The organism is Candidatus Proelusimicrobium volucris (assembly GCF_959605025.1).
In the GTDB taxonomy this organism is placed as follows: domain Bacteria; phylum Elusimicrobiota; class Elusimicrobia; order Elusimicrobiales; family Elusimicrobiaceae; genus Proelusimicrobium; species Proelusimicrobium volucris.
Genome location: NZ_CAUHCY010000008.1, coordinates 1 through 47,923, shown reverse-complemented (window position 1 = coordinate 47,923; position 47,923 = coordinate 1). Strand labels below are relative to the sequence as shown.

The 47,923-nt window shown below is 45.9% G+C and carries 39 protein-coding genes and 1 tRNA gene; 27 read left to right on the top strand and 13 right to left on the bottom strand.

What is annotated here, in order from left to right; genetic code table 11:
- Positions 1-145: 145 nt before the first annotated feature.
- Genes ACQY3M_RS07020 through ACQY3M_RS07010 form a run of 3 tightly spaced genes read right to left on the bottom strand, consistent with a single transcriptional unit; the run spans position 146 to position 3,595 of the window.
- Complete coding sequence (locus ACQY3M_RS07020; protein ID WP_428067063.1) at positions 146-775, bottom strand: thiamine diphosphokinase; 630 nt, start codon at positions 773-775, stop codon at positions 146-148.
- Complete coding sequence (locus ACQY3M_RS07015) at positions 762-2,165, bottom strand: sodium:solute symporter family protein (protein WP_428067061.1); 1,404 nt, start codon at positions 2,163-2,165, stop codon at positions 762-764. Before ACQY3M_RS07015 ends, ACQY3M_RS07020 begins: the two co-directional genes overlap by 14 nt.
- Before the next feature lie 35 nt (positions 2,166-2,200).
- Positions 2,201-3,595, bottom strand: coding sequence for a YfcC family protein (locus tag ACQY3M_RS07010; protein WP_428067059.1), 1,395 nt, complete (start codon positions 3,593-3,595; stop codon positions 2,201-2,203).
- A gap of 89 nt (positions 3,596-3,684) precedes the next feature.
- Between ACQY3M_RS07010 and rsmI the strand changes: the two genes are divergently transcribed.
- Genes rsmI through ACQY3M_RS06995 form a run of 3 tightly spaced genes read left to right on the top strand, consistent with a single transcriptional unit; the run spans position 3,685 to position 5,893 of the window.
- Positions 3,685-4,377, top strand: coding sequence for a 16S rRNA (cytidine(1402)-2'-O)-methyltransferase (gene rsmI / locus ACQY3M_RS07005; RefSeq protein WP_428067057.1), 693 nt, complete (start codon positions 3,685-3,687; stop codon positions 4,375-4,377).
- The gene (locus ACQY3M_RS07000) at positions 4,370-4,990 is read left to right on the top strand and encodes an L-threonylcarbamoyladenylate synthase (protein ID WP_428067056.1); all 621 of its coding nucleotides are present in this window, start codon (positions 4,370-4,372) and stop codon (positions 4,988-4,990) included. Before rsmI ends, ACQY3M_RS07000 begins: the two co-directional genes overlap by 8 nt.
- A gap of 18 nt (positions 4,991-5,008) precedes the next feature.
- Positions 5,009-5,893 (top strand): sensor histidine kinase, encoded by an 885-nt coding sequence (locus ACQY3M_RS06995; RefSeq protein WP_428067055.1) that lies wholly within the window; start codon positions 5,009-5,011, stop codon positions 5,891-5,893.
- Between the two features lie 108 nt (positions 5,894-6,001).
- Here the strand turns inward: ACQY3M_RS06995 and folK are convergent, their stop codons facing one another.
- The 7 genes from folK to ACQY3M_RS06960 are packed head-to-tail and all read right to left on the bottom strand — an operon-like array spanning position 6,002 to position 9,932.
- Positions 6,002-6,523: a 2-amino-4-hydroxy-6-hydroxymethyldihydropteridine diphosphokinase gene (folK, locus tag ACQY3M_RS06990; protein WP_428067053.1), complete on the bottom strand. Its 522-nt coding sequence runs from the start codon at positions 6,521-6,523 to the stop codon at positions 6,002-6,004.
- The gene (locus ACQY3M_RS06985; protein ID WP_428067051.1) at positions 6,510-6,860 is read right to left on the bottom strand and encodes a 6-pyruvoyl trahydropterin synthase family protein; all 351 of its coding nucleotides are present in this window, start codon (positions 6,858-6,860) and stop codon (positions 6,510-6,512) included. Before ACQY3M_RS06985 ends, folK begins: the two co-directional genes overlap by 14 nt.
- Positions 6,850-7,623 carry a dihydropteroate synthase gene (gene folP, locus ACQY3M_RS06980; RefSeq protein ID WP_428067049.1) on the bottom strand — a complete coding sequence of 258 codons (774 nt, stop codon included), beginning with the start codon at positions 7,621-7,623 and terminating at the stop codon, positions 6,850-6,852. Before folP ends, ACQY3M_RS06985 begins: the two co-directional genes overlap by 11 nt.
- Positions 7,616-8,155 carry a GTP cyclohydrolase I FolE gene (folE, locus tag ACQY3M_RS06975; RefSeq protein ID WP_428067064.1) on the bottom strand — a complete coding sequence of 180 codons (540 nt, stop codon included), beginning with the start codon at positions 8,153-8,155 and terminating at the stop codon, positions 7,616-7,618. The genes folP and folE overlap by 8 nt, the downstream gene beginning before the upstream one ends.
- A gap of 11 nt (positions 8,156-8,166) precedes the next feature.
- Positions 8,167-8,778, bottom strand: a complete 612-nt coding sequence (locus ACQY3M_RS06970) for a 7-carboxy-7-deazaguanine synthase QueE (RefSeq protein ID WP_428067047.1) — start codon at positions 8,776-8,778, stop codon at positions 8,167-8,169.
- A complete protein-coding gene (locus ACQY3M_RS06965; RefSeq protein WP_428067045.1) occupies positions 8,744-9,091 on the bottom strand; it encodes a 6-pyruvoyl trahydropterin synthase family protein in 348 nt (115 codons plus the stop codon). The genes ACQY3M_RS06970 and ACQY3M_RS06965 overlap by 35 nt, the downstream gene beginning before the upstream one ends.
- A 7-nt stretch (positions 9,092-9,098) precedes the next feature.
- Positions 9,099-9,932, bottom strand: a complete 834-nt coding sequence (locus ACQY3M_RS06960) for a DUF1189 family protein (protein ID WP_428067043.1) — start codon at positions 9,930-9,932, stop codon at positions 9,099-9,101.
- A 65-nt stretch (positions 9,933-9,997) separates the two neighbouring features.
- On the opposite strand from ACQY3M_RS06960, the gene ACQY3M_RS06955 reads away from it, so the two are divergent.
- On the top strand, positions 9,998-15,544 hold the full coding sequence (locus ACQY3M_RS06955) for an alpha-2-macroglobulin family protein (protein ID WP_428067042.1): 5,547 nt from the start codon (positions 9,998-10,000) through the stop codon (positions 15,542-15,544).
- Complete coding sequence (pbpC, locus tag ACQY3M_RS06950) at positions 15,545-17,704, top strand: penicillin-binding protein 1C (protein ID WP_428067040.1); 2,160 nt, start codon at positions 15,545-15,547, stop codon at positions 17,702-17,704.
- Positions 17,705-17,797: 93 nt separating this feature from the next.
- Here the strand turns inward: pbpC and ACQY3M_RS06945 are convergent, their stop codons facing one another.
- Positions 17,798-19,150, bottom strand: coding sequence for an acetate kinase (locus ACQY3M_RS06945; RefSeq protein WP_428067039.1), 1,353 nt, complete (start codon positions 19,148-19,150; stop codon positions 17,798-17,800).
- Positions 19,151-19,237: 87 nt separating this feature from the next.
- Positions 19,238-19,882 carry a helix-turn-helix domain-containing protein gene (locus tag ACQY3M_RS06940; protein WP_428067038.1) on the bottom strand — a complete coding sequence of 215 codons (645 nt, stop codon included), beginning with the start codon at positions 19,880-19,882 and terminating at the stop codon, positions 19,238-19,240.
- Between the two features lie 277 nt (positions 19,883-20,159).
- On the opposite strand from ACQY3M_RS06940, the gene ACQY3M_RS06935 reads away from it, so the two are divergent.
- The 22 genes from ACQY3M_RS06935 to ACQY3M_RS06830 all read left to right on the top strand — a co-directional run bounded on the left by ACQY3M_RS06935 (position 20,160) and on the right by ACQY3M_RS06830 (position 47,267).
- The gene (locus ACQY3M_RS06935; RefSeq protein ID WP_428067036.1) at positions 20,160-20,468 is read left to right on the top strand and encodes a hypothetical protein; all 309 of its coding nucleotides are present in this window, start codon (positions 20,160-20,162) and stop codon (positions 20,466-20,468) included.
- Between the two features lie 328 nt (positions 20,469-20,796).
- Entirely contained in the window at positions 20,797-21,570 is a 774-nt protein-coding gene (locus tag ACQY3M_RS06930) for a hypothetical protein (protein ID WP_428067034.1), read from the top strand.
- 189 nt (positions 21,571-21,759) lie between these two features.
- Positions 21,760-26,505, top strand: coding sequence for a PAS domain S-box protein (locus ACQY3M_RS06925; protein ID WP_428067032.1), 4,746 nt, complete (start codon positions 21,760-21,762; stop codon positions 26,503-26,505).
- An 80-nt stretch (positions 26,506-26,585) separates the two neighbouring features.
- Positions 26,586-27,836 carry a hypothetical protein gene (locus ACQY3M_RS06920; RefSeq protein ID WP_428067031.1) on the top strand — a complete coding sequence of 417 codons (1,251 nt, stop codon included), beginning with the start codon at positions 26,586-26,588 and terminating at the stop codon, positions 27,834-27,836.
- Positions 27,837-28,030: 194 nt separating this feature from the next.
- Positions 28,031-28,447: an FKBP-type peptidyl-prolyl cis-trans isomerase gene (locus ACQY3M_RS06915; protein WP_428067029.1), complete on the top strand. Its 417-nt coding sequence runs from the start codon at positions 28,031-28,033 to the stop codon at positions 28,445-28,447.
- A 146-nt stretch (positions 28,448-28,593) separates the two neighbouring features.
- Positions 28,594-28,666: transfer RNA gene (locus tag ACQY3M_RS06910), tRNA-Thr, on the top strand.
- A gap of 18 nt (positions 28,667-28,684) precedes the next feature.
- The gene (locus ACQY3M_RS06905) at positions 28,685-30,880 is read left to right on the top strand and encodes an O-antigen ligase family protein (protein WP_428067028.1); all 2,196 of its coding nucleotides are present in this window, start codon (positions 28,685-28,687) and stop codon (positions 30,878-30,880) included.
- Positions 30,877-33,432, top strand: a complete 2,556-nt coding sequence (locus ACQY3M_RS06900) for an O-antigen ligase family protein (protein ID WP_428067026.1) — start codon at positions 30,877-30,879, stop codon at positions 33,430-33,432. The genes ACQY3M_RS06905 and ACQY3M_RS06900 overlap by 4 nt, the downstream gene beginning before the upstream one ends.
- 77 nt (positions 33,433-33,509) lie before the next feature.
- On the top strand, positions 33,510-35,426 hold the full coding sequence (locus ACQY3M_RS06895; RefSeq protein ID WP_428067024.1) for a hypothetical protein: 1,917 nt from the start codon (positions 33,510-33,512) through the stop codon (positions 35,424-35,426).
- 17 nt (positions 35,427-35,443) lie between these two features.
- Positions 35,444-37,045, top strand: coding sequence for a type IV pilus biogenesis protein PilM (gene pilM, locus ACQY3M_RS06890; RefSeq protein ID WP_428067022.1), 1,602 nt, complete (start codon positions 35,444-35,446; stop codon positions 37,043-37,045).
- Positions 37,042-37,623 (top strand): hypothetical protein, encoded by a 582-nt coding sequence (locus ACQY3M_RS06885; protein ID WP_428067021.1) that lies wholly within the window; start codon positions 37,042-37,044, stop codon positions 37,621-37,623. The genes pilM and ACQY3M_RS06885 overlap by 4 nt, the downstream gene beginning before the upstream one ends.
- Before the next feature lie 12 nt (positions 37,624-37,635).
- Positions 37,636-38,244 carry a hypothetical protein gene (locus tag ACQY3M_RS06880; RefSeq protein ID WP_428067020.1) on the top strand — a complete coding sequence of 203 codons (609 nt, stop codon included), beginning with the start codon at positions 37,636-37,638 and terminating at the stop codon, positions 38,242-38,244.
- 30 nt (positions 38,245-38,274) lie between these two features.
- Entirely contained in the window at positions 38,275-39,873 is a 1,599-nt protein-coding gene (locus ACQY3M_RS06875) for a secretin and TonB N-terminal domain-containing protein (protein ID WP_428067018.1), read from the top strand.
- A gap of 37 nt (positions 39,874-39,910) precedes the next feature.
- Positions 39,911-41,662 carry a GspE/PulE family protein gene (locus tag ACQY3M_RS06870; RefSeq protein ID WP_428067016.1) on the top strand — a complete coding sequence of 584 codons (1,752 nt, stop codon included), beginning with the start codon at positions 39,911-39,913 and terminating at the stop codon, positions 41,660-41,662.
- A 21-nt stretch (positions 41,663-41,683) separates the two neighbouring features.
- Positions 41,684-42,916: a type II secretion system F family protein gene (locus ACQY3M_RS06865; protein ID WP_428067014.1), complete on the top strand. Its 1,233-nt coding sequence runs from the start codon at positions 41,684-41,686 to the stop codon at positions 42,914-42,916.
- 14 nt (positions 42,917-42,930) lie between these two features.
- Complete coding sequence (locus tag ACQY3M_RS06860; protein WP_428067013.1) at positions 42,931-43,470, top strand: prepilin-type N-terminal cleavage/methylation domain-containing protein; 540 nt, start codon at positions 42,931-42,933, stop codon at positions 43,468-43,470.
- A 33-nt stretch (positions 43,471-43,503) separates the two neighbouring features.
- Positions 43,504-43,971 (top strand): type II secretion system protein, encoded by a 468-nt coding sequence (locus tag ACQY3M_RS06855; RefSeq protein WP_428067011.1) that lies wholly within the window; start codon positions 43,504-43,506, stop codon positions 43,969-43,971.
- Positions 43,949-44,452 carry a type II secretion system protein gene (locus ACQY3M_RS06850; RefSeq protein ID WP_428067010.1) on the top strand — a complete coding sequence of 168 codons (504 nt, stop codon included), beginning with the start codon at positions 43,949-43,951 and terminating at the stop codon, positions 44,450-44,452. The genes ACQY3M_RS06855 and ACQY3M_RS06850 overlap by 23 nt, the downstream gene beginning before the upstream one ends.
- Before the next feature lie 9 nt (positions 44,453-44,461).
- Positions 44,462-44,875, top strand: a complete 414-nt coding sequence (locus ACQY3M_RS06845) for a hypothetical protein (protein ID WP_428067009.1) — start codon at positions 44,462-44,464, stop codon at positions 44,873-44,875.
- Positions 44,872-45,516 (top strand): PilW family protein, encoded by a 645-nt coding sequence (locus ACQY3M_RS06840; RefSeq protein WP_428067008.1) that lies wholly within the window; start codon positions 44,872-44,874, stop codon positions 45,514-45,516. Before ACQY3M_RS06845 ends, ACQY3M_RS06840 begins: the two co-directional genes overlap by 4 nt.
- 1 nt (position 45,517) lies before the next feature.
- Complete coding sequence (locus ACQY3M_RS06835; protein ID WP_428067006.1) at positions 45,518-45,874, top strand: hypothetical protein; 357 nt, start codon at positions 45,518-45,520, stop codon at positions 45,872-45,874.
- 22 nt (positions 45,875-45,896) lie between these two features.
- Complete coding sequence (locus ACQY3M_RS06830) at positions 45,897-47,267, top strand: hypothetical protein (protein WP_428067005.1); 1,371 nt, start codon at positions 45,897-45,899, stop codon at positions 47,265-47,267.
- A gap of 427 nt (positions 47,268-47,694) precedes the next feature.
- On the opposite strand, the gene ACQY3M_RS06825 is transcribed toward ACQY3M_RS06830, so the two are convergent.
- On the bottom strand, positions 47,695-47,923 hold a 229-nt coding region (locus ACQY3M_RS06825; RefSeq protein ID WP_428067004.1), incomplete at its 5' end, for a hypothetical protein.

The window sequence follows — 47,923 nt, the reverse complement described above, 5'->3', positions numbered from 1 at the left end:
AATACAGAATCTTAATCTTAACGATTATGAGAAGTTCAAACTGAAACATAATCTTAATGTTTCCAGAGGATAAACTTTGTTAGACTTATGATTTTATCGGGAAAGCCCGCCTATTTCGGCGGGCTTTTTTATGGATAGATAATAGTTACAAATTATAAATCATTACCAGCAATTTGCCTTTTTTAAATTCTACGGAAAAATCTTTGTTTTTGGCTATATTGCTTACCGCGCTTTGCCCCACTTTTAATTGAGCGTTTTTCAGCCCGTATTTAAGGCCTTTAAGAGTTAAGGCTTCTATGTCGCTAAAGGGGATAAGGCTGACTACGGCGCCTTTTTGAGCGTTAAAGCGGCGGGAAGATTCTATGGGATATATCCGCCATTTAGGGGATTTGACTTCTATATTAAAATTTTCAACCGCGCCGAATAGAGAAGAAAAATTGCTTAAAGTAAAATCCAATCGTCCGCCCGTCATACAAGTTACCGTAATGCGCTTGGGTTTGACGACTTTGCAGAAAGAGAGGCCTTTTTCCAGGTCGGTATTGTCTTGGCGGGATATTTTAAATAATCTCCGGGGGCCGAGTTCTTTTTTTGCTTCTTGCGATATCGAATCCAAATCGCCAAGCGCCATATCGGGCAATATGCCCGCTTTTAAGGCGGTATCCGCCCCGCCGTCCAAAGCCAAAACAAAATCGTGGGATTTAGCTTCCCGTCTTAAAAATATCTTCCCTGCGGATTTTGCGCCCGCTATTATTAAAATGGAATCAATCTCGCGCATATTTTACCTTAACTATATTAAAACCTATTATAACTAAATTTAAGATAATTCCGATATAAAATCCGTCCACTTGCGCCGCAAAACCGCTTTTCGGCAAAAGGTCCCATACGGTTATCGCGAGCGCGGAAAATAAAGCGGAAAAAGTAAACACTTTATCCTTTATAGTGCCGGGCCAAATGTAGCCCGCCAGCATAGGTATCAGCAGACAGGCCGACATATAAGAACCCATGGTAAACCAGATCTTTCTGAAGTTCCCCTCAAAAAATACCGCAAGCGCTATCGCCAAAGCCGCTATGAGAAAAAATGAAACCTGATTAGCTATAAGTTTATTCTTGAACTTGTTTTTGAATAAATCGTAAACCACCGTATTTGACGCTATGAACAAAAAGGAATCCAAAGTAGAGAGTATCACCGCCAGTATCCCCGCGATAAAAAAACCCCTCAGGCCCGAGGGCAAAAGCTGTACGGCGTAGAGGAAATACGCGTGTGAGGCCTGGGCATCTGGCAGTAAAGCCCGCGCGTACAGCGCGCCGGACGTGGTGCAAATATCGAAACAAAACCAAATTAGAGTGCATATCAATATGCCGCTGCGTGCGGTTTTGACGTCCTTGGCCGCAAAACACCGCTGATAAAATGAGGGATCCACCAAAGTGGCCAAAGCTATCGCGCCCCAAATAAGAGTGTTTAGCCATCCGTTGCCGCCGGTAAGGGAGAAATGGCTCGGCGGGAGATTAGCCGTCAAAAAATCCAAACCGCCGAATGTACATAAAGAGTATATCAATACTATCAATACCGCCAAGCACATTGCCGTAAACTGCACCGCGTCGGAAAACACCACCGCCCTAAATCCGCCCCAAGCGCAGTAGAGCGAAACGAAAACAGTCCCTATTACCATGCCCCATATTACGGGTACGGAGAAAATTAAATTCAAAAATATCCCTAAGCTGAGCACGTAGCTTATCGGCAATATATTAAAAAACGTAAATACCGCCGCCGTCTTGGCCGATTTCGGCCCGAACATCTTACCCACCAAATCGGGTATCGTTACGCTTTGATATTGCTTTACCTTCTTTACCAAAAACAAAGCGAATATTATGTAAGCGGCGTACCAAAACAAACCCTGTGTGACAAAATTGTATATCCCGTAATTGAAAGTTATTTCGTTCACGCCGAATATCCCGCCATACCAGCTTGCGACCAAAGTCGCCACGAAAAGCGGCAAAGTAAGGCGCCTGCCCATAAGCATATAGTCGAGCATAATACTGCCGCTTTTTTTGCGAAGGCTTTGCCCGTAAAGCACCGCGGCCACCGTCAAAAGCAGGACTAGTACGAATACCGCTATGTCCGCCGCTGTTATAATTTCCAGGATATTTATTTGGGGTTTGAACATATAAAACCGCGGGGGCTTTTAAGCCACCGCATATATTACTGCCAATTTATGTAATTTGCTATCGCCAAAAATATGAAGGACATCGCAAACCATACTCCCACCAAAGGTATGACGAACCTGAACCATTTCTGGAAGGATAACTTCGCCATGCCGATTACGCCTATTACCACCGCGCTGGTGGGGATACATACATTCGTCCAGCCGTCGCCGAACTGATAGGCCAATATCATAGTCTGGCGGGATATGCCGATAAGGTCCGAAAGCGGCGCCAAAATCGGCATGGTCAATACGGCTTTGCTCGAGCCCGAAGGTATAAAGAAGTTTATTGCCGCCTGCATTATGAATGCCGCCCAAGAGGCTATCGTCGAATTTAAATGCGATATTATGCCCGCCATAAAATGCAGTATCGTATCCAAGATATGGCCGTTTTCCGCTATTATGATGATGGCTGTGGCCAAAGCCAGCAGGAAAACTATCTCAGCCATACTCTTTACGCCTTCGTAAAAAGCGGAGGTGGCCTCGCTCACTTTAAGCCCGCCCAAAAACGCCGCAACCGCAGCCAAACCCAAGAACAGCGCGCCGATTTCCACTATGTACCATTCGTACTTAAGTACTCCCACCACCAGCCAGACCATCGTGGCGGCAAAAGCGAAAAGCACCCAAAAGTGACGCTTGGTAAAAGGTTCCATGCTCTGTTTGTCCAAATTAAGCTCTTTGATTTTCTCACGGTCGAAGTCATAAGTCAGGCTGGCTTTCGGGTCCTTTTCTATCTTTCTGGCGTAGAGCATTACGAATACTATTGCGATAATCGTCGCGCAGGCCCAGATTATCGTCCTAAGCCCGATACCGGAATATAGAGGCAGCTGCGCTATGCCTTGTGCTATGCCCAAAGTAAACGGATTCATAAAAGCGCCGGCAAAGCCCGCCGAAGCGCCTAAAAACGGAACCGATATGCCTACCAAAGAATCGTATTTAAGCGATATGGAAAGCGGTATGAATATCGGGATAAAAATTAACACCTCTTCCGACATTCCGAACGTTGCCCCGCCCAAAGAGAACAGTGTCATCGTTACGGGAATATACAATGCCCTTAAACTCGGATGGCGCATAAAAACTGTGCTGGCACGTTTTATCGCGGCGGTTATCGCGCCTGTTTTCTCTATAATCATAAACGCGCCGCCTATTATCAAAAGGAAAGCCATAATCTCGGCCGTGGTAGAGCGCGCAAAAGACTGCATAGGCGCTTTTAGCACGTCGAATAAAGATTGAGGCGATTTGTCTATATAGTGAAAAGAGCCTTCTACAAGTATTTGCCTTCCGTCGACAATCTGTTTGTCGTAGCTGCCCGCGGGTATGAACCATGTGCATAAGGCCGTCAGTACTATTATTACGGCCAATATTACAGTGGTGTTAATTTTTATTTTGAACATTTACCTAACTGCTTCCTCCGTCAAAAGAAAAAATATTATTTTATTAATATATTTTATAAAATAAGCCCGTCTATTTGATACAATAAATTATGCTCTACATCGTACCTACGCCGATAGGCAATTTGCAGGATATAACCCTGCGCGCTTTAGATACTCTTAAAAACGCGGATTTTATTCTTTGCGAGGATACCCGCCAAACGGGCAAACTCCTTAGTTCGTACGGGATAAACGTAAGGACTTTAAGATATAACGAAAACGACGAAAATTCCATAAAGGGTTTGCTTGCTCTTCTTAAAGAGGGCAAGAACTGTGCGCTAGTTTCCGACGCGGGCACGCCTTGCGTGTCCGACCCTGGTTGGAAGCTCGTCAAAGCCGCGCGGAAAGCTGGCGTAAAAGTAACGGCTTTGCCGGGCCCAAGCGCGGCGGCTTGCGCTTTAAGCGGGGCAGGCATTGGCGGCGGAGGCTTTACTTTCTTGGGTTTTATGCCCAGAAAGCCGGGCAAGATAGTTAAAACCGTCAAAGCGGCCTTGGCTTTGCAAAAACCGGTAATAATATATGAGTCCCCTTACAGAATAGTGAAACTTTTGGAAATAATAAAAAACGAAATCGGCCCCAATATCCAAGCCGTAGCGGCAAGAGAGCTCAGCAAAACTTTTGAGGAATACATAAGCGGCAGCGTAAGCGAAGTGTGGGGGGATTTGTCCTCCCGCAAGAAAATACTGGGCGAGTTTGTTTTGATACTGTCGGGCGGAGGCGAGCTCACGGAAGAAGATGATGACTGATACCAAAATATTCGATTTAAAAACTTTCGGCAGATCTGAGACGGCATTTTTGGCAGAGGCTTTGCTTTCTGGTAAGACGGCTGTCTTGCCTACCGATACGGTTTACGGAGTGGTGGTATGCGCCAAACGGGAATATTTGGGGGCTTTAAACGCCCTTAAAGAAAATCCGCCAGACAAGCCCGCTCAAATACTTTGCACCAAGGCGCAGGCTCGGGTTTTGGCTTTGCCCGGCCCCGCGCTCGACGCCGCGCTTGGAATTTGGCCCAAGCCTTTGACGGCGATCTTGCCAGCTTCCCCGGAAGGGAAAGTTTTAAGCGGCCTAAATACCGTGGGATTGCGCGTGCCGGCGGGCGGGTTTATGGCGGATCTGTTTGGGGTTATGGGCGCGCCTTTATACGCCAGCAGTGCGAATATGCACAGCCTGCCCACACTGGAGCGGGAGGAGGACATACTTGACATTTTCTCCGGAAAGGCCGATATAATAATAAAGGGCGGATTTCTGAAAGCCGCCTCTTCGTGCGTAGCGGATTTAAGCGTTTGCCCGCCTAAGATAATAAGGGAAGGCGGCCTTGGGGAAAGAGAAAAGCAAATAATATTCTCCAAAATAAAATAATTTTGTTAATATAGAGTTATGGATAAATACACCACGGTTACATTAATATTGGCATTGTTCTTCTTTTTCCTTGCCTGTTTCCTGCTTTATCTATTGATAAGAAAGCAGCTGGCCCTCCATGCGGAACGGGCCAGTATCGGCGATTTGAACAAGAGAATAAAGGCGCTGACCCGCAATTTAATGGATATGGTACAGCAGAAAGAAGATCTTGAACGGATAAACGATATGCGTTCGAAGTTCGTTTCCGTTGTTGCCCACGATTTGAAACAACCCCTGACACTGCTTAACGGGTACTCCTCGCTTTTAAGGGAGAATATCAAAGAAGAGGACCGGAGTATACTGGACAATATAGACAAAGCCGCCCTCAATATTGAGAGATTGACGAACGATTTGGCGGACGTGTCTGCGGTGGAATACGGGCGGATAAAATTAAATTTTTCTAAATTTGTGTTTAACGATCTTATCGAGGAAATATTCAATCAGTACCGGGGAGTGGCCGCCCGCAAGGATATTGATATGCACCTGATAGATTATCCCGAAAAGATAATGATAGAAGCTGACAGATTCCGCTTAGGGCAGGTATTTAACAATTTGCTTAACAATGCCTTAAAATTTACGGCGGCTGGCGGTAATGTCGAAATAAAGTATTCCATTGAAGACAATATGGTAAAGACCTTGATACGCGATGACGGATTAGGCATTACTCATACCGATAGGACGAAAATATTCGACAAATTTCAGCAGTCGGATTTTATCGAGGACGATTTTAAGAAGCAAGGCTGGGGTTTGGGCTTGTCGATAGCCGATGAGATTGTAACGATACACGGCGGCCTTATCGGTGCCGACAGCGCGGGGCGCGGCGCGGGGGCAACTTTTTGGATAATTCTGCCGATAAAACATTAAAAGGTTTTTTACTGTTTGGCGCGCGAGGCATTATCAGCCGCCGTGCGTTTTTTTTGAGCGTAGAAAATAGAATATTCACTAAGGCTTAAAATGTGCGTAATTGCCGCATTATGAAATAGCCAAGGCCAAAGTGTCGGAAAGTTTTGTTACCGTGCTTTCCTTTTTTTCTGCCATAAGCTCCTCATAAAGCAGGGCTATGCTTTTGCCCGATACGGGATCTATAAAATCGGGCGCGATTTGTTTTAGCGGCAGCAGGACGAATTCCCTTTTTCTAAAAGACTGATGAGGAATGTAAAGCTGGGGGAAAGTTACGATTTCATTATCGTAGAAAATAATATCCAAATCTATTTCGCGCGGCGCGTCGCGGAAGCTCTTTTGGCGGCCGAGACGAGTTTCTATTTCCTTTAAAGAGGCTAATAGCTGTATCGGCGATAAATCGGTTTTGGCTTCAAGCGCGCCGTTGATGAAGTCTTCCTGCTCCAAAAAACCTTCGGGTTTGCTTAAATAAAGCGGGGATATTTGGCATACGCGGCAAAAGGCGGAAAGGCCCTGCAACGCTTTAAGGATATTTCCTTTAGCGTCGCCTTTATTTGCCCCGAAAGCTATATAAACGGTTTTATGATTCTTCATAAGAGGCCGAATAATTTTCCTTTTCCCTAAGGGTTATTCTTACAGCCGAAGGGAAAACTTTCTTTACTTCCCTAAATATATAATAGGCCAAATTTTCCGTTGTGGGAAGGGGCAGAATTTCGTTTAGGCTGCGGCCTTCAAGTTTTACGTTTATTTTTTTGAGCAGATCTTCCACCTTTCGGAAGTCTTCTATATAACCTTCCTCGTTAAGAGGTGCGCGGAGGGTTATATCATATTTAAAATCGTGGCGGTGGAGCGGCTCGCTAAGCGTTTTGTCGTGGGAGTGAAAAGCCCCGAAAGCCGAGCTTACGGTTATGGAAAAATTTTTATTTGGCATAAACTTCCTCCAAAGCTGAAACGGTTTCTTTTACGTCGTGTACTCTAAGGTATGAGGCGCCTTGCCTCGCGGCCATTTGGGCGCATTTAAGGGATATTTCAAGGGATTTGTCGGTAAAGGATTTGCGTGAGGCTCCTATAAGCAAAGGAAAGCCCAAATCCTTGAAACGGGAGATATTTTCCAAAAGGAGCCAATTTTGTTCTCTTGTTTTTGCAAAACCCAAGCCGATATCCAATATTATGTTTTCTTTGTTTACGCCATGCTCTTGGGCAAGGGCGATTTTCTGTTCAAAGAAAGAAGAAATCTCCTTAAAAATATCTTTGTAGTCGCAGAAGTTTTGCATAGTATCGGGCATACCCTTTATATGCATTATTACCAGTTTTGCGCCATATTGGGCGGCCAAATCGGCCAGGCGCAAATCTTTAAGGCCGCTGATGTCGTTTATTATTTGGGCGCCTTCCCGCAAGGCGGCGAGGGCCGTTTCATAGTGGTAAGTATCGACGGATATAACGGCGTTTGGGTAATGTTTTTTGATTTCTCTTATCGCCGGCAGTACGCGTTTTGTTTCCTCCGCGCTTTGTACTTTGGCGGCGCCGGGGCGGGTGGATTCCCCGCCGATGTCCAAGATATCGGCGCCTTCTTGCAGGATTTGTTCGGCCCGAGCGAGAACCGCGGGCAAATCCGCATATCTGCCGCCGTCAAAGAAGGAATCGGGCGTAACGTTAAGTATGCCCATAATTAAGGGCTTTTTAGTTTCAGACATTTTGTACGAACTGCAAAAATTCCTGGCGGACTTCAGGCTTGTTGAAAGCGCCTCTGAGTGCGCTGGTAATCATTTCGGCCTGATTTTTTTCCACGCCTCTGGCGCAGATGCACATGTGTTTTGCTTTGCATACGACCATAACTCCCAGCGGGTGGAGGTGTTCCATAAGGCTGTCGGCAATTTGCGCGACGAGCTTTTCCTGTATTTGCAGCCTTCTGGAGTAAATCTCTACAAGGCGCGCTAATTTGGAAATGCCCAAAACTCTCTTATTTGGCAGATATCCTATGCTGATAGTCCCGAAGAAGGGGAGGAAATGATGTTCGCAGGTGCTGTAAAACTCTATGTTCTTAAGGATTACCATTTCATCGCAGGAACCTTCCGTAAAAGTTTTTAACACGCTTTCTGGCTTTTGATTGTATCCGCTGAAAAGCTTTCCCCAGCTTTTTATAATGCGTTTTGGGGTTTCCTTAAGGCCTTCGCGCTCGGGGTCGTCGCCGATGTAGGCGAGCATATTTTTAATGCTTTGGCTTATTTCCTCTTCGCTTATTTTACGTCTATCAGCTTGTGAAGCTGCACGCTTAACCTTATTTGCGGATTTTGTTTTATTAGTTCTAGGCATTTTATAAGATTCTCCTTTTTGTTTCCTTCGGGCTGAATAAAAAGCGTTGCGCCGTTTTTAAGATATTTCTGATAATCAAGCGCTTGGCTGGAGCTTTGCGGATTATCGTCTACTACGCATTTTATCGCATCGGCTTTTTTAAGCATTTCCGGGTGCGGATTTCTTTTTGGCGAAACGGTTAGACATTTTACTTTTTGAGTATCAATATTTATTGAACCGTTCGTTTCAATATGTATTTCAAATCCGTTTGAATGAAGTAAATCCAAAAGCGGGGTTATTTGCTGTTCGCAGGGTTCTCCGCCAGTGATGACTATTCTGGGGCAGTTGTATTTTTTGATTTCGTCTAAAATCGACTGCGGCGCCAGGCGCATATTTGTCTGCGCGGCGTATTTTGTATCGCACCAAGAGCAGCCCATTGTACAGCCCGCCAGGCGCACAAAAACGGCGGCGCAGCCGGTATAGGGGCCTTCGCCTTGTATGGAGTAGAAAATTTCGTTAATGTTAAGGCACTCTGACGACACTTGCGCAGTCCTCATTTTCCCATATTTCCAAGGTCTTTAATGTCAGGCCTTTTTCTGCAAGCATTTTTGCGGTTTTGTCGAAAATGGCTTGGCAAAGATTTTCCGCCGTGGGGTTGGGGAAGAAATCGTTTAGGAATTTATGGTCCGGCAAAACGGAATCAAGCATAGGCTTGAGCAGTTTAAAATCGTATACCATACCGTCGGAGCGGATCGGCCCCTCGATTTCAAATACCGCTTTCCAGGTATGGCCGTGCAGGTTGGCGCAATCGCCTTGATAATTGGGAAGGCGATGCGCCGAACTGAATTTTCTAATTATTCTCAGAATCATTTTTTCCTTAGTCCGAAGAGGATTGTTCCTCATTGTTTTCGGTGTTTTGCGGCAAGGATTGTTCCGGTTCTTCGGGCAGATCCTGCAGTCTTTTGGCGTTAAAGATGATTTGGCCGTATATTACGAATACCGCCAAATAGGCGAAGCCGACCAAAAAGCCTGGAATAGGCGTAAAGTAGCTTATCAAATAGATAAGCAGGGCTGGCGCTTGGATATAGCAGGCGATTTTGAAGTTGTCGCCGCTTTTTGTCGGCACGCGCATAGTTCTGCCTAAGACCAGCACCACCACAAAAGCCAAAAGCAGCATGAACGGGATCCTGAATATCTGCGCCAAAAGCATAAAGGCCAGTATTACGCCCATGGCCATATTGGCGACGGGCTCTTTGGAGGCGTTTAAAGTTTCGCGGTCGATATTGGCGTTAATGTCGGCCGGTATTTGCGATTCTTGGAAGCGGTCCTGCAAAGAGAAGTAAACCTTGTCCGCGCTTATTAAGAGTAAGGTGCCGGAGGTTCTCATCTCCGTAGGGTATACGGGTTCGGTCCTGCCGGTATCAAAAACTATGTTGTAGCCTCCGAGGGTTTCGGGGCTTATGGTCAGGGGCTGATTGTTATTTACTTTTATTTTACCGTTGGTAATTTCCATTTCCGGCAAATAGTCAATCATCGTATCGACGGTTTGGGATATGGTCGGCCCCATAAAGATGACCGAAAACAATGAAGTCAGAACAACTGTTATTACGGATATATAAACCACAAAGAAGAATGCTCTCCAAGCGGATTTACCCAGGCTTTCCAAATAGAATTTCATATTGTACAACGCTTTTATCGGACCGAGCAACATAAATCCTCCCTAAAATGATATATTACCTATATAATAAGTATAGCAAACTTAGCGGAGGTTATTTTATGAAAAGGCCGTTTACTTTTCTGTTATTGGGATTTATTTTATTTGCGACAAACGCATACAGCGCGGGGCTTAGCGTAATATCGAAACGACCGATGGGCCAGTTAAACGAACAGCTGGCCGATGGGGTAATATCGGTAACGTTTGACAGGCCCGCCGCTTCTTTAAGCGGGGATAATCAGCAGGAGAGCGATAACTGCCCTCTTAAGATCAGGCCCTCCGTAGAAGGATCCTGCCGCTGGGTCGGAACTCAGACTTTAACTTTTACTCCGTCAAAACCGCTTGCCACCGCGACGAAATACACCGTAACCCTGCCCGCCGGTTTTAAAAGCGGGGTAGACGGCAGCAAACTTGCCAAAGCGTACAGCTGGTCGTTCGAAACGGCCCGTCCGGCGGTGCGCGCGAGCCGCCCTTACGACGGCGAGAGATGGCTTTCGCTAAGGCCTAAGATAATGGTAGTGTTCAATATGGAACTGGATTTAAGGCGTATTTATTCTTACGCCAAACTTATGCAGGGCAATATATCCGTTCCTTTAAAAATAAGCAAAATTGACGACGAACTTTATAATAAAGAATTTCAATATTCCGGTTTTAACAAAGAAAGCGTATACGTTTTCGAGCCTGCCGTAAACCTTGAAGAAGGCAAAGAATACAATTTGGTCTTGAAGAAGGGCCTTTTGGCCAAAGTGGGCACTTTGGGTATGTCAGCCGATAAAACGATAAAGTTCTATACTTATGGACCTTTGGCTTTGGCTGGCGAGCCGCAGGCGCAGTGTCTGCCGTTTTCTCCGTCGTTGGATTTCACCAATCCCGTAACGGCGGGCGAGATAGCAAAGAACATAACTTTTGATCCTCCTTTAAGCTATACTCCGTGCGATCCCGACAGTAGCGGCTGGTCCAGAACGGTACAGAACGAAAAAGGGGGCAATACGCAGGTTTACAGGGTTGAGCTTTGCGGGCTTGAATTTAAAGCGGGTCAAAGCTATAAAGTAACTTTAAGCAAGAATTTGCGCGACATATTCGGCAATACTTTGGGCAAGGACGTAACTTTTACTTGGTCAAATGAAGGCTATTGTCCCAAGATAGATTTCAAAGGAGGCTTTGGCGTATTGGAAAGCTATCTGCCCGTACGCTACCCGATAAAAGCGATAAACGCCGGCGGCATAGAAGTGGAAAAACAGAATGTTTCCTATGAAGATTTTATCGATTTTTATAAAGACGAAGCGCCCTGGTGCCGCAAGAGGGAACTTAAAGGCGATTTCCTTTCCAATATAATCACGCCGAATTTGGAGAAGAATCTTTCCGTCAGCACTTTTATCAATTTGGAGCCCGCTTTAAACGGTAAGAAATACGGTTTCGTTTTTACGCAGATATTAAACAAACACTATTATTCCGAGGATTGCTGGCAGAGCGCTTTTGATAACGTTACGGACATCGGGGTAAACTTCAAGAGTTCTCCTTCAAACATATTGATATGGGCGGCGGATTTAAAAGAAGGCAAAGAGTTAAAGAATGCGGAAGTCGAAATCCGCGATTTGACCAACAAGGTTTTGTGGAGCGGCGTTACGGACAAGCGCGGCATAGCGATTGCGCCCGGCTGGACGGAACTCAAGCCCGTAAACGAGGATTCTTGGCGCACGCCCAGATTATGGGTATTTGTAAAGCGGGGCGAGGACGTGGCGGTGGTATCCAACGAGTTTAACGACGGCATACAGCCTTGGCGTTTCAATTTGAATTACGATTGGAATCCTCCGCAAAGCCCGCTCAAGGCTTTCATCTTTACCGATAGGGGTATATATCGCCAAGGGGAGAAAGTCCATATTAAGGCGATAGTGCGTTCGCTTAAAGACGGCGTATTTGATTATGCGGGTATAAAGCAGGCCCGTTTAAGGATAAGCGACGCCAGGGGCAAGGAAGTGCTTAACAAACAGGTTTCTTTGAACGAGAAAGATTCCACCTTATATTACGAATACGAATTGCCGTCATCTTCGCCCAGCGGTTATTGGAACGTGAGTTTGGAAAACGGAGATTGGTGGGAAGGAATGTCTTTCAGGGTGGAAGCCGTCAAGCCGGCGGAGTTTGAGGTCAACCTGACGCCCCTTTCCAAGCAGTATTATTCCGGCGAACGGGCTGTATTTTCAATCGGGGCGAGGTATATGTTCGGCGGCGCATTGGGCGGCGCGCCGGTGGATTTATCGTTTAATCTTATACCCGCGGCCTATGTTCCCAACGGGTGGGAAAGTTATACGTTCCATCAAGAGGTTACGGAAAATAACAAGGATTTGCTGTCCTCCAAGATAGAGCTTGATGAGAAAGGCTCCAAAACCTTTGATTTTACGATGCCCTCTCTCAATTATTCCGCGTTTCTTTACGTGCAGGCGGGAGTATTAAGCCCGCAAAATCAGCAGTTGTTCGCGCGCAAAGGTGTAAGCGTATTGCCCGCGGATATTTTTATAGGTGTAAAGAGCGGGGATAATATGACGGAAGCCGGCAAGCCTTTCACTGCCGATATAGTCGCGGTAAACGCGGAGGGAAAACTTCGCGCTGGCGCAATTTTACAGGGCAATTTGAAAAGGCGCGAATATGTCAGCGTGCGCAAGACGGGCGTAGCTGGGCGTTTGGAATGGGTAAGCGAGGCTAAGACAGAAGACATATCCTCTTTTACTATTACGGCATCGGACGGCAAAGCGCAGTGGGGCTTTACGCCGGAAAAAGCGGGCAGCTATATACTTACCTTAAAAGCGCAGGACGAGCAGGGCCGCGTAAACTATACCAATTTCTACTTCTACGTGACGGAAGGCGACGCTTATTGGAAGCAAACCGACGACGATTTGCTTTCGGTATCCTTTGACAAAGACGAATATAAAATAGGTTCTAAGGCGAAACTTTTAATAAAGTCGCCCTACAAAAAGGCAAAAGCTCTTATAACAGTAGAGCGCGAGGGTGTATTGGAACATTACGTAAAGACTATAAAGGGCGGCGCTGCGAAGGTGAGCATACCGGTTCGGGAAAATTACGCCCCCAACGCCTTTGTCAGCGTGGTACTGGTACAGGGCAGAGCGGACGAGCAGAAATACGCCAAAGACGGCGAGGATTTATCCAAGCCGCAGGCTAAATTCGGCTATGCCGTATTGAATGTACCGCCCAAAGAATTTGAACTAAAGACCTATATCACGCCGGAACGCTCGGAATACCGCCCCGGCCAAACGGTCAATTTGACCGTTAGGACGGAGGATTATAAGGGCAAGGGTACGCCCGCTTTCGTAACGGTGTTCGCGGTGGACGAGGCGATGCTCGCCTTAAGCGGCTACGAAACGCCCGATCCTTTCGATTACTTTTATTCCAAACGGCCTTTGGCGGTGGAAACTTCCGACAACAGGCTGTTCATAATCGGGCAGAGGAGTTTCGGCCAGAAAGGCGAGAACAGAGGGGGCGGCGGATCCGACAGTAAACTTGGCGGCGTGGATTTGAGGAGCAATTTCGTCTTTACGCCTTTGTTTGCGGCCTCTTTGCAGACTAACGAGGCGGGCAACGGGGAGATAAGTTTTAAAGCTCCCGATAATTTGACCAAATTCAGGCTTATGGCTGTATCGGCGACTAAAGAGCAGTTCGGTAAAGCGCAAAGCTCGATAGAAGTATCCAAGCCTTTGATGATAAAGCCGTTCCTGCCGCGTTTTGCCAGGCAGGGCGATAAATTCGCCTGCGGCTTTATAGTTTATAACTATACCGATAAGGACGCTTTGAAGGTGGAAACGGAGATGAAAGTTTCCGGTGCCGTAAGCTTGCTCTCCGACGCCCCCAAGACAGTGGAAATCGGCGCGGGCGGCAGCGTTAAAGTGGAAGGGCAGTGTCTTGCGGGCGCGGGCGAAAAGGCCGTGTTCGGGTTTAAGGCGGCTTCTTCCAAGGATAATGACGGGCTTGAGGTTACGCTCCCGGTCAAACAAATTTCGCGTATGGAAAGTGCGTATACTTCCGATATGACGCAGGGCGAGCAAACTCAAAAACTGCAGCTGCCGAGCAATACTTTGGTGGACTCGCAGAATTTCGTAAGGGCGGTGTTCTCCTCCAGCGTATTGTTAAACGCGCAGGGCGCGGCCAGATACCTTAAAGACTATCCTTACGATTGCCTTGAACAGCGCCTTTCAAAGTTGCTTTTGTATACTTCGGGCAAAGATATTTTGACTTTGTTCAAAATAGCCTCCGCCGAAGAAATAAACCAAAAAGTTACCGATATTATGGATGCTTTGGTGGCTTATCAGACGGCTTCGGGCGGGTTCTCGTATTGGCCCTATGTGCTTTCGGCCGATCCTTTCGTTACGGCTTACGCGGTGGACGTATTGGTTTCGGCCAAAGAAAACGGGTTTAAAGTTGACGAGGATCTTATAAACAAAGCCTCCGCTTGGCTTAATCAATATTTGTCTGGCAGCCAAAAATCAGCTTATGCTTACGGTTCTTTGGAAATCGGCACTTTGCGCGCTTACGCCGTTTACGCTTTGGCTTTAAGCGGCGCGAACGCGGGCGGACATTTCAGCAATGTATACGCCCAGAACCAGAACCTCGGGCTGGAAGCAAAAATATATCTGTTTAAGGCGGCGTATATATTGAAGCAGGAAAGCGCCTACAAAGCGCTTTACGCCGATATTATGAACTACGGCAGAGTATCCGAACGGGGCGTATACTTCCAGGCGCCGACGGCTTATTCCTGGCTGTATACTTCCGATATAAGAGCTACGGCTTTGGCTTTGGAGGCTTTGCTCTCGACCAATGCACCGTTCCCGCAGGATTACAAGGCGGTTTCTTATCTTAATTCTTCTTTGAGTGAGGACGGCAGCTTCGGAAATACTTTAAACAATGCCGCCGCGATTAGGGCTTATAACGTCTATTACCGCAAGAACGAAAGCCAAGAGCCGGATTTCAAAGCGTTCTTAAAACAGGACGGCAAAAATATTTTTGATGTCTCTTTTAAAGGCCGCAAACAGGAATCGGGCGTGTTTGAGAAGAATTTTAAGGATTTTTTCAAAGACAAACGCGACGTGGCGTTAAACGTCGGCAAAGAGGGCGAGGGCAATCTATATTACAGTTTGGGAATGTCTTATTATCCGCAGTCTCTTAAGAGTGCGGTATCGGCTGGCTTCAGGGTGTCTAAAGAGATAAAGCCGCTGGGCGGGAAAAAAGACCTTAAAGCAGGCGAACGGGCGGAGATAATCATAACCGTATCGACCGACCAGGACAGGACTTTCGTGGCTTTGCAGGATTATCTGCCCGCGGGTTTTGAAATCGTGGACGAAACTTTAGCGACGGAAGGCATCGTTCCCCAGCCTAGAGGCGAGGATGAAGAACAAAGCGCCGATCCGTTTATAAGGCGCGAGATTTATGACGACAGTATCGTCGCTTTCGCCGATTATATGCCGCAGGGCGTATATAAGTTTAAGTATACGGTTACGGCCTCGACTTCCGGCGCGTTTAAAGTGCCGCCCGCTTGGGTCAACGCGATGTATTGGCCGGAAGTATACGGCCGCACCGCTCAAAGCGAGTATACGATAAAGTAGATGTTTTTAAAGAAAGCGGGTTTAATTGTACTATCATTGTTTTGCGCCGCGCCTTGCGTGTTTACGCAGGCGCGGCCCGCTTTTCCCGCCGATAATTCCGTTACGGTTACGGACAGAAATTTCCTCCCGTTAAGAAATATACTTTCTGGTAAAGACGGCATTATGATACCCGTCAATTTGCAAGATGTAAACCCTTGGCTTATCCTTTCGGTATTGGCGGCGGAGGATAAGCGGTTCTTCGAGCACGGCGGGGTGGATTTGAAGGCTTCCGCCAGAGCTTTATGGCAGAACATAAACGCTGGCAGGGTGGTGTCGGGCGCTTCGACGATAACCCAGCAGCTGGTAAACGCCATATCGCCAAAAGAGCGCAATTTGAAGGGTAAAATAAAAGAGGCCTATTCCGCGGCGATGCTTGAGCGGGAAATGAGCAAAGAGGAAATATTGCAGGCCTATTTAAATACCGTCAATTTCGGCGGGAATGTATACGGAGTCGGCGCGGCCGCTTTGGTTTACTTCGATACGAACGCGGAGAGTTTGTCCCTGTCGCAGTCGGCTTTTTTGGCGGGGCTTATCAAATCTCCGACGCGCTATAATCCTCTTAAGAACCTGCCCGAGGCCGTCAAACGCCGCGATGAAGTGCTTAAACGCATGTTGGAAAACGGTTTTATCAACGAGGAGCTTTATAAGCTCGCGCTTGAGGAAAATATACAAATATCGAAGCAAAATAAAAAGTTTACCGCGCCGCATTACGGGCTTTTCGTCGCAGACAAAGCGGGTGGGAGTCCCGCTTTTATACAAAGTACGATAGACGGCAAAATACAGGCCTATATAGAAGGCATTTTGCCCGGCTATATAAAGGCTTTAAGCGCGAACAATGTTACAAATGCGGCGGCGGTTGTGCTGGATAACAAGACTGGCGAAGTTTTGGCGATGGCAGGCTCGGCCGATTACTTTGACGAGAAAAACTCCGGCCAGGTAAACGGCGCGCTTTCCTTGCGCCAGCCCGGTTCGGCTTTAAAACCTTTTGTCTACGGTACCGCTTTTGAGGAAGGCTTTTTGCCTTCCGATAAAGTGGAAGATAAGGATAAATTCTTCCAAGGTTCCTTCCGCCCAAAAAACTATGACGAGGACTATCACGGCACGCCGACAATGCGCGAAGCGCTTGCCTGTTCCTACAATATCCCCGCCGTACAAGTTGCGGGGGAAGTGGGCGCTTTTAAAGTATTGGAAGTTTTAAAGCGCGCCGGCTTTTCGGATCTGGACAAAAGCGCGGATTTTTACGGGCTTGGCATAGCTTTGGGCAACGGCGAGGTGAATTTGTTGGAACTTGCCAACGCTTACCGCGCTTTGGCAAATAACGGGGTATGGCGCCCGATGACTTACGCTTTAAACCCACAGATTAGGCAGGAGGGCCGCGCGGTTAGGGTCTTTAGCGGGGAAACGGCCTTTATGCTTACCGATATTTTGTCCGACAACAATGCCCGCGCCGCGGCTTTCGGGCTTAATTCCCCGCTAAATTTGCCGTTTGATTTCGCGGCCAAGACGGGGACTTCCAAAGACTACAAAGATAACTGGGCCGCAGGTTACGGACGGCGCTTTACCATAGCGGTATGGGTGGGTAATTTTGATGCCTCGCCAATGCGGCGCATTTCCGGTATAACGGGCGCCGCGCCGATACTTAGGGATATAGCCCTCTTTTTGGAGGAGAATTATCCTTCCGCCAAAGTTAAAGACGATACTTCTTTTGATATGCCAGCGTCCTTGGCGCGCGTGGATATTTGCCCGATAAGCGGTATGCTAGTATCCAAAGAATGCCCCAATTCCGTTAGGGAAGTTTTCCCCATAAATAAATTGCCAAAAGAGCATTGCGCTCTTTTAAAGACGGAACATCAGTCCCAAAAAATTTCGGCCTTGGGCGCGCAGGAAGGGATACTGTTCCCGATGCAGGGCGACGTTTTTATGCAAAGCCCTTCATTGGATTTGGCGGCGCAGCAGATAAAATTCCGTTCTTCGCAAGACGGGATTTGGTATTTGAACGGGCAAAAACTGCCGTGCGCGCGCGGCAAAGAATGCTTTTGGCCGATTAAGAGCGGGAAGTATAAACTGCGCTTGGATACCGACGAAAAAAAATACGAAGTAAATTTTGAAGTGCTGAAATAAACAATTTGCCTATATCGGTTGTTTTATAAACAGATTAATAATATTTATGAAATCCCCCGGTTTTTTAAGCCGGGGGTTAAATATATGCATAATTTACGCTTCAAGGATTTCTTTGGGAGTGTTTATTATACATTTCCTTAAGAAAGGTTTCTTTTTAAGCTCTTTCTTTAAAGATTCGTCCCTTAAGCTGTTCCTGTATGATGGATCCTCAAAGGAATATTTGAAGTTTGTATGTATGTCGTATCTGCCTTCACATATAGCCGCTACGTCTTCGGCATATACGATTTCCTCATCGGTAGGTATCACGAATACCTTTACCGGGCTGTCGGGGGTGGAAATTAAACTCTCGGCGTTTTTCGTCAAAGCGGCGAAATCGCGCTCATGGTCGTGGTGTACGCCCATATATTCCAAACCAGTCAAAGCCTTTTCCCTGTATATCGGCGCGCGCTCGCCTACGCCCGCCGTAAATACTATGGCGTCAACTCTGCCCAAAGCCGCGGCATATGCGCCGATGTATTTCTTTATGCGGTAAGTTTCCATATCGATAGCCAGTTTGCAGCGCTCATCGCCTTTTTCCGCCGCGATTTCTATGTCGCGTCTGTCCTGATATTTTTCCGTAATGCCCAGTACGCCCGATTTCTTATTTATTATGGTGTACATATCTTTGGGGGAAATGTTTTCCCGCTCCATCATCTGGAACGCTATCGACGCGTCAAAATCGCCGCTTCTCGTGCCCATTATAAGGCCTTCAAGAGGGGTCAAGCCCATGCTGGTGTCAAAAGATACGCCGTTCTTTACGGCGTTCATGCTCGCGCCGTTGCCGATATGGCATATTATCAAGTTGCAGTCAAAGGGGTTTTTGCCCAACAAAACGGCCGCCCTCTTTGCATTGTAGAGGAAAGATGTCCCGTGCGCGCCATATCTTCTTATTTTATACTTCTCGTACCATTTGTAGGGCAGAGCGTACATATAGGAGCTGGCGGGCATAGTCATATGCCAGGCTGTATCGGCCACGACTACGTGTTTGATGTCGGGCATTACCGCTATGGCAGCTTCCATACCAAGTACATTCGCGGGATTGTGCAGCGGAGCCAAATCGGAAATACTCTTTAAAAGGTTGATGATTTCCGGCGTGATAAGCATGGATTTTTCCAAAGGACCGCCGTGCACCACTCTATGGCCTACGGCGCTGATTTGCTTCATATCCTTAATTACGCCGTGTTCTTTGTCGGTTAAGGTGTTGAGCACCTTTTCTATGGCTGTTTTAAAATCGGGACAGTTGAAGGTAAGTTCAAATTTATCTTTTCCCGGGGCTTCCTGCGTGATGGCGGCATTCTCGTAGCCGACGCGTTCTATAAGCCCTACGGCTATATTTCTTTTGTTAGCGTGATCAAAAAGACTGTATTTTACGGAAGAGCTTCCGCAGTTTAAACACAATATAATCATAATAATATTATCTCCAGTGGGAAGTATTATGATTATATTTTACAATTATAAAGGCGCCAAGGCAAAGGCTCGGCAAAATGCGGATAATTACGGTTTTCTGTAAAAAGCCAGCAGCTGCGCTACGACTTCCACTTCGGCGCGGGCTCTGCGCTCAATATTCTTTCGTGCGTCTTCCAGCACCGCCTTGGAGGCGGAAAAAGATACCTTCTTTACGCTTAAACCTTTTTCCGTTTTTACCAGTGCCAGCTTGCCGTTAGCAATTTGCGCCGAAGGACAGAAAATCAAATATTCTCCTTTATTGGCCCACGGGCATGCCGCCGTATCGGTTACTTTCAAAGCAAACGGGGTTTGGCCTTTTGCCTCCAGCATTACGGGCAAATATTCTTCCGGCTGAGAATAGTAGGAAATATTAAAATATTCTTCCTTTATCTCGTTTAAAACGCCTATCGGGCGGCTGGAAGGCATATTGGAAAGGAGTTCATAAATTTTTTTATCGTAAGGTTCCTCGCTCTTTTCCGCTACGGAATAGGATATGGCGTCATCGGTAAAATAGGAAACGGGCTTGTCAAACACGTGGGAGAGTTTTATCATATTGTCGCGGTCGGGTTTAAAGCGATTCTTTACCCAATGCGACACTACACTGGAATCTTTTAACCCCAATTTTTTGGAAAGTTCCACCTTGGTCATAGCCGTCATTTTAAGCAGCTGTTCTATTTTTTGCCCCAAATTCATTTTTTGACTCCTTTTATAAAATTGTAGCAAATATTTTAAAAAAGTCAACGCCTATTTACCGTCTGAAAAATTGACAAAGTTAAAAATATTTGATACGATTGTATCAGATTTGATACGGTAAAAACCGCATCAAACTACAAAGCCATAGGCTTGCGCCCGCGGATAAAAGCAGCGGGGTTTTCTGACCCCGAGGCGAGACGGCTCTCCCACAAATCCCAAAAAAGGATTGCCGCAAAAAAAGCGGCACTCCGCGGGCGTTTTTTAAGGCGGAGGTTGTATGAAAGATATTTTGGATATTGGACGCAATGAGGTTAATCTTTCCGGCAGCGGAGCGGGGCTGTATAAAGTGATGTTGGAGCTTTTGCAGCGTTGGGAAACTTTGGCCCCTATGGCAAAGGAGTTCGCCGTCTTGGATAAAGCCCTCAAAAAATATTTCTACGGAGTTCCGGATTTCCGTATAGGCAAATATCAGGTAAAAGGCTTTTACTGTGATAGCTCAAAACTGAGAATACCGGAAAAAGTAAAAAATAAATATCTAAGAAAGGAAAGGGAATGGATCGTAAGCATAAATAAGATAAACAAATAAGCGTAGAGACAGTAAAAATTTTGGCCGGTGCGCTTCCGCCACTCCTCACACAACCGCATAGAATATACTCCTGAAACTTCATAATATCCTCCTCACCGGCAGGCCGCTTGTTAAGCGGCCTTTTTTATTTTATGGATACAGAATCCAGATGGTGAACGGTAAAGTCGTACGTCGAGGCGTAACCGTAAAATCAAAAAACGCTTGACTGTTTTTTTTTTTTGATAAATTTCTTTTGTCTTTATCGTCGCTATGTTTTAATGCCAGTTTTTCGGCGATAATGCGCCAAACTCAACAGTTTGATGAATAATGTTGGAAAAGAGGAGTTTTTATGAAAAAAAGGAAAGTTGCTCAATATCTAATAATTGCTATTTTGTTTTTCTTGCCTTTTTCGTTTGCAAGTTTAGCTTTTTCCTCCTGTTCTTACGGCGGCAAAACTTTAAGCGACGGAAACGCTATATATTCGCCCGACGGCTGTGACACCTGCGTTAAATATTGCTGCCCCAACGGAGAAATGAGCGATGAGGATTGCGCCGAAGGATCTGATATAGCCTCATATTCGGAAGCCTGCGCGGATAAAATGAGCAAATGCAAAAGCGGCTATACCGAAGGCAGCGACGGAAGTTGTTGCTTGAATACTAGCAAGCCGAGAAAAACTACGGCTTATCTTAACTATTCCTCTTATGGATGGTATACGACAAGCGGCAAAATAAATTATTTCGCTACTTTAAAAGTTTCCGCCCCGTATTGTAAAAATTCATCTTGGTATGTTAAGGTAAACAGTTATTCTTGCACTTCGCCGTTAAGCAAAACTTCAGACGGTTGCAAAATGTGGCCTTACTGGACTTGCCAGCGGAAAGACTATAAGACCAAACACGACGGTTTGGAAATGTGTTCCGGCACAGCCTCTTCGGTAGGGGCCTTACTTGATTCATACTCAAGCGCTTCTGCCGTATACGGAGTGGGAAGTACAGGAGATTGCTCTTACGAATGTTTGTATAGAGATTCAAAAAGGCTCTATCATGATTGTGAGTGCGATATGTCTTTGGAAGATTTTGAAACAGACGTTAAATCCGAATACAGAGCAAGCGCACTTAAGTTTTAAAGAGGTTCGCCTCTCTAAACTAACCGCCCCGCCGATTGCTCGGCGGGGTTTTTACGTAGAGGGGAAAGCCGTGGAAAAGACATCCGTGCGTTTTTATTGCCCTTAATATTATATTTTCTTGCATAATGTCTAAGTTTTTAATATCGTATCATTATGGCGTTGTGCAAAACGCCGCATGGAGGCATTGTTATGGCTAAAACAGATAAAGGAAACAATTTTCTTAAAACGGTAAAAAACATTATATCTGCTACAAATAAAAAAGAGAAAGCCGCTCTCGCTGCGGATACTGTGTTAAAAGAGGCTGTAAAAATATTTTCCAAACTAAATCAGCCGTATGCCGTTATAACAAAAGCCAATAAAATTGTGTATGCGAACAATGCTTTTATAGAGTTGTTGGGCACCGCCTTACTCCCTGAAAGCATTGAGGATATTATAGCCAAAAACGAATATAAAATTTTTGAACGTCAATCCGATGATACATTCTGCTTTGAAGACAGCGCCGTTTTCGCCTCCGCGCTTTCTTTTAACGGGAAGAATTTCAACGCCAAAATCGATATCTCTTATTTGGGAGCTGGCAAGAAGGAAAAATATGCCTCTTTGAATATAAGCGAAATAGACGATAAAGCCTACAATTTGCGGAATGTGGAAACGGAAATTTTACGTTCCAGGAACTACCTTGAAACGCTCTTTTCCGCCTTACCTTTCGCTTCTTTCGTGCGCGACGCTAACGGCACCCTGATTACCGCCAATAATTCCGCAAAAGCGCTTTTGGGCGCAAACTGCGGATTTGAGGAAACTCCAAAACAGATGCCAAAACAGATTTTTAAAGACGACTGCGCATTGGATAAAGAAACTCTTAAGAACAACCGCGCCTTGGAAGGGCGGGAATTTAGTTTCAAAGACAAAAGCGGGGAAGTTAAATTCTATTCTGTAAACAAAATACCTCTTTGTGATGAATCAGCCGGAAGGAAGCTCGTCTTAAGCGTTCTTGAGGATATTACCGCCCAAAAACAACAGGAGGAAAAAGTAGTTCTGACCAAAAACTTGCTTCGCACGATATTGGATTATGCGCCTTTGGCTTTCTATACTAGGGACGATAAAGGTAATATTTCGTTTTGGAACAAGAAAACGGCGGAGATTTTCGCAGATAATTTTACCGTGGAGGGCGAACGCGGAGTGCTTCACGAGAGTAAAGAACGCACGAAGAACTGCCTTGCCATGGAGAAAGAGATTATTAAAGATGGAAAAGTGATTATTTCTCCCGCTCAAGAATATATCTCCAAGAGCGGCGGGAAGATGTTTTTGGATTTTATCAAAGTGCCTATACCGGAAAGTTCCGCTTTTCCCGCTTGCGTACTTACCATAGCGCAGGATATAACCGAGAAATATATACAGGAGCGTGAGGGCAGCAAAACGAATAATATCCTTCAGGCAATATTTAACGAAGCTCCGATGGTGATATACGCCCGCGACGCGAGCGGCGACATAATATTCCGCAACAAAAAAACTATGGAAATATACGGCGCGGGCGGAGAGCCTTCCGATGCCGCCACGGAAGAACAAAAAGATTTCTATAAGAAAAGAGATTTAAGCGTGTTAAAGAACGGAAAAGCGCTTTATCTCCAGGAAGAAGAATATAAAGGCGCGGACGGAAGCAAGAGGGTTATCCGCGCGGTAAAATCTCCGATATCGGATAATAGCGGGAAGCCTTTCCTCGTGGTTACCATAGGGGAGGATATAACCTCCGCATACGAGCGTGAACGCGAAGTTCTGCACTACAAAAACTTTTTGCAGGACATAATAAATAATTTGCCCGTGGCGCTTTACGCCAAGAAATATACCGGCGAATATATATTGTGGAACAACAAATGCGGGGAGGTCTTCGGGAAGAAAGCTGAGGAAGTCATCGGCAAAACTACGCATAACGATAAGATAAATCCCGAACAGGAAGAATTTATCCGCATGCAGGATCAGAAGGTGTTTGACTCTAAAAGAGAGCTTGATATCCCGCAGGAGCTTATTTCCACGCAAGACGGGGAAATAAAAATAATGCATACGGTAAAGACGCCGCTTTTCTTTGCGGACGGAACGCCAAATTGCCTTTTGGGCGTATCGGAAGACATAACAGCCAAGAGCAAGATGGAGCGGCAAGTATACGAATCGCGCAGTAAATATTCGCTTTTGGTGGAGAACTGCAAAGAGGGAATACTGATAATAGAGCAGGGTAAAATATCTTTCGCGAACAAGACTTTGCTTAATTCGCTTGGTTATGAAGAAAACGAAATAAAAGGAAAGAACTTTTACGAGTTGGCTTCCGCCGGCAGCGAGGATGTCGCACGCGAATTTTACGATAAGGTGTTTGCGGGCACCGCGGCCAGCGATTACGCTTTCGTCAAGATGGACAACAAAAACAAAGACGAGGTCTTTGAGTTTGAAGTTTCCGCGGCGATATCCAAATATTTGGGCAAGAAGATAGTGATAATGTTTTTAAGGAATATAACCAAGGAGCGCAGTATGGAGAATAAGGCCAAAGCTAAAGATGACAGATTCCGCAGCGTTTTTGAGGGGACGAGCATTCCTCTTATAATTTTGCAGCATAACGGCTACATTTACGAAATGAACCGCGCGGCGCGGGATATTTTGGGCTTCACCAAGGAAGACAAAGCCTTATACGGCAGTATATTTATAAAACCTGGCCTTCCGCTGAAAGCGCGGCGCGCTATGGCCGCCATGGAGCCGTGCGTATTTGACGGCAAGATAAATTTCGACAGATTAAGAAAAACTCTCAGCGGTTTGAATAAGAACGGCCTAATGTCTTTAAAAGTAAGCATGACGCCCGTAAATGAAAGGACTTTAAACGGCGGCAAAACGGTGTGCGATTATATTTTGCAGCTGACCGCGGATAAAAACTCAAAGGAGATAACCCCCGAAGAAAGCACCATAGCCGCGGATGATATGTTAAGCTACCAAGAAGCGGTATTGCTTTGCTCAAGGGAAGGGCTTATCCTAAAATGCAATAAAAGGGCGGAGCAGCTGTTCGGTATAAATTTTGTCAATTTATATTCCAAATCTTTGGCATCGCTGTTTACGCCGCGCGACAAGGCCGCCATAGAGCTGGATATAGCTGAACTTTACAGCCACGGCAGCGTAAAAAGCAGAGACTATAAGATAAAGAAAGGGCAGAATTCCGGCGTAGAGGTGGAAGCTAATGCGGTTTTGGCGAAAAATAATAATTTTATAATTTCGTTTAGGAATATAAGCGCCAAGAAGCAGCTTCTTGACGTATTGGACGAAAGAAGCCAATATGCCCAGGCGTTAACGCAGATAGTCGACGGCGCTCTGCTGGAATGCGATATAGAGGATAAGAATCTGTCCTCTTTTACGAAAGTCAACGACGCGGCCTGCTTGTTTACGGGGTATTCCATGGACGAACTTATGAAGTTAAGTTTATTTGATTTGCTCGTTGATAAGGAAAGGAAGGAAGCAAAGAAGGTGGAGAGCTACTTGGCCTCGAAGGCGGATTTGCTAAAACGGGACAAATTGGTATCGTTTGAGGCTATGCTTAACATAAAAGGCCGCCAAAAAGCGGCGGTGGTTAGGATAAGTTCTTTCAGGAGCGGCGACAGCGAAAAAGCCGTTATAGTTATACGTGATGCCAGCAAGGAACGCCAGCTTGCCTCTGAACTGGATTACAAACTTAAAGAGCTTAAAGGCGTAAAGAATATTTTGCCCGGCCTGTATATTAAATTAGACTCTAAGGGAATAATACAGGAATATCAAACGGCGGAAGCGGGCTATGACATAGCGGTATTCCCCTCGGACTATTTGGGCCATCCGATACAGGAGTTCTTAAGCAAAGAAGAAGGCGATTTGCTTTTGGAAAATATAAAGCAGGCGTATAAAACGGGCGTACCCGTACAGACTAGCTTTTCGATGCAGAGCGGCGGGGAACCTAAATTTTACGAGGCTTCCATATCTCGTTTAGAAGGGGAGGACAGCGTTGTAATGCTTGTGGAAAATGTCGACAGGCGCAAAGGCTTGGAGAACAAAATCCATCATCTTTACGATTTCTCCTCCCGCAAACAGCGCAGCTTTGTGGAGAATATGAAAGACGTACTTGAGTACGGCAAGCAGATATTCGGCGCGGAAGTGGGTTTGATAATGCACTTCAGCGGGCGCAACCGCGACAAGATATTGATAAACTATGCCACGGATAACCCTTACGATATAAAGAAAGGGATAGAAACCGTGGTGGAGGAATGTTTCCGCGACGTTCAAGACGGGAAAATCTACGCCTGCCGCGACACTTCCATTCTAAAATGCACCAGATGCCTGCATGTAAAGCGGGGCATAAACTCAATGATAGCCGCTCCGCTGTATATAGCGGGCAAGGTGGAAGGCGCGATAGCCTTTGTAAGCGTAAAGAAGAACACCATGCCGCTGACCGACGAAGATAAGAGTTTTATCAGCTTTGTCGGCGGGCTTATGAGCATGGCTTTGGAAATACGCCAAAACCAGAAAGCGGTGGATAACAGCTTAGGCGCGCTGAGGCGTTTGGCTTCGAGTTTGGACGTACCTGCCGCTATAATAGACGAAAATTTCAGAATAAAGAATTTAAACGGTGTGATGCGCAATATTTGCGGCATATATGATATTGTGGAAGCGGAAGATCAGAATATTTTCGTCAAATTCGCTTATGACAGTTTAAAAGCGGAAGGCGATTTTAAGAGTGCGTATAAAACGTCCAAAGGCGGGGCGTTTGATTTCCTGTTTGATATAAATATAGCCGACGGCAGCAAAGTAAATCTTATGTGGCACGTGGTTGAGATAAAGGACGGCAAAGGTACGGTTAAAGGCTTTTTGCTTGCCAGCGAAAGCGTGAATAACGTGCCGTCTTTAAAGCCGTTCTTGCAAGGGTATTTGTTTCATTCTTAGCTTGACAGTAAACTCTGAGGCATGTATTATATCTAAAAGGGGAAAAATATAGATGTAATTTATTTTAAGAGGGATTGAATATGAAGAAATTTCTTCTGTTATCGCTATGTATGTTTCTATGTGCGGGCGCCAAAGCGGCGGAATACGAAATAACAACCGCATTATCCAGTCCATACGGTATGTTCAGCACATTTTCGGTATTTGGTGATGCTACCGTAGGCGATTTGATTATAGGGGCCGTCAGCAAAAACGACATAACCCCTACCGGTCATTCTTTGCCGATATACCGTCCTATACAGGAAACCTATTTGCAAGCCAACGATATATCTTTTGGCGGGAACTTGAATATAGAAAGGGATTTGTTTCTAAGTGCCCCGAACCAAACGTACAGCAATATTGTGGCAACTCTTTTTAGTTCCGGCACTATTCCGCAGGCGACATTTTTTGATTTAAACTTTTCTAATATAACGATACCTACTTTATACGCCAGCAATCTTATTACGGGCCCGTTGACAATAAACGGCCCTATACAAATAACGACACTAAGGACTGCTATGCTAAGGGTATACAATTCCACAACCGGCAGGAGTTTCACTTTCCCTTCGGTGAGGGGAACCTCTTTTGGGAACTTGATATTGCAGTCGACCCCTTCCAATAAATGCGGCACTGACAGTAAAGGCCATTATTATGGCCCGTGGGTGACGTGTGCTAGCGGGTCATGCCCGTCGGTCAGCAACAACTGTGACAATGATAATACCGCGGAGTTTACCTGCAGCGACAGTTTGACCTCCAGTAAAAACTGTATTGACATAAGGCAGGTAAGATACCGGGTAACCAATGTCGACACAAAACCCTATATTTCGGATGTAAAATCTTTCTATCGGAAATGTGTATACGGCCTTGATGCCGATGACGAAGCCCTTAAATGCAATATGCAAACATATGCCGACGGCGAGGACGCTTATAATTCTATTCCGATATGCTCTTCCAGCGATAAGGACAGCTGTATATCCCTTTGCGGCAACCAAGGCGGTTGTTCCGGGACTGCGCGTTCTTGCCGCTATGTGACCGATACTCAGTTCGGTGCGGACTGCGCTTTTAGCGGATGGGAAATGGGCTCCGGACTGGAGTGTAAAGACTCTTATAAGAGGGTAATGTACACCATATATACATGTCCTGCGGGTTCTGATTATACGGTAAGGCCGGAGAACTCTACATTCTCGCAGTATAGGGAAGTTGCCTGCATGGGCGATAATGTTGAAAACACCAATACTTCCAACACATACTGCGGCAAAGAATTCTTGGTGGTTGATTTTGAAACTGTTGATTAAATAGCATTTGTTTTTGATCAGTAGTCTAATAAATAAAGATAAAGCCCTCTTACGGAGGGCTTTATTCTTTGGTGTGTGAAAAAAAGATTATTTTACCTATGACGATATTTGAATAATAATATATGTAAATTAGGTGCGGCAAATATAGTAGAATAAACTTATATTTTAAGGGCAGGCGCCCGACAGGAGAAACTATGATAAAGGAAGGATCTAAGGTAGCCATTCATTACACTCTGACAGTAGACGGCAAAGTAACGGACAGCTCTCAAGGGCGGGAGCCGTTGGAGTATATTCAAGGGGCTGGACATATAATAGTAGGCTTGGAGAAGGCGCTTGCGGGCTTGAAAGCGGGCGACAAAAAATCTGTTGATATAGCCGCTAAAGAAGCGTATGGGGAAGTTAACCCCGACGCCAAAAGGAAGGTTCCGCGCGACGCGATACAAGGCATTGACAATCTTAAAGTCGGCGATGTGGTGGGCGCAAGCAACGGCGAACACAGTTTTAGGGCGGTGGTGCGCTCGGTGACGGATAAGGAAGTGGAATTGGATTTCAATCATCCTTTGGCGGGCAAAGATTTGCATTTTGATGTGGAAATCGTTTCCGTAAAATAGAACGACAAGCGTAAAACGCGCGGCGCGAATTTCCTTCTTAAGAATATTTTACGTCGGGGGAATAGCCCCGGGCGTCTGTATTTTGGAATATAATTTAATAAATAAAGTGGAAATAATATTTCAAAATTGATAGAATCTAATATATCGCCGAGATAGCTCAGCTGGTAGAGCAACCGCTTCGTAAGCGGTAGGTCGTGGGTTCGATCCCCATTCTCGGCTTATTTTTTTGTCTTGATTATGGCCAAGAAGAAACCGCTTTTAAAAGCAGAAGACAAAGAAGAAAGCGTTTATCCCGAGTTTATAACGCGTTGGCTGGGTTTGGCCGGCATCTTTATAGCGGTGTCTTTATTTCTTTTCACGCAGGACAGCGCTCAAATCAAAATAACACTTTTCCATATTGCGGCGATAAGCGCGGCGAGTTTTTGGATTGCCTCGCTGATAAAAGTTCGCGCTAATATATTTACCGTGCGCAATTTTACTTTGTTGTTTCCTTTTCTTTTATACTTCGGATATGTGTTTATTTCCTTTTTCTTTCACCCGTATATGACGGCGCGGACTCCCGCCTTATTGATGTTTGCCATGTGCGGGATTTTATTTTTGATAGCGGCATTTAATTTTAATTTTAAGCGGGCGGAGGAGTTTTTTGGATATGTTTTAATCGCCGCATGGGCGGTATCCGTCTACGGGGCGGTACAGATATTAAATATATATGTTTTACCGGGGATAGACGTACTGAAATGGACGGATTTTTTTGGCAAGAGAATCTTTTCCACCATAGCGAACCCCAACTTCTTGGCGGATTTTTGTTTATTTTGTTTTTTTATAGCGCTTGGCCGTTTCCTTTATAGCCGGAAGATGAGCCTTGCCGTTCTTATGGCTTTGCTTGTGGTTAATATAATATTTACTTTAAGCAAAGGCGCGTGGCTTGCTTTGGCATCGGGCGTATTTTTATTCGGGGCGATTTATTTGAATTTCTTTTCCGAGAAATACAAAAGCCATAGGCTGAAGTATAATCTTCTTCTTTCGGCGGTGTTGTTGGCGGCGGTATTGGCTGTGGGGGTATTCACCGCCAAGAGAATGCAATCGGTAAATTTCAGGCTTTCCACTTGGCGTTCGGCTTTGGAGATGACGGAAGAAAACCCAGTATTCGGTATGGGAAAGGGTTCCTTTCAGTTTATTTACACCGCCTATAAGCGGCCAGAGATATTTTATATGGAGGGGATCCATAACGGCGAAACGCAGCATGCCGAAAATTATCCTTTGGAACAAAGTACGGAGCTTGGCCTTTTGGGGTTAGGGCTTTTCCTTTTGGTGCTTTTTTGGCAGCTGGAAGGATCTTGGCGGAAACTTAAGGAACTTGCCAACTCCCCCAAAACCCGCAGGGAAGGTTTGATATTGCTTTCGTGCTTGGGTGCGGCAGGGGTGATATACATACACAATATGGTGGACGTGAGTATCTACTTTGTGTCTACGGCGTATTTTTTGGCTTTGTTTTGCGGGATATTGTTCGCTTTAAATTTTGGACCTTTGGAAATAAAGCGCCCTTTGCCCGAGGAAGCACCTGCGGGCGCCGGCAAACTTTTTAAATGGTGTTATCTCCTTTTTGCCGTATGTGCTGCGATTATTTTGTGTTTATTGTTTAGGGATTTTTATGAGATGAGCTCCCCGGCTTTGCAAGGCAAGATAAGATATTTTATTATTTACTGGCTGTTTTTTATTTCGGGTTCGTTATATACGGCGTGGTTGTTTTTGAGTACGGCCTTTGAAAGCAAGCGCATAAGCGTATTGGCTATATATGCCGCGGCTTTGGGGCTGATATATATAAGCTTCTTTCCTTTGAGGGCGGATTTTTATACTGCGGCCGGCGCGGGCTTGGCCGCACGCAAGAATGCATCTGCGCCGTTATATTACAACAAGGCGATAAAGTTAAATCCGTTTGCGGTGGGTTTAAATCAATTCAGCGGGATAGTGTTCCAGAATTTGGGAAGCAGGGAGAAGAAAAATCTCCCCTACGCGGGTGATCCGGAAAACGGTTTGTATAACGATTACGAAAGGGCTTTGCGGGCGTATAAGAGGTCTTTGTCCTTAATTCCCAACGATACGATGATACACTACAATTTGGGAGCTTTGTACCACGATATGGCCAAGTACGAAGTGCAAAAAGGCAACAATGATAAAGCGGAGCATTATTATAAACTTTCGGAAAAATCTTTAAAGAAGTCTTTACTGCTGGATCCCACTTACGATAATGCCTATTATCAGCTTGCCAACATCGCTTTGGAGCATAATGATTACCGGCGCGCGGCGAATTGGGTAAGTCTATATATCGAGGGCCCCGAGGAAGTCTCCAATCCTCTGTATATCGCCAAACACAGAAACGACGCCGTAGCGCAAAATCATCTTAGGGGGATAAAAGCGGCGGGGGGAATATGAAAGATAGAATATTAAACATTTCAGGTACCGCGCGGAAGCTTTTCTTGGCGGGTATGGTCTTTATGGCGCCGCTCGTCTTTTTTACCGATTTGACCAAAAATCCGTATATCGCGCAGGATCTGCTCTTGTCTTTGCTGATGAGCGGATTTTTGATTTGCTGGTCTGCCGAGGTATTTATAAAGCGGGAATTAAAGCTTGCCTACGGCGTTGCGGATTTGTTTATGCTTTTATTTGCCGCGATTAGTTTGGCTTCCCTGTTTTACAATTTGGCTTCGGGCGGCAAGTTCTTGGCTTTGATAGGCGATTTTTCGCAGAAGGGCGACGTGTTCGTGTTTTCTTTTGTCGGCGGGTGGTTTTTGGCCAAATACATCGGCTCTTGGAAGTGGGAAAAATTCCGCGGCGAATTTTATTTCAATTTGCTTTTATGGTGTTTTGCGTGGTTTTTGTTCAATTTGTTTTCGGGAATATTTTTCTGGATATATGCGGCCTTTATGTGGTTTTGGGCGGGCTATGTGTGTTTAAAGCGTTTGGACAAAGTCACTCCTTTTGCCCTGCTTGACGTTTTTACGGCGGTCTGCGCGATATGCGGCCTTTACGGTATACTTCAAAACGCTGGTTTGGAGATGATCTGGCAGATAAACATCAATTACGAATTTGGCTCGCGCGCGGTATCGACGTTCGGCAACCCGAACTTTCTTTCCTCGTATCTTGTAATATTTCTGCCGATGGTATTTTTAAGATTTATGAAGGCAAAGAGCGGCGGGGAGAAGTTTACCTTTTTCGCGATACTTGTGATAATTTGCGCGTATCTGGCTATAAGTATGACCCGCTCTTCCTGGCTCGGCGTAGCGGGTGCGGGCGCATTGCTTTTATTGTTTAAGGATTTCAGGGCTTTGCTGTTAAAAAACAAAATGCGCGCCGCGGCGATAATAGCGGTTTGTTTCGCGGTATTCTTTTTATGGCCTTCGGGGCAGGGTGGCGATAAGTATTCGCCCGCGGCGTCGCAAAGAATGGCCGAACTTAACGATTTAAATGACGCTTCCGCCTTCGGGCTTGGCGCGCCCGCGGATAAACTTAATGCGGCTTATCATCAAAGGCTGATGATGTGGGCTTGTGGGCTTGAGATGTTTAAAGAATCTCCCTTGCTCGGCAAGGGCTTGACGTCTTTTCAGACAAATTACGGGTTATGTCAAGGCGGGCTTATGTTCAAAAATCCGGCGCTCGGGCAATTAAAAACGCAGGCCAACGAGGCGCACAATCAATTTGTGCAGGTTTTGGCGGAAAGCGGGCTTTTGGGATTTATCTCGTTTATCTGTTTATTGGTGGCGGTTTTTTGGGGCCTTTGGAAGGCTGTGCGCGCGGAGAAAAACGAAGATTTGCGCCTTGCTTATCTATGCCTCGGCGCGGGTCTTGCGGCTTTTATTTTGGACAATACTTTAAACATAACTTTCAGGGCGGTGATAACGGCGTTTGCTTTTTGGTTCGTATTTGGAATGCTTAACAATCTTCGTCGCGCGGAAAAGACAAAAAAAATAGGGGGCGTATGCGCCTGGAGCATATTGTTTTCTGGCATAATGATTGCGGTATTGTTCGGGGCTTGGCAGGTTGGATATTTTAAGGCGGAGATAACGGCTCTAAAAGGCTATAAGGCGTTTGCGAAAGGGGAATACGCTCAGGCCGAAGTCTTTTTGAAAGAGGCGGACGCCAATGCCGCCATAAGGGCGGACGCGGCGTTCAGCGTGGTAAACGCCTTGATAGAAGAACGGAAATATCAGGAAGCACTGGAATACGCCTTGCGCGGGATAAAGAAGTATCCCGGTTATTATGAGTTTTATCTTAGGGCGGCGGGCGTCAAGAGCGGCTTGGGCGACAATATCGGCGCGGCTCAATATTTGAAAGAGGCTTTGGAACTCTATCCCAACAATTTGGCTGCGGCGCAGGCGTGGTCCAAATTTGTGGCGGCGCTGCCCAAATTGCGTACGGCGGATAACGCCGAAACGGCGGAAAACCTTTCAAAGATGTTCCCGTATGATACGGATATAAAGCTGGCTTATTTGCTGGCTTCTTTTGAAAGCGGGGAATATGATAAGGCTTGCATTAAAGGGACGGAATTTTTGGCGGAAGATATTTTTAATCCGGACTATTATGATATTGTAAAGAAATGCGGCGCGGAAGGATTCCCGAACGAAGATTTGGTAAAGAAAGCCGATTTGTTCAAAAAGGTCAGGGGCAGAATAAAAGCGGAGAAATATAATTCCGCTTTGGAAAAGGAAGCGGAGAAATTTTACGCCAAATATCCGCAGGACGCCAATGCCGGATTATTGTTGGCGGAAGTAAAATACAACGGCGGCAAGTATAAGGAAGCGGCAGATATTTTAATGCCACATTATCTGGCGAATAAACATCAAAAACCGATTTCGTTTGCGTTGTCTTCGGCTTATTTGAAGGCGGGCGAGAAAGAGAAGGCCAAAGAAGTTTTGGAAGGCATTTTAGCCTATGACGCGCATGATGAACAAGCCTTGCTCAGGCTTAAAAGAATGAGCGACAAGTAAAAAAAGGCTTTACAAACACCTCTAAATTGATATAATCATAATGTGAAGTTATTTATATACCTTTAAAGGGGTACACTATGTCGAATATCAAAAGCAGATTAACAAAATATGCATTGATGGCTTTTTCGTTATGCTTTGTTTTTACAGCCGTTTACGCCGCGCAAATGACAGCGGAAGATAAACTCAATAAAGGTAAAATGCTGTATGAGGAAGGCAAATATGATGATGCCATGGATAATTTTATTGACGTATTCGTCCAGGGCAATCCTGAACAGATTTCCGAAGCGAACGAATATGTCAATATGATTCACTTTAAACGCGGCGGGGTGGAGGCTCCAAAAAAGGTTCCTTATGATGAGGAATTGGAAAAGAGCCGCGAGACCGGTCATGAAGGGAAAGTTTTGTACGATTCGAGAGCCGGGAAACAGACCGATGAATACGGGGAACCCGTAAAAGAAGCGAAGAAACCGGCCGGTGCTTCGGATGGGCAGTCATACGGCGCTTCCGCTGTAGATGAACCTACGATATATAAACCCGAGGGTTATGAAGAAGAAAAGCCGGCGGAAAAGATAGTGGCGCAAAGCAGCATGCCTGCCGGCGACGACGCTGAAGTAAAGGCCATGAGGAAGGATAGCATAAACGCGCAGATAGCGGAAATGACAGACGCCGTATTGGCGAAGTTAAATTCGTATAAAGGAATAAATGTGTATATGCGCGGCGGAATGGTAGACGCCATCGATATGGAGTCGGACGTTATATTCGAAGACGACGGCATAACTTTTAAGAGATCTGCCAAAGAGATCTTGGATCAGGTTTATTCTTTGATGATATTAAGCGGCACCCCGTCATTTGTATTATTGCCGCCGGGCTCATACAGCGACAATGTGTCAATACAGGGCGTAAGGCAAACCGTGGCGTTAAATTCGTATTTGATAAATATGGGTATATCCAGCGCTAAGTTGAACTTCAATATGGGTTTAACTACGGAAGAGCCGCCCGCCAAGTTCAGTGATTTGGAAGGTATTTCAATAGTATTCGATTACACCGCTAAACCTAATTTAAAATTAAAATCGACGGAACGTAATTTGCCGCCGGTACTCAGTTTGGGTTTATATCCGTTTAGGACTATAACTCCCGATGAGGATGAAGGTATGGTGGTAGATTTCTCCGTAGTACAGACTTCGGACAAAGTTGCAGATTGGACCTTGCAGATAATACAGCACGGCAAAGACGGAAAGTATTATGTAGTAAGACAAGTCGCGGGTAAAGGTCCTATATACAGGCAGATATTCTGGAACGGAAAGAAGCAGTATTTCGGCCAAATATTGCCGCTTGGAAGCTACACGATAATTTTAAGGGCTACGGATGTTGACGGCCGCGAGAAAGTTGTAAGACGTAAAGTGGAATTGTTGGAGAGTGCCGCTCAGAAGGAGAAAGCGGCAAAAGCCGCCAAGCAGCCTGCGTCTACGGATCCTAAGCTGGATTATACAAAGAAACGTTTGTGGACCAAACCTGCGGCTATAAGGCAATCTGGTGCTGACAAACTGGAAAGCGCTGCCGCGGTAAGCGGAGAAGACTTTATGATGGAGCAGCCTGCGGGTATGCCCATGGATGACTACGGCTTGAGCACGTATTCTACGGGTGACTATGCAAACCCGGCTTCGACTGATACGAGTATGGGTTATAATACCGGATATAATACCGTAAATATGCCCGGCGCTGCTGGTACTGGGTATGACACGGGCGCTGCGGCTGGCGGTTATGGCCTTACCGACGGAGCAAGCACCGGTACTGCTGCGGGCGCTTTTGATACAGGGGCTATGACGAACAACGCTGGCGGATATGGTGCTGCGGCTGGTGGCTATGGTGCCAATGCTGCGGCGGCGAACAATACCGCGGGATACGACGCTATGACCGGGGGCTATGACGCTAATGCCGCCGCTTTTGACAGCGCGGCAGCCGTACCTGACGATGCGGCCAATTACGAGTATTGATTATAAGAGAGGGTAAAATGTCTTTTGCTTCAACGATAGACAGTTCCCTTGGCATCAAGAGGACTAACTATAAAGAATGTATAGGCATATACATATCTTTGACGGATGTATATGTAGCGCAGGTGCGGGAGAAATCCGGCGGTTTGGAGATAGATTCTCTGATAAAGCTGCCGGTAGGGGAAATACCGCCCGGCGTATTAAAACCCGCGGATTTGAACGAGGGGTTTTTCTCGACGCCTAAACATTGGCTTGATCCGATAAAGAAGATTATAGATAGCAAGCAATGGGCGACGAAAAATGTGGTGGTTACATTGGCCTCCAATTTCAGCATACACCGCCACTTTGTTATGCAGGATACTCCGCGCCGCTACTGGAAAAATACTATACCTTTACAGGCGCGCAAGTATATACACTATCCTTTTGAGAGGGGAGTATCGGATTATTACGTATATCCGTTCTATGCGGGACTGAGCAAAGCCAAACATCTGGGCGTTGTTTTTTCCATGACTTCGGCGCGTATAGTACAAGTGCTTGAAGCCGGAATGAAGAGCATCGGCCTTAATTTGGTGGCTGTGGAAACCTCCCCGATATCAATATACAGGCTTTTTAACCAGACCGATAAGGAAAATGTATCGGGCAAGGGCTGTATATACGCCAATTTTACGGCGCATACCGGCCAGTTCTTATACGCGTTGAACAATGCGCCCGTTTTAATGCGGGAAGTGGAAGTCCAAAAAGCGATAGGCAACAGGAATCGCTTGGAAGTAAACAACTGTATGGATTTTATATCCAAACAGATTGAGAAAAATCCGTTTGAAGATGTTGTGGTAATTTCCGATGAAGCGGATTTTTGGGCTCCGATATTGGAAAGCGAAGTAAAAAGGCATGTAAGGACTTGGAAGATTTCCGATATTTTTGGTTTTAAGGTTGAAGGGTTCGCGGAGATGGCGGCTATAGGCGCGTGCTTAAAGTTCGTCAATAAGAATGTTCCCGATATAGACTTGTACCGCAAGAACAGATCTTCCGACGAAGAAATCCGCAGCACGATAACAGTATGGAAACTTGCTTTGATGTTGGTTGCCTTATTGATAATATGGTGCGGTTTTGTTCAGGTAAGGGCTGTATTCCAGTTGAAGGCATTGTCGGCTCAAACATTCACCAGTACAAAAGATATACCCGACTTTGAGGGCTTATATGCATCTCAGATAAAGGAGCGGGTGAGTGCGATGAGCAGGAAGGCCAAATCCTTATCTACGTATTTGGAACCGGTAAATTATACGGAGAAGCTATCCGTTCTGCCGGATATATTGCCGCCGGAGATGTGGCTTACGGAACTTGATATAAGATATCCGTACAATACCGGGGCATCGAGGCTCAAAGAAAAGAGCTATATCCGTATGGAAGGTGTAGCCAGCGTTGTTTCTGGCAGGGAGAAGGAACTGGCGTTGGGCAACAGGTTCAGAACGGTGGTGGATTCCACTCCGGAGATGGCTGATCTGTGTAAAGGCAGAGCGACGATATCTTACGATTTTTCTACGGCTCCGTTGAAGCAGCAGCAGAAAGATTTTGTGCTTGGCACTAAATTCTCCTTGAAATGCGAGAAGGAGGACAAGAAATGAAATTTTTCACTGATATAAAGGAAGGATTGTCAGACGTACAGAACATGTTGTTCGAGAAGAACTGGAATCCGTTCATAAGGCCGTTGGTCCTACTGTTGATAGTATTTGTGGGCGTATGGTATATAAACGGTGTGGCAAACTCTAAAGTATTGGAAGCGCAGCGCAAAGTAGACGCCAAAAAGGCGGAAGAGGAGAGCGCGAAAGAGTATGAAGATTCCAAAGCTCTTTATGACCAGCTTGTAAAGCAGCTTCCCGATTACAGCAAGAAAGACGAGTGGCTGTTGAGCCAAATGCTGTCGTTCTTCAACAAAGTGGGGGTGGAGCCCTCCAGGACGGGCAAACACATGTTGGACGAAGACGGCGATTTTACTCATTCTTCGGTAACGTTTGATTTCGAACTTACGTACGAACAGTTGGGCAAACTTATAGAGATGGTGGAAAATAACGAGCAGTTTATGAGATTGTCCAATTTAACCGTATCGCGTGCGGAAGGCGCATTGGGGCGGCTGCAGGCAGGTTTTAGGGTTCACACATTATTTTTGAAAAACAAAAATGATGCGAGAAAACCTGCAAAATAGGCGGTGATAGATATGAGAAGAGAAATAAAGAGCGTTTTTTGTGCAATAACGATAATGGCGACTGCGATAATACCGTTAAGCGGACAGAATCCCGGCGGCGTTATTGTGGACGGTAACCGCAAAACGGATATAATTGAGCCCGTGGTAACGCCTCAAGTTCCCGTTAAGGCGGCCAAAGCGGTGGGCAATCAAGCAAGCAGTTCTACTGCGGCAACTAAAAAAGCCAATAAGGAGGTTGCGCCGAGGGTGGTGTTTGCCCCTACGAATAACAGAGATCCGTTTTTGTCTATGGAGGAAGTGGATTCCATCGAGAAAGCGAGGTTGGCGGAACAGAAAAGGATTGCCGAAGAACGCAGAAGAATGGAAGAGTTGGAACGCCAGCGCCGTGCAGAGTTGGAACGCCAACGCCGCTTGGAGGAAGAACTTAAACGTAATCCGGCGCGCGCTATCATAGATAAAATAACCATAGACGGTATTTTGGGTACGGAGGCTATCGTAAACGGAGAGATAGTCGGCGTAAACGGAACGGTGCTGGGCGCGAAAGTAGTGAAAGTGTCCGACGATTCCGTAACATTTGTCTATAAAGGGCAAAGATTTGTAAAGAAGTTACCATTGATGTAGTTTGATTGGTTTAAATTAAGGAGGAAGTTAATGAAGAAAAGACTGGCTCTGTTCCTGGCGGTAGTGTTTGCGGGTTCACAGGTAGCGGTACCTGTGGAAGCGTCGGCACAAAGTTCCAGGCCTGAAGCAAAAGTTGCGGTAGTGGAAGATTTGACCTATGGCGACGATAACGGGAATCGCCCGGCTGCCAGAGGGGAATCTTCTATATACAAGCAGGCGGAGGATAATACTCCTCTCGACAGAAAAGTAACTATCAGGGTAAACAATGTACCCATAGGTACTTTTTTAAACAGTATATCGGCACAAGCGAAGATTAACTTTATCATGGGCGAGGAATTCGCCGGGAAGAAAGTTTCCGCTTCGTTGGCTAATGTAACTGTAAGAGAAGCGTTGGATACCCTTTTAAGGGTGCAGGGGCTTACGTATCAGCGTATCGGCAAGAGCGACAGCTACGTAATCACGAAGAGATCTGATGAAGCTCCGGACGCTGTAACGAAAGTATACACTTTAAACTACGTATCATTGCAACCGCAGAGTTCAATAGCGCAGGACATAAATAAGATTATGCCTGCCGATACGACATCAAGCAGTTTTTCAACGACTTCCTCTAACGTGAACGTGTTTGACACGACCAGCGTTGGCGGCGGAGCCGGAATGGGTATGGGTACCGGCAGCGGAATGAGCGGCAGCGGCGACGGAGCCAGCGCAATACTCTCCGTAATCAAGAGCGTATTGACCAAACAAGGCAAAATAGCCGTAGACGCCAGAACGAACAAACTGATAATCACCGACGTACCCGAAGTATTCCCGCAAGTCGAGAATATCTTGGCCGAACTTGATATAAAAGCGCCTCAGATCTTAATAGAAGCGCAGGTTATCGAAGTAGGCAAGGGCAGCGGATTGAACCTCGGTTTCAACTGGACCAACGAAGACGGTACCTGGGCGTCGGCCAGCTTGGGCGGCGTATCGGCCGTACCTTGGGACTGGTTGGGCGGCAGCAGCAATTTCTGGAAATGGTTCGGCGCTGACGGCGACGGCAATGGCGAGCCTACTTACGGAAGCAATATCAACGAAGGCAACTCCGAAGGCGGAATTTCCGCGGATTTCGGCGGCTTCTCGGTAGCGTTCCAAGCGATGCTGAGCAAAAACGAAGCCAGATCACTCGGTAAACCGAAAGTAATCACGATGAACAACAATCCCGCGATTATTACTTCTTCAAGGGATGCTTCAATCGGTACGATTACCAAGGAAACGAGCGGCGCTTCTACGAGCTCCACTTCCGGTAACGAAAGAAGAAGAGTCGGTTTGACCTTGACGGTAACTCCGCAGGTAAACAAAGAAGGCTACGTAACCTTGACGGTAGCGCCTTCTTACTCGGACTTGATTCCTTCCGAAACGGGGGATTCCTACGATACCGTAACCAGGGCCGTGTCCACTCAAGTCAGAGTAAAGAGCGGACAGACCGTGGTGCTGGGCGGTTTGTTGCAATCTGTTGAGAAGGAAACCGTAAGGAAAGTTCCTTTGCTCGGACAGATCCCCGTAATCGGCTGGTTGTTTACGAACAAACAAAACACCAAGAGCACGACGGACTTGGTAATATTCTTAACGCCTACGGTACTTTCCGAATAGGCTGAGAGAAACTGACATTTAATTGAAGGATCGTTTTATGGCTAAGAAGCTGACAGACATATTAAAAGAGCAAGGAAAACTGAACGAAGAAGGTTTAGCTAAAGCGACTTTACATTCGAATCAGACGGGCATGTCCGTTCAAGACTCGTTGGTAACGTTGGGCATAGTTAAGGAAGAGGATATTACGATAGCCATCTCCAAGCAGCTTGCCGTACCTTACGCGAGTAAAGAGAACGGTGTATTGGTGCCCGAAAAAGATCAAAATCTTGCCTCTATAATATCTGAGAAGTTCGCCCGGGAGAATTTGATACTTCCGCTGTTTGCCGAAGACGGTTCTCTTGCGGTAGCCATGAACGATCCTTCAAACGTATTCTTGCTGGATAACTTAAAGATGATGACGGGTATGTCCATACAGCCCTTCATCGCCAGTAAGAGCCAATTGTTTTTGGCATTGGATAACTTCTATACCAAGAAGAATATCTTGGAAGAAGTTATATCGGAGAAGGAAGACGACAGCGCGGCGGCGCCTTTGGACAGCCAGGAAAATTTGGACGATCTGACAAACGCCGATGGAAAGATAGACTTGGATAAAGAAAGCGCAACGGGGCCGGGATCGCATTACGTAAAGATGGTAAACGTAATATTGAGGCAGGCTATGAGCGAGCGCGTATCCGATATCCACTTGGAAATATTTGACGAGCGTGTAAGTTTAAGGTTCCGCATAGACGGATCTTTGTATGAGAGGACGTCCCCTCCCAAAGAAGCGGTAAACGCGATAATTTCGCGTATAAAGATTTTATCTAAGTTGGACATAGCCGAGAAGAGGCTGCCGCAGGACGGTAGTTTCGCTGTAAAGTACCATAACAGGACGGTGGAGTTCCGTGTATCAGTATGTCCGACGGTATTTGGCGAGAAGCTGGTTATTCGTATTTTGGATAAAGGTACCAGTGACTTAAACGTAGATAAATTGGGCTTTGAACCTCGCCAGAAGAAAGACTTTTTGGAAGCTGCGGCTATGCCGCACGGCTTGATATTTTTGACCGGCCCGACAGGTTCCGGAAAAACTACTACGCTAAACGCGGTGCTGTCTACGATAAAAACGCCGGAATTAAACTTTATGACATTGGAAGACCCTGTCGAGTATAAACTTGACGGTATCAGTCAGGTTCAAGTGAAATCACAGATAGGTTTAACGTTTGCGGCAGGCTTAAGGTCGTTTTTGCGTCAAGACCCGGACGTAATACTGGTCGGTGAGGTCCGCGACTCTGAAACCGCCGAAGCGTGTCTAAAGGCTGCTATGACAGGTCACTTGGTGTTGTCGACCTTGCACACAAACGAGGCGATAGGCGCGATACCGCGTCTTACGGATATGGGCATAGAGCCGTTTTTGTTGGCCAGCTCCTTGGCCTTGGTGGCGGCGCAGCGTCTTATAAGGGTGCTGTGTCCGTATTGCAAGGTTCCGTATTTGCCTACGCCGGATGTTCTTGATCAGATAGCGAAAGAATCGAAATTGCCGGAAAGGGAAAGATCTACATGGACATTTTTTAAAGCTGCCGGATGCCCTAAATGTGCGGGTACCGGATATAAAGGCAGAAAAGCTATATATGAAGTGTTTAAAATAAACGAAGTAATGCGCAATACTATATATAAGACTAAAGATTTGATAGAGCTGCGCAATGCTGCTATGGCGACGGGCGCTTGGAACTTGAGGGCCAGCGGTTGGCGTAAAGCGGTGAGGGGCATAACCTCGGTGGAGGAAGTGCTTTCCGTGACGACGGCGGACGAATAAAAAAGGGAAGGGGTTTAGAATATGGCGAGATTTAATTATGTAGCCCAGGATAACAGCGGCAGAAATTATAAGAGTCATGTAGATGCCGCTAATAAAGAGAAAGCTTTGGAAATTTTGCAGTCCAAGGGTATATTTGTTATAGAGATTACACCTGTAGTCAAGAAGAACCTTTTTGCGGCGTTTGGACAGTCGTCGTTAAACGCTTCTTCGGCTAAGGTGCCGGGGCATGTTAAAGCGTTTTTTGCGGAGCAGCTAGCGACGCTTATCGCGGGCGGCGTGCCGCTGGTAAGAGCTATTTCTTTGTTGGGAGAGTATTCTACCGACAAACAATTGGGGCCGATACTTTTAAGCGTGGCGCGCGATGTGGCGGGCGGTAACAGTTTGCACGGATCTTTGGAAAAATTTCCAAAAGTGTTTGATCACACGTGGCTGGCGATGGTGCAGGCAGGCGAGGTTGGCGGACACTTGTCGGAGGCTTTGCTTCAAGTAGCCAGATATGTAAAGTCAACAGAGGCTTTGAAGAGTAAAATTATTACAGCCATAACATATCCTGCGATATTGTTTTTGATGTCGGTGGGCGTATTGATATACTTCGTAGTCGGCATCGTACCTACATTTGCTACCATATTTAAGGATTTCGATATGGAGTTGCCTGCGATTACTCAGCTTGTATTGGCTATTTCAAATGTGGTAAGGAACCATTTATTTCTGCTTATTTTGGCAATACTGGCCGCAGCGGGCGGTTTTTATATGCTGATACACAACCCGGTAGGCAGAAGGGTTTGGCATAAGTTCCATATAACTATGCCGATATTTGGTTCATTCATAAGCAATATTTATTTTGAAAGGATATTATCAACGATGGCTACGCTTCTTAACAGCGGTGTTAGCATTATAAACGTTTTAAACGTTATGGAAGAGGCTTTTGAGAGCAACGTCATAATAAGAAACGCCATTGTCGAGGCGAAGCGTGATGTAACCTCGGGTAAAAGCATATCGGAATCTTTCAGGAAGACGCATGTGTTTCCGGGACTGATGACGGAAATGATGTTGATGGGTGAGGAATCCGGAAGATTGCCGCACATTATGGAAACCTTATCCAAATTCTACACGGAACAGATTAACCAGTTTATAGCGCGCTTTTCGGCATTGATAGACCCTATATTGATTGTAGGTATCGGTGCTATAATCGCGGTGGTAGTACTTTCGATCTTCATGCCTATATTCAAAATGTCGCAGATCGGTATGGGTTAATGGCAGGGGCGAATATGTTAAAGAGAAAAAACGGTTTTACATTTGTGGAGGTATTGGTAATAGTGGTATTGATAGCTATAATATCATTAGTGGCGGTGCCTTCATATAAGAAAGGACTAGAAACTTCGAAGAACAACCAAGCTAGGGCTAAACTGCTGGAGATAGCCAACGCCGCCAGAATGTATAACGAAGACGCGCGTGGCTCGGCGCAGGTGGCCGGTTCGTTTGGGGCTCCGGTGGAAGGGTACAGCGATCCGCGGTCCTTATTTTTCAGCAGTGTCGTTTCTGCGGAAGAAGATATGAACGAATCCAGCACTTCAAAGTATGCATATTTGACGGACCCTGAATCATTAAGCGGTACAGGTTTTAGGGGCTACAACTTTTATATATGTACGCCTGATGTAGAAGATGCTACATGCGGGGGCGACATAAATGTTGTGGCGATAATGACTCCTGGCGAGAGCATTACCGATGAACGCTATGTCGGCAAGATTTGGAAGGTTTCCAATGAAAATCCCGGCAGGGTTGTAATGATGTCTTCGGCGGGTGCGTAATATTGGTTATATTGTAAATAAGCGGGAAAAGATATGACAGGGAAAAACAAGGGTTTTACTTTAGTGGAAGTATTGGTAGCTATAATAATAATAATGATATTGGCGACGTATTCCGTCCTAAAATATACGGAAACTATATATGAGGGCGAAAATAAGAAAGCCAAAGCGCAAATGGAGGTTATAGCCGGTGCTTATAAGATGTATCTGATGGAATACCCTGAAGAGCCTTTAAGCGGGGCACTCTCTTATGCCGATAATAAGTGTGTAGCTTCCAAGGCGAGTGGCGGTACGGCGAGTTTTTATTGCGGGAAGCTGGATATAGTCGGGAGTAAATACATCTTTACTTTGGGTACGCCTACCGACACCCCTTCGTGCGGTTCAAGTTTAGTGACGATGACTTCAAAATCGGGCGAGAAGGTGGGGGAAAACTACGGCAGCGGATATTGCGCATATATAGACAGATTCGGGAGGGCTGCAGATGGTTCCAATAGCGGATCTTAGGAAAAATGGCAAAGGTTTCACTTTGCCGGAATTATTGGTGGTAATGGTCATATTGGCCTTATTGGCAGCGGTGAGCACTCCGTTTATAAAGGGGTATATACGCGATGCTCAAAACGGGAAAGCTAAAGCCGCGCTGATACAGATTGCCGAGGCGTATAAGACATTTAGGACGGATTATCCCAATGCCACGGTAAGCGGCACGGTGACGAAAGAGAGCAGGGCGGCATCGGATTGCGGCGAAAGCACCATACAATATAAAGGCAATAACGAAGCGAACGTATTGGTAAGCTGCAAATACTTAAGGCCGATCAAATGGAGCAGGATGAAATATACTTTTTCCGTAGGAGGAAACTGCTCTGCGTGCAGCGGTACGGTACATGCGTCGATGCAAGGTACGGACAGCGGCGGAGATTACAGCTCGTCATATTGTGCATGCGTAGACGAGTACGGTAATATAAAAGATAATAAGAGCGCGGATTAGGTAAAGTATATGTTAAACAAAAAGGGATATACTATAGTTGAAGGCATAATAGCAATGTTATTGGTGGCGATAATGGTCGGCGCGATATTTTCCGCGTTGATGGCGTCGCGGCGTGCGATAGTGGAGCCAAGCTATAGGGAAGAAATGATGTATACGGTTGAGAGTTTGGCCAACAGCATAAAGAATTATGTTGATACAAACGGCGGAGATTTGGAATCTTTATGCGGAAGCACTACGCCTTTATCAAACGGCGAGCACGATTGTTCGGAATTATTGCCTGACGTATGCAGAACCGGTGAGGGTTATAACTCCAGTTTGACATATACGGTTAGCGGTTTGACGGCATCGGATAATACCGGGGCTTATACTCCTGCGGTGAATCAAGTAAAAATAAATATCGTTTGCAATGGTGAAGTGTTATGAAGAATAGAAAGGGCTTTACGTTAATGGAGTTGTTGGTTGCGGTATTTATAGCCAGCATGGTAACGATAGCGTTGATGACGGTGTGGAAAGCGTCGTCTATGCAGACGTCGCAGGGCCAGCGTCAGAGCATAATAAGGAACAATTTATCTATATTTATGAGGGCATTACACCGCGATATAACGGAAGCGGATTTGATACTTGCTCCGGACACCAGTGCTTCAGGCGGGGTAATAGTTGCCGTACGCAACGCATATTTGGTGAAAGAGGGGGCAAGTTATTATGTTCTGCCCAATACTATTTCTTATACCAAGGATCCGGGCGGTCCGCAGATAGAAAGCGATCCGATAGCGTTTGCCTATTGCCAAGAAGGCTCTACAATAAGGCGGTCTAGAGAAATTCCTTTAAAAGAATTGTCGCATGATTCGTTGGAAAAATCTAGCCTGATAAGCAATGCCGAAAGTGCATGTTCAAGCGGCAGGATTTACATGGATTATATAGTTGCAAACGGTTTTGACGTTTCCACCGACGACAATATAAATTATACGGTTAGCTTAATAGTGCATAAGGATTTTGAAGGGAGCGAAAATCCTCCTGTACATATAGAAATGAGCAAGACGTTTATAAAGGCCGGAGGCGCATAAAATGAAGATTTTTAACAGAAGGGGATCGGCATTGATGCAGGTTATGGTAATGGGCAGCATAATTGCGGCCATTATCATTATGCTTATGAGATTTGCTATAGGCAGAACGAGCAATATGCTTAAGACTAAACGCATGATATCGTCAAAGGCATATGCGGAAGGCTGTATAGCGCAATATAACGCGATAGCGGTGGAGCGTGCATTGGATGGCGTACCGCCGTTGCTCGATAGCAACAATGTTGAAACTTTCACTTGTACTATAGACGGCGTAACTACGGAAATTGGTATAAAGTGGGGCTCTACCACTACCGGTTTGGGCAATATAGAGTTTTTGATAGATACTACTCAGCTTGACTAGAAATTCCAAAAAAGGGCGGCAAATGCAGAGCGATAATATACATAAAGCGGTTGTGGCCGTTGCAATTTTGTTTTGTTTATCTCCATTGTTAGACGCGCAGCAAAGTGATGTGTCTAAGAGCTTTTTGGACAAAGCCCGCAAGGTTAAGGCTACGGCGCCTGCCGCCCGGAATGAGAGGACCTCTTTACCGGCCGCAAATCAAGAAGAAAACTACGAAAATGCAGTTTCTTCGTCTACTTTAAGTTTGATAAGGCCGCCCAAAGACGAACAACCGGAACAGATAATTCCGCAAGGCGAAGTTGCCCCCCAATCCGGGAAAGAAGAGATTGTGAACACCGATAAACCCGATGCTTCCGCATCAATAAAAACTCCGCAATTTAAGAAAGTGAAAAAGACTGCTCCCAAGAAAGCTCCAGAGCCCGGCCACGGTATCAAATGGATAGACAGCTCTACGCGTAATTTCAGCATAAAAGTTGAGCCGCAAACCAGCGGCATTATGACGCCCAATTTGGGTATGAAGTTTGAAACGGTATACCAAATCCTAAGCAAGAATATATCGTGGATGATGTCGGGCAAGGCCAAGGTTTACGTATATCAGAACAGACAGAGTTTTTTGAGGAACGAGCCTGTGGCTAGCAGTTGGTCCGGCGCGTTTTTCTCCCCTACGGAAGACAGAATAGTGATGTACGACGAGCCGAAGAACACCTCTAAGATGTTATCGCAGTTTACGCACGAGCTTACCCACCTTTTTGTGGAGGAATTTTATAATCCGCCTTCGGAAAGTTATAAACTTGAGCCGCCGATATGGCTTAACGAAGGTTTAGCCGTGAATATGGAGGATATATCTTCCAGCACTAAGGGCGGCGTTTGGGCCAACGATTTGGTGGTAATCAACATAATAAGCCAAAGCGAGAAATTGAAACTGCTCTCTCGCCTTAGAAGCGGGCAGCGCCTGACGGCGGAAGAGCGGCGGGCGGCCGCTTCCAATATGGTAACGGCCAAGACGGTAGTGTTTACAAACTTTGCGGATTTTGTAAAAAACAGTTCTTATGATATAGCGGAGCAGAAAGGCGACGTGGAGAATTGGTATTTCCAGGCTTATGCTATGGTAAGGTTCTTGTTCCGCTCGAAAAATTCCGATTATCCCGATAAGAGGATACAGTTTGAACAGTTTACCAAACTTATGAAGACCTTTGAGGACAAAAAAGACTCCAAGGGCAATGTAATGCGCGACGAACACGGCAGGGTTATAAAGAAGAGAATGTCGACTGAAGCCGCTCTCAAAAAAGCCTACGGCTTTAGAAATATGCAAGATTTTGAAACGAAGTTCTGGAAATGGCTTGTAGAAATGCAAAGGCAAGAGCGCCAAAAGATAAAGAACGGACAGTTTTAACCATAAAAAATCGGCCCGATTTTATCGGGCCGATTTTTTTTGAATGTCTTTTGGCATTAGCGATAGTTAAGACTGTAAAGCGATATTTTACGGCTTTTGGGATATTTCGCGCCGACGGATATTTTTAATAAATATGCTAATGATCAACTTGTCAACCAATAAAAAACCCCCGCTTTCGTATTCGGGGGTTAGTTAGTTATTGACGCTTTGGTCATTCTCTGTTCCTTTAAGTGCTGTTAGGTCGTACTTCCTTAAGGGGGCTTAGCGCCATGCCGGGGCACCTCTGCCCCTGATCACGGCACCCGCTCAAGATGCCTTCTACAGCCTTAACTATAATATAAGCGGCAAAAGTTAAAAGTCAAGACCCACAAAAACTGAAGTTCGGGGTAAAAAAGGGGAGTATGTCGGCATTTTTTGGGCTTTCGCCTCAAGGCGGGGGGAGGTGTTTATCGGGCGGGTTTTTCTTTTTGATTTTTTTATAAACTCCGCCGTGTTTTATTGTTGTTTTTATGCCGCGATATGTTTTTGCGATTGTAAAAATAGGGGGAAATAAGCCTGTCGTACGTCGAGGTTTACCGAAAAGCCGAAAAACGCTTGACTGTTTTTTTTTTTTTGATAAATTTTCTCTGTGCCCAGCAAGGGCAAAAAGGAGGAAG

Coding starts and splice junctions, on each gene's coding strand:
- ACQY3M_RS06970 (WP_428067047.1), bottom strand. CDS start 8,778: ATGAGGACTGCGCAAGTGTCGTCAGAGTGCCTTAACATTAACGAAATT.
- ACQY3M_RS06875 (WP_428067018.1), top strand. CDS start 38,275: ATGAAGAAAAGACTGGCTCTGTTCCTGGCGGTAGTGTTTGCGGGTTCA.
- ACQY3M_RS06915 (WP_428067029.1), top strand. CDS start 28,031: ATGATAAAGGAAGGATCTAAGGTAGCCATTCATTACACTCTGACAGTA.
- ACQY3M_RS06850 (WP_428067010.1), top strand. CDS start 43,949: ATGGTTCCAATAGCGGATCTTAGGAAAAATGGCAAAGGTTTCACTTTG.
- folK (WP_428067053.1), bottom strand. CDS start 6,523: ATGAAGAATCATAAAACCGTTTATATAGCTTTCGGGGCAAATAAAGGC.
- ACQY3M_RS06855 (WP_428067011.1), top strand. CDS start 43,504: ATGACAGGGAAAAACAAGGGTTTTACTTTAGTGGAAGTATTGGTAGCT.
- ACQY3M_RS07020 (WP_428067063.1), bottom strand. CDS start 775: ATGCGCGAGATTGATTCCATTTTAATAATAGCGGGCGCAAAATCCGCA.
- ACQY3M_RS06985 (WP_428067051.1), bottom strand. CDS start 6,860: ATGCCAAATAAAAATTTTTCCATAACCGTAAGCTCGGCTTTCGGGGCT.
- folP (WP_428067049.1), bottom strand. CDS start 7,623: ATGTCTGAAACTAAAAAGCCCTTAATTATGGGCATACTTAACGTTACG.
- ACQY3M_RS06860 (WP_428067013.1), top strand. CDS start 42,931: ATGTTAAAGAGAAAAAACGGTTTTACATTTGTGGAGGTATTGGTAATA.
- ACQY3M_RS06840 (WP_428067008.1), top strand. CDS start 44,872: ATGAAGAATAGAAAGGGCTTTACGTTAATGGAGTTGTTGGTTGCGGTA.
- ACQY3M_RS06960 (WP_428067043.1), bottom strand. CDS start 9,932: ATGTTGCTCGGTCCGATAAAAGCGTTGTACAATATGAAATTCTATTTG.
- ACQY3M_RS06930 (WP_428067034.1), top strand. CDS start 20,797: ATGAAAAAAAGGAAAGTTGCTCAATATCTAATAATTGCTATTTTGTTT.
- ACQY3M_RS06885 (WP_428067021.1), top strand. CDS start 37,042: ATGAAATTTTTCACTGATATAAAGGAAGGATTGTCAGACGTACAGAAC.
- ACQY3M_RS06900 (WP_428067026.1), top strand. CDS start 30,877: ATGAAAGATAGAATATTAAACATTTCAGGTACCGCGCGGAAGCTTTTC.
- ACQY3M_RS06895 (WP_428067024.1), top strand. CDS start 33,510: ATGTCGAATATCAAAAGCAGATTAACAAAATATGCATTGATGGCTTTT.
- ACQY3M_RS07000 (WP_428067056.1), top strand. CDS start 4,370: ATGACTGATACCAAAATATTCGATTTAAAAACTTTCGGCAGATCTGAG.
- ACQY3M_RS06920 (WP_428067031.1), top strand. CDS start 26,586: ATGAAGAAATTTCTTCTGTTATCGCTATGTATGTTTCTATGTGCGGGC.
- pbpC (WP_428067040.1), top strand. CDS start 15,545: ATGTTTTTAAAGAAAGCGGGTTTAATTGTACTATCATTGTTTTGCGCC.
- ACQY3M_RS06845 (WP_428067009.1), top strand. CDS start 44,462: ATGTTAAACAAAAAGGGATATACTATAGTTGAAGGCATAATAGCAATG.
- ACQY3M_RS06965 (WP_428067045.1), bottom strand. CDS start 9,091: ATGATTCTGAGAATAATTAGAAAATTCAGTTCGGCGCATCGCCTTCCC.
- ACQY3M_RS06835 (WP_428067006.1), top strand. CDS start 45,518: ATGAAGATTTTTAACAGAAGGGGATCGGCATTGATGCAGGTTATGGTA.
- ACQY3M_RS06940 (WP_428067038.1), bottom strand. CDS start 19,882: ATGAATTTGGGGCAAAAAATAGAACAGCTGCTTAAAATGACGGCTATG.
- ACQY3M_RS06880 (WP_428067020.1), top strand. CDS start 37,636: ATGAGAAGAGAAATAAAGAGCGTTTTTTGTGCAATAACGATAATGGCG.
- ACQY3M_RS06995 (WP_428067055.1), top strand. CDS start 5,009: ATGGATAAATACACCACGGTTACATTAATATTGGCATTGTTCTTCTTT.
- ACQY3M_RS07010 (WP_428067059.1), bottom strand. CDS start 3,595: ATGTTCAAAATAAAAATTAACACCACTGTAATATTGGCCGTAATAATA.
- ACQY3M_RS06865 (WP_428067014.1), top strand. CDS start 41,684: ATGGCGAGATTTAATTATGTAGCCCAGGATAACAGCGGCAGAAATTAT.
- ACQY3M_RS07015 (WP_428067061.1), bottom strand. CDS start 2,165: ATGTTCAAACCCCAAATAAATATCCTGGAAATTATAACAGCGGCGGAC.
- ACQY3M_RS06955 (WP_428067042.1), top strand. CDS start 9,998: ATGAAAAGGCCGTTTACTTTTCTGTTATTGGGATTTATTTTATTTGCG.
- ACQY3M_RS06870 (WP_428067016.1), top strand. CDS start 39,911: ATGGCTAAGAAGCTGACAGACATATTAAAAGAGCAAGGAAAACTGAAC.
- ACQY3M_RS06935 (WP_428067036.1), top strand. CDS start 20,160: ATGAAAGATATTTTGGATATTGGACGCAATGAGGTTAATCTTTCCGGC.
- ACQY3M_RS06905 (WP_428067028.1), top strand. CDS start 28,685: ATGGCCAAGAAGAAACCGCTTTTAAAAGCAGAAGACAAAGAAGAAAGC.
- ACQY3M_RS06830 (WP_428067005.1), top strand. CDS start 45,897: ATGCAGAGCGATAATATACATAAAGCGGTTGTGGCCGTTGCAATTTTG.
- pilM (WP_428067022.1), top strand. CDS start 35,444: ATGTCTTTTGCTTCAACGATAGACAGTTCCCTTGGCATCAAGAGGACT.
- rsmI (WP_428067057.1), top strand. CDS start 3,685: ATGCTCTACATCGTACCTACGCCGATAGGCAATTTGCAGGATATAACC.
- ACQY3M_RS06925 (WP_428067032.1), top strand. CDS start 21,760: ATGGCTAAAACAGATAAAGGAAACAATTTTCTTAAAACGGTAAAAAAC.
- ACQY3M_RS06945 (WP_428067039.1), bottom strand. CDS start 19,150: ATGATTATATTGTGTTTAAACTGCGGAAGCTCTTCCGTAAAATACAGT.